Source organism: Halocatena halophila (assembly GCA_027563145.1).
Lineage (GTDB): Archaea > Halobacteriota > Halobacteria > Halobacteriales > Haloarculaceae > Halocatena > Halocatena halophila.
On record CP071306.1, the window covers coordinates 1,190,279 to 1,245,210 of the forward strand.

Annotated in this window: 62 protein-coding genes and 2 tRNA genes (2 of these 64 running past the window's edge); 31 read left to right on the forward strand and 33 right to left on the reverse strand. The window is 59.2% G+C overall.

Annotation, left to right across the window (positions count from 1 at the left end; all coding sequences use genetic code 11):
• From JXQ78_RS06310 to JXQ78_RS06350, 9 genes are all read left to right on the forward strand, one after another.
• A protein-coding gene (locus tag JXQ78_RS06310; RefSeq protein WP_330632630.1) for a hypothetical protein crosses the window boundary here: on the forward strand, positions 1–56 show its 3' end. It extends 76 nt beyond the left edge of the window; only the last 56 of its 132 coding nucleotides appear in the window; the start codon falls outside the window, past its left edge; the stop codon is at positions 54–56.
• A gap of 152 nt (positions 57–208) precedes the next feature.
• Positions 209–2,647: a hydrogen gas-evolving membrane-bound hydrogenase subunit E gene (mbhE, locus tag JXQ78_RS06315; RefSeq protein WP_330632631.1), complete on the forward strand. Its 2,439-nt coding sequence runs from the start codon at positions 209–211 to the stop codon at positions 2,645–2,647.
• Positions 2,644–3,156, forward strand: coding sequence for an MnhB domain-containing protein (locus JXQ78_RS06320; RefSeq protein ID WP_330632632.1), 513 nt, complete (start codon positions 2,644–2,646; stop codon positions 3,154–3,156). Before mbhE ends, JXQ78_RS06320 begins: the two co-directional genes overlap by 4 nt.
• Complete coding sequence (locus JXQ78_RS06325; protein ID WP_330632633.1) at positions 3,153–3,503, forward strand: sodium:proton antiporter; 351 nt, start codon at positions 3,153–3,155, stop codon at positions 3,501–3,503. The genes JXQ78_RS06320 and JXQ78_RS06325 overlap by 4 nt, the downstream gene beginning before the upstream one ends.
• Positions 3,500–5,113, forward strand: a complete 1,614-nt coding sequence (locus tag JXQ78_RS06330) for a complex I subunit 5 family protein (RefSeq protein WP_330632634.1) — start codon at positions 3,500–3,502, stop codon at positions 5,111–5,113. The genes JXQ78_RS06325 and JXQ78_RS06330 overlap by 4 nt, the downstream gene beginning before the upstream one ends.
• Positions 5,110–5,688 carry a Na+/H+ antiporter subunit E gene (locus JXQ78_RS06335; protein ID WP_330632635.1) on the forward strand — a complete coding sequence of 193 codons (579 nt, stop codon included), beginning with the start codon at positions 5,110–5,112 and terminating at the stop codon, positions 5,686–5,688. The genes JXQ78_RS06330 and JXQ78_RS06335 overlap by 4 nt, the downstream gene beginning before the upstream one ends.
• The gene (locus JXQ78_RS06340) at positions 5,672–5,968 is read left to right on the forward strand and encodes a monovalent cation/H+ antiporter complex subunit F (protein ID WP_330632636.1); all 297 of its coding nucleotides are present in this window, start codon (positions 5,672–5,674) and stop codon (positions 5,966–5,968) included. The genes JXQ78_RS06335 and JXQ78_RS06340 overlap by 17 nt, the downstream gene beginning before the upstream one ends.
• A gap of 5 nt (positions 5,969–5,973) precedes the next feature.
• Positions 5,974–6,339, forward strand: coding sequence for a monovalent cation/H(+) antiporter subunit G (gene mnhG / locus JXQ78_RS06345; protein WP_330632637.1), 366 nt, complete (start codon positions 5,974–5,976; stop codon positions 6,337–6,339).
• Positions 6,340–6,345: 6 nt separating this feature from the next.
• Positions 6,346–6,843: an HPP family protein gene (locus JXQ78_RS06350; protein ID WP_330632638.1), complete on the forward strand. Its 498-nt coding sequence runs from the start codon at positions 6,346–6,348 to the stop codon at positions 6,841–6,843.
• Here the strand turns inward: JXQ78_RS06350 and coaBC are convergent.
• On the reverse strand, positions 6,806–8,014 hold the full coding sequence (gene coaBC, locus JXQ78_RS06355; RefSeq protein WP_330632639.1) for a bifunctional phosphopantothenoylcysteine decarboxylase/phosphopantothenate--cysteine ligase CoaBC: 1,209 nt from the start codon (positions 8,012–8,014) through the stop codon (positions 6,806–6,808). The genes JXQ78_RS06350 and coaBC overlap by 38 nt on opposite strands.
• 94 nt (positions 8,015–8,108) lie before the next feature.
• Here coaBC and JXQ78_RS06360 point away from each other — a divergent pair, with 94 nt between their 5' ends.
• Entirely contained in the window at positions 8,109–8,630 is a 522-nt protein-coding gene (locus tag JXQ78_RS06360; RefSeq protein WP_330632640.1) for a type II toxin-antitoxin system RatA family toxin, read from the forward strand.
• A gap of 5 nt (positions 8,631–8,635) precedes the next feature.
• Here the strand turns inward: JXQ78_RS06360 and JXQ78_RS06365 are convergent, their stop codons facing one another.
• The 4 genes from JXQ78_RS06365 to JXQ78_RS06380 form a co-directional block, all read right to left on the reverse strand.
• Positions 8,636–9,382: a halocyanin domain-containing protein gene (locus JXQ78_RS06365; RefSeq protein WP_330632641.1), complete on the reverse strand. Its 747-nt coding sequence runs from the start codon at positions 9,380–9,382 to the stop codon at positions 8,636–8,638.
• 52 nt (positions 9,383–9,434) lie between these two features.
• Positions 9,435–10,496, reverse strand: coding sequence for a M42 family metallopeptidase (locus JXQ78_RS06370; RefSeq protein ID WP_330632642.1), 1,062 nt, complete (start codon positions 10,494–10,496; stop codon positions 9,435–9,437).
• A 65-nt stretch (positions 10,497–10,561) separates the two neighbouring features.
• On the reverse strand, positions 10,562–11,626 hold the full coding sequence (locus JXQ78_RS06375; RefSeq protein WP_330632643.1) for a polyprenyl synthetase family protein: 1,065 nt from the start codon (positions 11,624–11,626) through the stop codon (positions 10,562–10,564).
• Positions 11,627–11,716: 90 nt separating this feature from the next.
• Positions 11,717–11,791: transfer RNA gene (locus JXQ78_RS06380), tRNA-Met, on the reverse strand.
• Between the two features lie 172 nt (positions 11,792–11,963).
• Here JXQ78_RS06380 and JXQ78_RS06385 point away from each other — a divergent pair.
• The gene (locus tag JXQ78_RS06385; protein WP_330632644.1) at positions 11,964–14,237 is read left to right on the forward strand and encodes a DUF2298 domain-containing protein; all 2,274 of its coding nucleotides are present in this window, start codon (positions 11,964–11,966) and stop codon (positions 14,235–14,237) included.
• Here the strand turns inward: JXQ78_RS06385 and JXQ78_RS06390 are convergent.
• The 4 genes from JXQ78_RS06390 to JXQ78_RS06405 all read right to left on the reverse strand — a co-directional run bounded on the left by JXQ78_RS06390 (position 14,219) and on the right by JXQ78_RS06405 (position 18,109).
• Positions 14,219–15,856 (reverse strand): ArnT family glycosyltransferase, encoded by a 1,638-nt coding sequence (locus JXQ78_RS06390; protein ID WP_330632645.1) that lies wholly within the window; start codon positions 15,854–15,856, stop codon positions 14,219–14,221. The two genes, JXQ78_RS06385 and JXQ78_RS06390, sit on opposite strands and share 19 nt — an antisense overlap.
• A 58-nt stretch (positions 15,857–15,914) precedes the next feature.
• Positions 15,915–17,276 carry a glycosyltransferase gene (locus tag JXQ78_RS06395; RefSeq protein WP_330632646.1) on the reverse strand — a complete coding sequence of 454 codons (1,362 nt, stop codon included), beginning with the start codon at positions 17,274–17,276 and terminating at the stop codon, positions 15,915–15,917.
• 275 nt (positions 17,277–17,551) lie between these two features.
• Entirely contained in the window at positions 17,552–17,797 is a 246-nt protein-coding gene (locus tag JXQ78_RS06400; RefSeq protein ID WP_330632647.1) for an HAH_0734 family protein, read from the reverse strand.
• A 45-nt stretch (positions 17,798–17,842) separates the two neighbouring features.
• Positions 17,843–18,109 (reverse strand): winged helix-turn-helix domain-containing protein, encoded by a 267-nt coding sequence (locus JXQ78_RS06405; protein WP_330632648.1) that lies wholly within the window; start codon positions 18,107–18,109, stop codon positions 17,843–17,845.
• A gap of 177 nt (positions 18,110–18,286) precedes the next feature.
• Between JXQ78_RS06405 and pan1 the strand changes: the two genes are divergently transcribed.
• The 4 genes from pan1 (at position 18,287) to JXQ78_RS06425 (ending at position 22,137) form a co-directional block, all read left to right on the forward strand.
• Positions 18,287–19,498 carry a proteasome-activating nucleotidase Pan1 gene (pan1, locus tag JXQ78_RS06410; RefSeq protein WP_330632649.1) on the forward strand — a complete coding sequence of 404 codons (1,212 nt, stop codon included), beginning with the start codon at positions 18,287–18,289 and terminating at the stop codon, positions 19,496–19,498.
• Positions 19,499–19,564: 66 nt separating this feature from the next.
• Entirely contained in the window at positions 19,565–19,984 is a 420-nt protein-coding gene (locus tag JXQ78_RS06415) for a DUF7541 family protein (RefSeq protein WP_330632650.1), read from the forward strand.
• 57 nt (positions 19,985–20,041) lie between these two features.
• On the forward strand, positions 20,042–20,281 hold the full coding sequence (locus tag JXQ78_RS06420; RefSeq protein WP_330632651.1) for a DUF6684 family protein: 240 nt from the start codon (positions 20,042–20,044) through the stop codon (positions 20,279–20,281).
• An 86-nt stretch (positions 20,282–20,367) separates the two neighbouring features.
• Complete coding sequence (locus JXQ78_RS06425) at positions 20,368–22,137, forward strand: cbb3-type cytochrome c oxidase subunit I (protein WP_330632652.1); 1,770 nt, start codon at positions 20,368–20,370, stop codon at positions 22,135–22,137.
• A gap of 15 nt (positions 22,138–22,152) precedes the next feature.
• Here JXQ78_RS06425 and JXQ78_RS06430 read toward each other — a convergent pair whose 3' ends face one another.
• Positions 22,153–22,593 (reverse strand): GNAT family N-acetyltransferase, encoded by a 441-nt coding sequence (locus JXQ78_RS06430; protein WP_330632653.1) that lies wholly within the window; start codon positions 22,591–22,593, stop codon positions 22,153–22,155.
• A 203-nt stretch (positions 22,594–22,796) separates the two neighbouring features.
• On the opposite strand from JXQ78_RS06430, the gene JXQ78_RS06435 reads away from it, so the two are divergent.
• Together JXQ78_RS06435 and JXQ78_RS06440 are read left to right on the forward strand one after the other, a co-directional pair.
• Positions 22,797–23,051: a DUF7520 family protein gene (locus JXQ78_RS06435; protein ID WP_330632654.1), complete on the forward strand. Its 255-nt coding sequence runs from the start codon at positions 22,797–22,799 to the stop codon at positions 23,049–23,051.
• 42 nt (positions 23,052–23,093) lie between these two features.
• Positions 23,094–23,489 carry a universal stress protein gene (locus JXQ78_RS06440; protein WP_330632655.1) on the forward strand — a complete coding sequence of 132 codons (396 nt, stop codon included), beginning with the start codon at positions 23,094–23,096 and terminating at the stop codon, positions 23,487–23,489.
• Here the strand turns inward: JXQ78_RS06440 and JXQ78_RS06445 are convergent.
• Positions 23,481–24,707 carry a hypothetical protein gene (locus JXQ78_RS06445; RefSeq protein WP_330632656.1) on the reverse strand — a complete coding sequence of 409 codons (1,227 nt, stop codon included), beginning with the start codon at positions 24,705–24,707 and terminating at the stop codon, positions 23,481–23,483. The genes JXQ78_RS06440 and JXQ78_RS06445 overlap by 9 nt on opposite strands.
• Before the next feature lie 193 nt (positions 24,708–24,900).
• Between JXQ78_RS06445 and gcvPA the strand changes: the two genes are divergently transcribed.
• The gene (gene gcvPA / locus JXQ78_RS06450; RefSeq protein WP_330632657.1) at positions 24,901–26,232 is read left to right on the forward strand and encodes an aminomethyl-transferring glycine dehydrogenase subunit GcvPA; all 1,332 of its coding nucleotides are present in this window, start codon (positions 24,901–24,903) and stop codon (positions 26,230–26,232) included.
• The gene (gcvPB, locus tag JXQ78_RS06455) at positions 26,229–27,656 is read left to right on the forward strand and encodes an aminomethyl-transferring glycine dehydrogenase subunit GcvPB (protein ID WP_330632658.1); all 1,428 of its coding nucleotides are present in this window, start codon (positions 26,229–26,231) and stop codon (positions 27,654–27,656) included. Before gcvPA ends, gcvPB begins: the two co-directional genes overlap by 4 nt.
• Here gcvPB and JXQ78_RS06460 read toward each other — a convergent pair whose 3' ends face one another.
• Complete coding sequence (locus tag JXQ78_RS06460) at positions 27,657–27,959, reverse strand: DUF7577 domain-containing protein (RefSeq protein WP_330632659.1); 303 nt, start codon at positions 27,957–27,959, stop codon at positions 27,657–27,659.
• Between the two features lie 107 nt (positions 27,960–28,066).
• Between JXQ78_RS06460 and JXQ78_RS06465 the strand changes: the two genes are divergently transcribed.
• Positions 28,067–28,258, forward strand: a complete 192-nt coding sequence (locus tag JXQ78_RS06465) for a hypothetical protein (protein WP_330632660.1) — start codon at positions 28,067–28,069, stop codon at positions 28,256–28,258.
• Between the two features lie 41 nt (positions 28,259–28,299).
• Positions 28,300–28,401, forward strand: a tRNA-Gln gene (locus JXQ78_RS06470).
• On the opposite strand, the gene JXQ78_RS06475 is transcribed toward JXQ78_RS06470, so the two are convergent.
• A complete protein-coding gene (locus tag JXQ78_RS06475; protein WP_330632661.1) occupies positions 28,399–29,127 on the reverse strand; it encodes a GNAT family N-acetyltransferase in 729 nt (242 codons plus the stop codon). The genes JXQ78_RS06470 and JXQ78_RS06475 overlap by 3 nt on opposite strands.
• Before the next feature lie 217 nt (positions 29,128–29,344).
• Here JXQ78_RS06475 and JXQ78_RS06480 point away from each other — a divergent pair, with 217 nt between their 5' ends.
• Positions 29,345–30,052 carry an HD domain-containing protein gene (locus tag JXQ78_RS06480; protein WP_330632662.1) on the forward strand — a complete coding sequence of 236 codons (708 nt, stop codon included), beginning with the start codon at positions 29,345–29,347 and terminating at the stop codon, positions 30,050–30,052.
• Here the strand turns inward: JXQ78_RS06480 and JXQ78_RS06485 are convergent.
• The 8 genes from JXQ78_RS06485 to JXQ78_RS06520 form a co-directional block, all read right to left on the reverse strand.
• Positions 30,049–30,717 (reverse strand): LysE family translocator, encoded by a 669-nt coding sequence (locus tag JXQ78_RS06485; RefSeq protein ID WP_330632663.1) that lies wholly within the window; start codon positions 30,715–30,717, stop codon positions 30,049–30,051. The genes JXQ78_RS06480 and JXQ78_RS06485 overlap by 4 nt on opposite strands.
• 45 nt (positions 30,718–30,762) lie before the next feature.
• Positions 30,763–31,158, reverse strand: coding sequence for a hypothetical protein (locus JXQ78_RS06490; protein WP_330632664.1), 396 nt, complete (start codon positions 31,156–31,158; stop codon positions 30,763–30,765).
• Between the two features lie 44 nt (positions 31,159–31,202).
• Positions 31,203–32,357, reverse strand: coding sequence for a pyridoxal-phosphate dependent enzyme (locus tag JXQ78_RS06495; protein WP_330632665.1), 1,155 nt, complete (start codon positions 32,355–32,357; stop codon positions 31,203–31,205).
• A gap of 45 nt (positions 32,358–32,402) precedes the next feature.
• Positions 32,403–33,236, reverse strand: a complete 834-nt coding sequence (locus JXQ78_RS06500) for a PAC2 family protein (protein ID WP_330632666.1) — start codon at positions 33,234–33,236, stop codon at positions 32,403–32,405.
• Between the two features lie 5 nt (positions 33,237–33,241).
• Positions 33,242–33,424 (reverse strand): RNA-protein complex protein Nop10, encoded by a 183-nt coding sequence (locus JXQ78_RS06505; protein WP_330632667.1) that lies wholly within the window; start codon positions 33,422–33,424, stop codon positions 33,242–33,244.
• Positions 33,425–33,428: 4 nt separating this feature from the next.
• Positions 33,429–34,235 (reverse strand): translation initiation factor IF-2 subunit alpha, encoded by an 807-nt coding sequence (locus JXQ78_RS06510; RefSeq protein ID WP_330632668.1) that lies wholly within the window; start codon positions 34,233–34,235, stop codon positions 33,429–33,431.
• A gap of 89 nt (positions 34,236–34,324) precedes the next feature.
• Positions 34,325–34,507 carry a 30S ribosomal protein S27e gene (locus tag JXQ78_RS06515; protein WP_330632669.1) on the reverse strand — a complete coding sequence of 61 codons (183 nt, stop codon included), beginning with the start codon at positions 34,505–34,507 and terminating at the stop codon, positions 34,325–34,327.
• Positions 34,508–34,510: 3 nt separating this feature from the next.
• Positions 34,511–34,795 (reverse strand): 50S ribosomal protein L44e, encoded by a 285-nt coding sequence (locus JXQ78_RS06520; protein WP_330632670.1) that lies wholly within the window; start codon positions 34,793–34,795, stop codon positions 34,511–34,513.
• A 182-nt stretch (positions 34,796–34,977) separates the two neighbouring features.
• Here JXQ78_RS06520 and JXQ78_RS06525 point away from each other — a divergent pair, with 182 nt between their 5' ends.
• Genes JXQ78_RS06525 through rad50 form a run of 4 tightly spaced genes read left to right on the forward strand, consistent with a single transcriptional unit; the run spans position 34,978 to position 41,359 of the window.
• Complete coding sequence (locus tag JXQ78_RS06525; protein WP_330632671.1) at positions 34,978–35,724, forward strand: ABC transporter ATP-binding protein; 747 nt, start codon at positions 34,978–34,980, stop codon at positions 35,722–35,724.
• On the forward strand, positions 35,717–37,450 hold the full coding sequence (locus tag JXQ78_RS06530; RefSeq protein WP_330632672.1) for a hypothetical protein: 1,734 nt from the start codon (positions 35,717–35,719) through the stop codon (positions 37,448–37,450). The genes JXQ78_RS06525 and JXQ78_RS06530 overlap by 8 nt, the downstream gene beginning before the upstream one ends.
• A 46-nt stretch (positions 37,451–37,496) precedes the next feature.
• A complete protein-coding gene (gene mre11 / locus JXQ78_RS06535; protein ID WP_330632673.1) occupies positions 37,497–38,660 on the forward strand; it encodes a DNA double-strand break repair protein Mre11 in 1,164 nt (387 codons plus the stop codon).
• The gene (gene rad50 / locus JXQ78_RS06540) at positions 38,657–41,359 is read left to right on the forward strand and encodes a DNA double-strand break repair ATPase Rad50 (protein ID WP_330632674.1); all 2,703 of its coding nucleotides are present in this window, start codon (positions 38,657–38,659) and stop codon (positions 41,357–41,359) included. The genes mre11 and rad50 overlap by 4 nt, the downstream gene beginning before the upstream one ends.
• On the opposite strand, the gene JXQ78_RS06545 is transcribed toward rad50, so the two are convergent.
• From JXQ78_RS06545 to JXQ78_RS06555, 3 genes are read right to left on the reverse strand one after another with little or no spacing between them, the layout of a single operon-like run.
• Positions 41,349–41,753: a DUF7346 family protein gene (locus JXQ78_RS06545; RefSeq protein WP_330632675.1), complete on the reverse strand. Its 405-nt coding sequence runs from the start codon at positions 41,751–41,753 to the stop codon at positions 41,349–41,351. The genes rad50 and JXQ78_RS06545 overlap by 11 nt on opposite strands.
• A 2-nt stretch (positions 41,754–41,755) precedes the next feature.
• Positions 41,756–42,109: a DUF7322 domain-containing protein gene (locus JXQ78_RS06550; protein WP_330632676.1), complete on the reverse strand. Its 354-nt coding sequence runs from the start codon at positions 42,107–42,109 to the stop codon at positions 41,756–41,758.
• Positions 42,110–42,147: 38 nt separating this feature from the next.
• Complete coding sequence (locus tag JXQ78_RS06555) at positions 42,148–42,336, reverse strand: DUF7331 family protein (protein WP_330632677.1); 189 nt, start codon at positions 42,334–42,336, stop codon at positions 42,148–42,150.
• A gap of 112 nt (positions 42,337–42,448) precedes the next feature.
• On the opposite strand from JXQ78_RS06555, the gene JXQ78_RS06560 reads away from it, so the two are divergent.
• The gene (locus tag JXQ78_RS06560; protein WP_330632678.1) at positions 42,449–45,130 is read left to right on the forward strand and encodes a DNA-directed DNA polymerase; all 2,682 of its coding nucleotides are present in this window, start codon (positions 42,449–42,451) and stop codon (positions 45,128–45,130) included.
• 3 nt (positions 45,131–45,133) lie between these two features.
• Here the strand turns inward: JXQ78_RS06560 and JXQ78_RS06565 are convergent, their stop codons facing one another.
• From JXQ78_RS06565 to JXQ78_RS06605, 9 genes are all read right to left on the reverse strand, one after another.
• Positions 45,134–45,709 carry a pyridoxamine 5'-phosphate oxidase family protein gene (locus JXQ78_RS06565; RefSeq protein WP_330632679.1) on the reverse strand — a complete coding sequence of 192 codons (576 nt, stop codon included), beginning with the start codon at positions 45,707–45,709 and terminating at the stop codon, positions 45,134–45,136.
• A gap of 49 nt (positions 45,710–45,758) precedes the next feature.
• Positions 45,759–46,793, reverse strand: a complete 1,035-nt coding sequence (gene asd / locus JXQ78_RS06570; protein ID WP_330632680.1) for an aspartate-semialdehyde dehydrogenase — start codon at positions 46,791–46,793, stop codon at positions 45,759–45,761.
• Positions 46,794–46,852: 59 nt separating this feature from the next.
• On the reverse strand, positions 46,853–47,794 hold the full coding sequence (locus JXQ78_RS06575; RefSeq protein ID WP_330632681.1) for an ABC transporter ATP-binding protein: 942 nt from the start codon (positions 47,792–47,794) through the stop codon (positions 46,853–46,855).
• Between the two features lie 109 nt (positions 47,795–47,903).
• Positions 47,904–48,092 (reverse strand): 30S ribosomal protein S17e, encoded by a 189-nt coding sequence (locus JXQ78_RS06580; RefSeq protein WP_330632682.1) that lies wholly within the window; start codon positions 48,090–48,092, stop codon positions 47,904–47,906.
• 94 nt (positions 48,093–48,186) lie between these two features.
• Positions 48,187–48,756 (reverse strand): DUF447 domain-containing protein, encoded by a 570-nt coding sequence (locus tag JXQ78_RS06585; RefSeq protein WP_330632683.1) that lies wholly within the window; start codon positions 48,754–48,756, stop codon positions 48,187–48,189.
• A complete protein-coding gene (locus JXQ78_RS06590) occupies positions 48,753–49,595 on the reverse strand; it encodes a triphosphoribosyl-dephospho-CoA synthase (RefSeq protein ID WP_330632684.1) in 843 nt (280 codons plus the stop codon). Before JXQ78_RS06590 ends, JXQ78_RS06585 begins: the two co-directional genes overlap by 4 nt.
• On the reverse strand, positions 49,592–50,350 hold the full coding sequence (locus tag JXQ78_RS06595) for a tRNA-dihydrouridine synthase (protein WP_330632685.1): 759 nt from the start codon (positions 50,348–50,350) through the stop codon (positions 49,592–49,594). Before JXQ78_RS06595 ends, JXQ78_RS06590 begins: the two co-directional genes overlap by 4 nt.
• Complete coding sequence (gene cofD, locus JXQ78_RS06600) at positions 50,350–51,372, reverse strand: 2-phospho-L-lactate transferase (protein ID WP_330632686.1); 1,023 nt, start codon at positions 51,370–51,372, stop codon at positions 50,350–50,352. The genes JXQ78_RS06595 and cofD overlap by 1 nt, the downstream gene beginning before the upstream one ends.
• Positions 51,373–51,473: 101 nt before the next feature.
• Complete coding sequence (locus JXQ78_RS06605; RefSeq protein WP_330632687.1) at positions 51,474–52,010, reverse strand: hypothetical protein; 537 nt, start codon at positions 52,008–52,010, stop codon at positions 51,474–51,476.
• 115 nt (positions 52,011–52,125) lie between these two features.
• On the opposite strand from JXQ78_RS06605, the gene JXQ78_RS06610 reads away from it, so the two are divergent.
• The 4 genes from JXQ78_RS06610 to JXQ78_RS06625 form a co-directional block, all read left to right on the forward strand.
• On the forward strand, positions 52,126–53,361 hold the full coding sequence (locus JXQ78_RS06610; protein ID WP_330632688.1) for an HD domain-containing protein: 1,236 nt from the start codon (positions 52,126–52,128) through the stop codon (positions 53,359–53,361).
• Entirely contained in the window at positions 53,358–54,401 is a 1,044-nt protein-coding gene (locus tag JXQ78_RS06615; protein WP_330632689.1) for an amidohydrolase family protein, read from the forward strand. The genes JXQ78_RS06610 and JXQ78_RS06615 overlap by 4 nt, the downstream gene beginning before the upstream one ends.
• A 52-nt stretch (positions 54,402–54,453) precedes the next feature.
• On the forward strand, positions 54,454–54,738 hold the full coding sequence (locus JXQ78_RS06620; protein WP_330632690.1) for a hypothetical protein: 285 nt from the start codon (positions 54,454–54,456) through the stop codon (positions 54,736–54,738).
• 74 nt (positions 54,739–54,812) lie between these two features.
• A protein-coding gene (locus JXQ78_RS06625) for an NUDIX domain-containing protein (protein WP_330632691.1) crosses the window boundary here: on the forward strand, positions 54,813–54,932 show its start. Its footprint extends 474 nt past the window's final position; 120 of the gene's 594 nt are visible here — the first part of the coding sequence; it begins with the start codon at positions 54,813–54,815; the stop codon falls past the right edge of the window.

Below are 54,932 nucleotides of genomic sequence, written 5' to 3' on the forward strand. Positions count from 1 at the left end.
ACGCGACCGCCAGGGGTGGCGCTCAACATCGCTATCACCGGATTGATACCCAGTGACACCGTCGGGGACAGGACGATACCTGTGCATGTGCACGCTCAGGTGGTCCCATCATCTGTTATAACTGTTTGCTTTGATCCTCACGTTTTTTCATGTCTCAATCGCTACTAGACTTCAATACTGTTAAGGCTGGACTGTCGTGAGTATAATTGTGCAACCAGATTCGGCGGTCCTTCTCGCCGTATTGGCGATTCCGTTCGTTGGAGCCGCGCTGGTCCCATTGGTCCACCGCGTGCTTGGTGAGCGGACAGCCTACTACGCAGCGACAATTGCTGCGCTGTGTAGTGGTCTGCTCATCAGCCAATACGAGCGCTGGGGGACAGTGACGGTCGAGTGGATCCCTGCTCTCGACGTTTCGCTCGTGCTGTATCTCGACGGGCTAGCATTTCTCATCGGATTGCTAGCCAGTGGCATTGGAGTGCTGGTTTTCATCTACTCTGGTGGATACATGCACGGTGAGCCGGGACAGGCGAAGTATTACACGACGCTGTTGGTCTTCATGGGTTCGATGCTCGGTGTCGCGCTCGTGGTTGATCTGCTCTCGCTGTTCGTGTTCTGGGAGCTCACCAGCGTCGCGTCGTTTTTGCTCATCGGACATTATCAACGCGCAGATCGCTCGCTGTACGCCTCCAGGAAAGCAATGTTCATCACCGTCTCCGGCGGGCTGTTCATGCTGATTGGCTTTCTGCTGCTCGGTCACATCTCCTCGTTTGTCCTCGATGGGAGCACGTTCACGCTCATCGGGACCGAACAGTCACTGATCGGCATCCCAGGTGAGGTGACCCATGCCGAAGCGATTCGCCACGAACTGGTCGAGCGTGGGCTGTTCGTTCCTGTCATCGGATTGATTGCAATTGGAGCGGCGACGAAATCCGCCCAGATACCGTTCCACATCTGGCTTCCCGACGCAATGGAGGCACCAACGCCCGTTTCTGCGTTTTTGCATTCGGCGACGATGGTGAAGGCTGGCGTCTATCTCATTGGTCGATTCCGGCCGCTGTTCGTTCCCGAACACGTTTTCGCTGCGGAGGTGTGGACGTGGCTTTTCGTTGGGCTCGGACTGGCCACAATGACGATCGCCGCCATGCTCGCGGTGAGTGCGACCGACATCAAGGAGCTGTTGGCCTACTCAACCGCCTCTCATCTCGGATTGATCGTTGCCGGCTTTGGATTCGCCGAGACCGTCGGCGCAGAAACCGGCGCGTTCCACATCCTGAACCACGCTGCGTTCAAGGCGACGCTCTTTCTCGTCGCGGGGATTATTGCCCACGAGGCCGGCACTCGATCGATCGACGCGCTTGGTGGGCTCCGCCACGACATGCCGATCGTCGCAGCGATTACGGCCGTCGCCTCGCTGAGCATGGCCGGAATTCCACCGTTCAACGGGTTTTACTCCAAAGAACTGCTGTTCGATGCGGCCTGGGAAACGGCACACCACTTCGGTGGACTGACCTGGCTGTTGCCAGTCGTAGCGGTCTTTGGCAGCATTTTCACATTCCTCTACTCGATTCGATTCCTGTGGCTGTTCTTCGGTGATCGACCGACAGAACTCGGCGAAATTCACCGGCCACCACTGGCGATGTTGCTACCGGCTGGCGTGCTCGCAATCATCGTGCTGGTGCTCAGTCTGGGTGCCGCGCCGATCGCACACGACTTCGTCAATCCAATCGTGAAAAGTTCGCTCATCGCCACACCGGAGGGCTATCATTTCAGCGTTCACCTTCCGCACGCGCTCAAACCCCCGGTGCTGATGAGCGTGGTGACAATCGCAGGCGGGATCGCAATGTATCCGTTCTATGACCGGCTTCATCACGGAATTCGACGGCTGCGGTCGATCGCCCTGCTCTCTCCGAATCAGTACTACGATCGGGGGATCACGGGGATTGCCCACGTCAGTGACGTGGTGCCACGCTACGTCCAGACGGATCTCATGCGCACGTACGCGGCGGTCGTGATGAGCGCGGTGAGCGTATTCGCTCTCGGCGGTTATCTGCTCGGTGGCACAGGAACGGATCTCACCGAGGCAGTCTCCGGTGTGAATCTTGCGCTCCCGATAACGATCATCCTCGCCGTGGCGGTGGTTGGCGCACTGGCAGTCGATCGCGCACCATCGCACATCGCCGGCGTGTTGACGCTCTCGATTCTGGGCTTTACCGTTGCAGTGTTCTACGTGCTCGCCAGTGCTCCCGATCTGGCGCTCACACAGCTCGTAATCGAAACCCTGGTGCTGGTGCTCTTTTTGCTCGTGCTCGATCGACTGCCGGCGTTCTACGGCGAACTGCGCCGCGGTCGAGCAATTCTCGACGGGCTAATCGCCTCTGGGGTTGGCTTGACCGTGACAATCACGGTTCTGGTGACGACGGCCGCCGATCCTTCCGACGGAATTGCTCACTTTTTCGTCGAGAAAGCGCCAGTGCCAGCCGAACACGGGACGCTCATCACCGACGCTGGTGGTGGGAACAACATCGTGAACGTCATCCTCGTGGATTTCCGAGCGTTGGATACGATGGGTGAGATTTCGGTGGTCGCAATGGCCGCGCTGGCGATTTTGACGCTCATCGGGATGCGAAACAGGGGTGAGCGTGCGTGAGTTCGAACAATCAGACGACGGTGATCGTCCGCACGGTCGTTCGGTCGGTCGTTCCGATCATCGTGCTGGTCGCCATTGGACTCCTCTTGCAGGGACACAACTTCCCTGGCGGCGGGTTCATCGGTGGCGTCCTCACAGTCACGGCGTTTGCGCTGGTGTATATCACCTACGGCGCAGAGTATCTCTCGCAGAACTTGCTCGGGATCTCCGATGGCAGTGTGGCTCGCCGCGAGACACAGGACGTACTCGATCCAGACGAAGCGTTCTTTTCGGGGACCGTTGGTCGATACTCCGCGGTGTTTGGGCTCGGACTGGCGCTTGCAGCCGGTGGTGGACTCGGTGCCATCGCGTTTGGCGAGCCGTTTCTGTCACAGGCCGTCCTCTATTTCGATCACATTCCGGTGTTCGGCGTCATCGAACTGGCAAGTGCACTGATCTTCGATCTCGGCGTCTACTTCGTTGTCGTCGGATCGCTGCTGACAATTCTCGCGGTGGTGGGTAACGAATGACTGAAGTCGTTCTCGCCATCGTGCTCGGTGCGTTGTACGCCCTTGGGACGTTTCTCGTCCTCAGACGCGATGTCGTTCGTGTCGTCTGGGGGGTGACGATCATCAGTCAGGCAACGAACGTCTATCTGGTGACGATGGGTGGCATCCACGGGTCGATCCCGATCGTGAGTCATGGCGGCGGTGGCCACCACGCGGTGACCGACCCACTGGTGCAGGCACTCGTCCTCACCGCGATCGTGATCGGCTTTGGTACCACCGCGCTCGCGCTGGTGTTAACGTATCGACTGTATCAGGAACACGGCACTCTGGATCTCCAGGAACTTGCCACCACGGAGGAATCACAATGAGCGCTATTGTTGCTGCACCGTTGCTCGTGGCGCTCGGTGGGGCCATCGGCTGTTTACTCATGCGCTCTCGGCCGCGGCTGCTTCGTGGCGTAAGTCTTCTCGGCGGCGTCGGCTATCTCCTTGCGACGGTCGCGCTCGCACGGGCAGTGTTCGCCGACAGTGACGCCATTCTCGTCTACTATCTGTCGGGCTGGCAGGCACCGTATGGAATCACGCTCGTTGCCGACCGGCTGTCGGTCATCTTCATCGGTTTGACGGCAATCGTTTCGCTGGCTGCCCTCTGGGTGTCTGTCCGGACGATCGACGCCAGCGGACAGCGCATCTCCTACCACGCACTCTATCAGTTCATGGTCGTCGGCATCACCGGATCGTTCCTCACAGCTGATATCTTCAACCTCTTCGTCTGGTTCGAGGTGATGTTGATGGCGAGCTACGTGCTGGTCGTCTTCCACAGCGGTCCGGAACAGACGCGTGCAGGAATGCAGTATGTGGTGCTCAACCTGCTCGGAAGCGCCGTGATGTTGCTCGCCATCGGTGGCCTGTACGCCACGACGGGAACGCTCAACATGGCGGATCTCGCTCGACGGCTCGCAGAGCCAGCCGCCTACGGGATTGCACCGGGGCCGGTCCTTGGACTCACCGGGCTGTTGCTCTGTGTGTTCGCGCTGAAAGCTGGACTGGTTCCGTTCCAGTTCTGGGTACCCGGAGCATATCAGGCTGCGCCCCCACCAGTGACAGCGATGCTCGCCGGTGTCGTCAAGAAAGTCGGCGTTTACGCGATCATTCGGCTGTACTTTTCGGTTTTTGCAGTTGCAACGATTCCCGACTCCGGCGGGCTTTCTGTCGTCGCCGGAGAGCCGTTTCTGGTCGTGTTCGGCGGCGTCATTCTCGTGATGGCGCTGTTGTCCATTCTGTTGGGTGGAATCGGCGCTACTGGCCGGAACAATCTCGACGAGCTGTTGGCCTACTCCTCGATCAGCCAGGTTGGATTCATCGTGTTGCCACTCGCCGTGGCCGCGACGACACTGCCGGGCGATTCATTGTTCCGCGCGGGTGTGCTCGCCACGATCGTCTACGCAATCATCCACGGATTTGCGAAAGGCGTGCTCTTTCTCGTCAGCGGCGCGATCGAAGATCACGTTGGTACACTCGAGTTTTCCCAGCTCGGGGGGATTTCCGAGCAGGCACCGGTGCTCTCGGGAGCCTTCTTTGTTGGCGGGCTCACGCTGATCGGCATCCCACCGCTGTTTGGCTTCTTCGGAAAGCTGCTCGTCTTCAAGGTGGGAGTAGAGGCACAGAACACGATCGGCTGGATTGCGGTTGGCGCAACGCTCATTGGTGCAATCCTGACGATAACGTACGTAACGCGCGCCTGGGAGCGAGCGTTCTGGGGGCCCCCGAACGAGTTCGTCGAGGAACTCACTGTCAGTCCATCCGTAGTGGCAGTGATCGCCGGGTTGGCCATCATCATCATCGCGCTCGGCATTGGCTTCCAGCCGGTGTATGAGCTGGCCAACGGCGCAACGTCTGCAGTAATCGACACTGACGCGTACGTTCGGGCCGTTCTTGGTCCAGAAAGCGCACACGCCATCGGGGGTGGACTTCGATGACGACCGTCCGAAAGTGGCCGGTGATCGGCTTCGTGCTCGCGATCATCTGGCTGTTTGTCAGGGGGATCACCTACGAGCCGATGCGGTTTGTCGCAACCATGCTGGTTGGGCTTCCCGTAGGACTCGCGATTGCGTATCTCACACGCGATCTCTACGGGGAGTCGATCGATCTCTGGGCGACACTTTCTGGCACGCCAGCGGCCATTCGCTATCTGGGCAGATTCCTCTGGGAGCTGCTCACGGCGAATCTTGACGTGGCCTATCGCGTGCTTGCACCCTCGTTGCCGATCGATCCTGATGTCGTCGCTGTGCCGTTGCGCGTCGAATCCGACGGGGCTATCACGACGATTGCAAACAGCATCACACTCACACCGGGGACACTAACCATGGAGTACGATGACGCCACAAACACGCTGTTCGTCCACGCAATCACCGGAAACAACGATGTGGAGGGCGTGCTCGCGCCGATCCGGGCGTGGGAGGATCTCGCGCTCGTGATCTTCGATGAGGAGGCCGATCCAGCTGATCCGGCCCCAGAGTGGCCACCCAGTGGAGGTGATGACGGTGGCGAGTGAAACGTCGGTCCTTTTCGACTGGATCGTTACGGGCGGGTTGCTCGTCTCGGCGTTCGTCACACTGCTTTCGGCCTATCGCGTCATCAGAGGCCCGACAGTTCCCGATCGAGTTGTTGCCCTCGATGTGATCTCGACGAACGTCGTCGCAATAGCCGTGTTGTTTGCCATCCAGTCGGATAAGGGCGCGTTGGTCGAGGTCGGACTAGTGCTCGCCATCATTGGCTTTATCAGTACGGTCGCGGTCGCACGCTACGTGATTGAAGGAGACATCATCGAGTGATATCCATGGAGCTACACACCATTCAAACAGCGATTGTCGCCGCGTTGATCGTCGTGGGCAGTGCCTTTCTGCTCGTCGGGACGATCGGACTGCTTCGGCTGCCCGACGTGTACAACCGAATGCACGCAACGTCGAAGGCCACCACACTGGGGGCAGCCTCGATCTTTCTGGCTGGCTTCGTGCATTTCGACGCACAGGCGGAGGGACTCAGCTCGCTCGTGGGGATCGTGTTTCTCTTCGTGACCGCACCGACCGGTGCGCATATGATCTCAAGGTCGGCACGAAAGATGGGCGTTGAGTTCGGCCTCGGAGAGCAGTGGCCATCTCGGTCGGCCGACGATGGCACGTCTGAGGACGCCGACACAGAGTGAGACGGCATGACCCTGGCGAGTCGACTTTCATACGGTGTGTATGCGGGACTTCTCATCTGTGGAGTCGGAGCCATCGCCTGGGTGAGTGGCGAGCCGTTCGTCTTTCCGAGTCTCGGGCCAACCGCGTTCGTACTGGCCACTCAGTTCGATGACCGACCGCTGGCCCAAACGATCGTTGGAAGTCACACCATTGGCGTCGTCGCCGGTATCCTGGCGTGGCTGATTTTCGCACAGGGAATGACGATCAGCACTGTTGGGACCGCTGGATCGATCGCGAGTGGCGGATTCGTCGTCGGTGCGGTCGTCTCTGTAATTGTGACCACAATTGGAATGGAAACGATTTCGATGGTGCATCCCCCAGCCTGTGCGACGACGCTCATCGTCTCGCTCGGGCTGTTGACTGCACCCAGCGAGCTTGCCATTGTCGTGGTGAGCGTCGTGGTGCTCGTCGGGACAGACCGGCTACTCAGGCAAGCAGTTCGGAAAGCCGGTCTGCGATGGTGAGTCCAAGTCCGGTTTTCGACCCTGCGTACTCCGTGCTGTCGGTTTCGGTGACGAGCAGTGCCCGCGACCGGTCGTCACCAAGAACGGACGCGTCGTTCGCCACGACGAACGAAAGCCCCGCCCGTTCGAGCGTCGCGCGCGCTGCCGATATCAACTGAGCATCGTCGCCACCCGGTTCGAGTTTGTGGCCAACGATCGGCAGGGATGGGTGTTTCTCTCGTATCGTGTCGATCAGTTTTGGAGTAGGCTCAAGTTCGAGCGTTCGAGATTCACCAGAGCGTAGCTTTTGTGCAGCAGTATCGGTCGTGTAATCAGAGATTGCAGCGGCCGAGACGAGCGCATCCGCCGCTGGCGCAGTGTCTTCGACGGCAGCGAGCATTTCTGTGGCACTCTCGATTGCCCTGACGTCGGCATACGGGACATCTGGTCCGTCGTGAACCAGCGTGACCGATGCGCCGCGCACGTAACACGCCCGGGCGATCGCACGACCCGTCCGCCCGGAAGCACGATTCGTGATCGTTCGCACCGGATCAATTCGCTCGGCCGTTGCCCCGCTCGTCACGACGACATGCTTGCCCGAAAGCGGTGTTTGGCCGGCCGTTCGGGCGACCGTCAGCGCGATTGCATCGTTCGTGGCGATTTTCGCTTTGCCCTCTTCGATGCGCGGCGAAACGAACGGCACTCCCCAGGATTCTACCCGCTCGATCGCATCCAGCACGCCCGGATGATTGTACATTGGCTCGTGCATCGCTGGCGCGACGACGACTGGCGTCTGTGCACCGAGCGCGGTCGTCGCACACGTCGTCACGGGGGTGTCGTCGATCGCCGCAGCGATCTTTCCGACCGTGTTGGCAGTTGTGGGCGCAATCAGCAACACGTCCGCCCAGCCGTCAGTGCCACACAGTTCGACGTGTTCGACGCGCCCGGTGAGTTCGGTGACGACTGGATTGTCCGTTGCAAACTCGACGGCAGCGGGGGTAATAATCCCGCGTGCGCTCTCAGACAGTACCGCACGAACGCTCGCACCACGGCGTCTGAGTTCGTGTGCCAGTTCGACGGTTTTGACGGCCGCGATCGAGCCAGTCACGCCCAGCGCGATCTGAACGCCATCGAGCGTGCAGCTGTCGCCACCGGTGGTGAACGCGTCTGCAGGCGGAGATGAGACACCCATTGGCTACGAACGGCTACGGTGGTTGGGCTCAAAAACGCCGCGTTATTCGCTGTTCGATACCACACTCTTATGCGCTGGCATCCAAAGAGTTCGTGTGAACGCCGTCGAAGCGAGCACTGTCGTCTACGTGCCCCCCACCGAGGTGTATGAGTTCCTCGAAGACTTCACTGGGTACGCCGGCTATTCGGAGTACATTCAGGAGATTCACGCCGACGGTGATGGTGGCCCGGGGACGACCTACGACATCACGTTTGCGTGGTGGAAGCTCAGCTACACCGCGCGATCGACCGTAACCGACATCGAACCACCAGAACGCATCGACTGGAAAATTTCGAAAGATATCGATGCACGGGGCCACTGGCAGATCACTCCCGCACCTGAACAGGCCCCAGAGAACCACGAGCACGCCTCACGCGTCGTGTTGCAGATCGAGTTCGATCCGTCATCAGCGAACAAAAACGCAATCGATCTCCCACCGCTGGTCGGTCTCGACTGGGTGATTGGGAAGGTGAAACCAAAGATCGAACGGGAGGCGACGCGGGTCGTCGAACGCATTGTTGCCGATCTGGAGGGAGAACAACGGCCAGTGACTGTTGATATCGAAACGCGCTCGTAGTTGCGTTACTGTTCGTAATCGCCGCCGTAGCGCAAGAAGAAATACGCAAGCCCGAGCGTCGAGACCATCGTGGCGAAGGTGGCGACGCCGAGATTTTTCGTCCCCTGATCGACTGCCGGGGGCTGTGGCGTCATGGGTTCTTTTCTGGGAACCTCACCGACCGCAACGGAGCCGATCATCCCCTGGCCTTCGTGTGGTTCACAGTGGTAGTTATAGATTCCTGCCTCCTCGAACGTGTGCTCGAATGTCGTGCCGGCCTCCCCAACCGCACTGCCACTGGAGAACGCATCATCTCCAGAAACGACGTTGTGAGCGCCACCCTCGCCGGTCCACTCCCAGACCACTGTGGTACCTGGCGAAACGTGGACGCCGGCTGGACTGAACGCCATGCCTTCGCCTGCACCAACTTCAATAGTGACGTCATCCGCTCCCGTTTTATCAGCAGCCGACCCCGACCAGCCGTTTGCGCTGTCGAGAAAGCCGCCGAAATCGATCGGCCCGGTCGCGCCACCACCCGATGATGACCCTTCGGTGCCAGTTTCAGCGGACTCAGTACCCGATTCCGTGCCAGAAGACTCCGTACCGCCCGATTCCGTACTGCTGGAGTCAGTTCCCTCGGATTCGGTGCCGGTATCCGTACTGTCAGTCTCCTGTGCGGCTGCCGAGCCGGTTGTCGCACTCACACCGATAGCCCCAAAGAATCCAGTTTTGCGAAGGAAATCCCGGCGATCCATCCGCTCGTCCGTACTCATATGGCGGGCTACGGAATCCGCTGTAGTGAATACTTTGATTTCCTGTCCAGAACTACAGTGTGTAGTCGAACTCGCCGGTCTCGGTCTCGAGAAACGCCCGTAACAGTGCAATCGTCCGCTCGATATCGTCGAAATGTGCGCTTTCGGTGACGGTGTGGAGATAGCGCGTCGGAACGCTGATCGCCCCGGCGGGCGTCGCACCGTTCGTGCGCTGGAGACGGGCGGTGTCGGTGCGACCTGCTGGGAGAATCTCGTGCTGGAACTCGATATTTTCGGCTTCGGCAACCGACCTGAGTCGGCGGTTGACCTTCTGGTTGGTGATCACCCCGGAGTCTTTCAGTTTGATCGCCGTTCCCGCGCCCAGTTCGGTGACGTGATCGGCAGCCTCGTGACCGGGAATGTCATTTGCAACCGTCGTGTCGAGCGCGATCGCCAGATCCGGATCGAGATCGACGCCAATCGTACTCGCACCACGAAGCCCGACCTCTTCCTGAGTCGTCGCCACGAAATGGATCGTCACGGACGGCTCCGAGAGTTGGCGTGCGGCTTCGAGCATTGCAGCCACGCTGACGCGATTGTCGATCGACTTGCCGGTGACGAGCTCGCCGACCGCACGTGTTGTCTGCTCCATCGTCACCAGATCACCAACGGCCACGCGCGATTCAACCGTCTCGCCGTCGAGTCCGAGATCGATCCGGACGTCGGAAAGATCCTGTGTCGCCTCCGGATCATCTTCGGTGTGGGGCGGCACGGAGCCGATGATTCCAGCCAACGCACCGTCGTCGGTGTGGACGCGCACGCGTTGTGCGCGGAGGACGCGCGGATCCCAGCCACCCAGCGGATCGACCGCAAGAAAACCCTCATCGTCGATGTGACGAACCATAAAGCCGATCTCATCCATATGTGTCGCCACGAGAACGCTGTACTCGCTTTCACCTTCGATCGTTCCGATCAGGTTTCCCATGGCATCCGATTCGACCGCGTCTGTCGAGCGCTCGAGCTCTCTGCGAACGATCTCGCGAACCGGATCTTCGTAGCCGGGGACGCCACTCGCTTCGGTCAGTTCAGTCAGCAGTTCCGTGTCAAACGACACTGACGATGGAAAATCCGACATGCAATATGCTCGGTGGGCAGTTCACATGAGCAATGTGTTCTGGAGATGGCTACGCAATTCGACAGTTACATGTTTCGATCGATTACATAGCGAGTGAATTCGGCGAGCTGAGATTCAATCTCGGGATCGAGATCCAGTGCTGCAAGCCGCTCTCGAGACTGTTCTGCAAGCGACTGTGCGTATTCTCTGGCGTATTCGATGCTGTCAGTTTCCTGGAGGAGCTCAACGACGAATTCGATTGCCTCAGGATCGTTCGTTTCATCCCAGAGAATCCGTTCCATGCGCGCAACATCTTCCGGATCGCCGGTTCTGGCCGCGTGAATCACCATCAGCGTCTTTTTTCCCTCAAGAATGTCGTTGCCCGCCGCCTTGCCGAACGCACCGCCGTTTTCCAGACTGGTCTCGATGTCCAGAATGTCGTCTGCGATCTGGAACGCGATGCTCATCAGCTCAGCGAATTCGGCCGCCGTCTCACACGTTGACTCATCTGCACCGGAGACGATCGCCGCCAATTTCGCAAGTATCCGCCCGAGACAGCCGGTTTTACACGCACACATCTCAAGATACTGCGCTTCTGTGATATCGATCGACTCGGTGTTGTGCCACTGGATATCCATCCCCTGGCCGAGATGCGTGCGATTTAGCTCAGCCATCAGCATCTCGTAGGCACGAAGTCGACGCTCAGGGGACAGCCCGGCTGGATTGTTGGTGATGATTTTCAACGGCAGAAAGTACAGTGCGTTGCCGGCGTTTAGCGCCGCGTCGATGCCAACGACGCGATGGAGAGCCGGTTCGCCTCGTCGCATTGTGGCTCCGTCTTCTACGTCGTCAACGATGATCGTCCCATTATGGAGGATCTCAGGAATGCAGGCGTAGGGAAGATACGTCTCTGGGTCCTCACCAAACCCCTCGATCATGAGCAAACAGACGATTGCCCGCCAGCGCTTTCCGCCACGGTCAAGGAGATTCCACACAGGAACGGAAAGCGCCTGCTGGACGCCAGTCGTGTCGTATTCGAACCGTGGCGTGCCGAAAAACTCGGTTAAATACGCGTCGTCGAGCGTTCGTGGTAGTATTCGCTCAATCTCTCTGTCAACAACCGGCCGCCACTCCGCAAGCACCTCCCGCATGTCCTGGACCATCCGCTCGGGAATCAAAAGCCTCGTTATTTCAACTGACGCTAACAGACAATGTGCCAAGAGAGCAATTGTCCAAAAACATAGCGGGAGGTAGATTTGAACTACCGATCTCCGGGTTATGAGCCCGGCGGAATCTCCTGGCTATCCCATCCCGCTACTATCTCGTAGTTCACTCCCCGTAGTAAGGGTTATGATTCTGTCGCCGTCCGTTACTCACTCACAAGTGGCTGGGTGACAATCGAGAGATCGTTACCACCAGACGGCAACCGACTGATGAAATCCGCTCGTATCACACAAGAATTATAGTTCCAGTTCAATATCGCCCCGCATGGAGTATCAGTTGGTTATGCAGTGGCTTTTTGTCTTTTTCGGCCTTTATCTCGCCGGAATCCCGCTTGCCGTGGTGTTGCACCCCAGGCAAGCAACCGTTGGGGCGCCTGCTGGGCTTGCGCTTTCGTTGCTCCTTTTCGGAGTAAGCACCTACTGGATTGGACAGTTCGTGTTCGGGCCTGCAGCGATCGCAGGCGGGGTACTCGTTCTCGCAATCTGTTCGGTAGCTGCCTATCGACGCGTCGATCGACTTCCCTCAGTGCAGTCGCTTGCTGGTCCGCTCGTGGTGTTCACGGTCGCATTTGTGGTGATGGTGTTGATACGGGCTGTCGATCCAGCAATCCATTCAAGCGGTGGGGAGAAATTTCTGGATTACAGCCTGTTGCGCTCTTTGACCCGAGCGAGTCAGTTACCACCACAAGACGTCTGGTTTGCCGGTGAAACGGTTCGCTATTACTACGGTGGGCATCTGTTGAGTGCGACCATCACACTACTGACCGGTACCGATCCCCGGTTTGGATACAACCTTTCGCTTGCAGCCTGGTATGGCTCGCTCGTGATGGGTGTGTACGGACTGGCGCGTCTACTGGCGAGGAGTGCAGACTGGAGCGGTAGACGGGCAGGCGTAGCTGGAGCACTGCTCGTTGGCGTCGCGAGTAATCTCCAGCCAGCCGTGCGGACGGTGCTCTGGCTGGTTCCTGATTCGATCGCAAACGCACTCGCAGAGACACTCAATGTTCCGATTGAGGGACTTGCCCAATCGCCCGAAGCGTTCTCGTACTGGAACGCCAGTCGAGTCATTCAGACGATTCCAACCGATCCAAAATCACCCCGCATTCCCACGGAGTTTCCGTTCTTTTCGTTTCTCAACGGCGACCTGCACGCGCATATGATCTCACCGCTCTTTCTCGTGCTCGTGGCCACGCTCTGCTATGGCTACTACCGGACTGACCAGGAGGACCGAACCCGACGTGTGGCGTTGTTGGTGACGATCGGTCTCGCCAGCGGCTGGATCGCGCTGACGAACACCTGGTCGTTTCCCACGAGTCTGGGGCTGGTATTTCTCACTGTTGCCTTCAGTACCCCGCTTTTGGGTGTTGGCGTCCAGCGTCGGCTCCGAGACCGACTCGTCCGTGCTGGTGGCAACCGCCAACCGGTCAAATGGGTTGCAACCGAACTGTTCGGCGCGGTCGGTGCGCTCGGGACACTCACCATCCCGGTGGTTGTTGGTCTCATCAGCGTGGCACCGTTCTGGTCAACCGCTGTTAGCGGCCGACAGCTGGCTATCGTTTCGGTGCCGACACCGTATGGTCCGCTGTTTGTCGTCCTGGGGGCCTTTTTGCTGTTGTTTGCTGGAGTAACACTCCGAATCGAAACGCTCAGACCGCTTTTCGAGCGCTATCCTATCGCCATCGGCCTCTTCGCGGGCGCGCTCGTTGGTATTGCGATCACGGGCTGGCTCCCAGCGCTCGTGCTTACGGCACCGATCGCACTGATCGTCTGGCACCAGCTTCGAGCAGCCAACCGGGACGACAGCACTACACCGGTCACGGGCGGGTTCGCCGGGATTCTCATCCTCGCAGGGACGGCAATCGTTCTACTCGTTGAGCTGTTCTACGTGAAAGAGCAGGCCGGCATCCACCGGTTCAACACGGTGTTCAAGGCGTACATGCAGATCTGGGTGCTCTGGTCTATCGCGGGTGGGGTCACGATCGCATGGCTCTGGGAGTCAAACCGGTCCGGCTGGCGGCCAGCTGGGCGCGTTCTCGTGGCGGTCCTCGTCGTCTCAACGGCCATCTATCCCGTGCTCGCGACGACAAATCATGTCACGTCGCCGAAAATCGGTGGAACGCTCGAAGAGCCAACACTGGACGCCCACATCATTCTCGACCAGCACCCTGAAGAAGCAGCCGCGATCCGATGGCTCGACAACCGATCCGGACAGCCAACGATCGCCAGTGCCCCTGGAACCCACATCTACCGGTGGGTCAACGCCGAGGCAACGCTGTCGGGCCTGCCGACAATCGCCGGATGGGCACACGAAATCGGCTACCGAAACCGCTCAGTGTACGAACGACGCGTTAGCGACGTTGACAGCCTCTACACCGGCAATCAATCGACAGCACGGCAGATCATCCACCGGTACGATATCAGCTACATCTACGTTGGGCCAAACGAACGCGCGCGCTACGACACAATCAGCGTTGGCGAGCTTGACGGGCTCACCGTCCACGAGTTCGGAAACGTGACGATCTACGAAGTCGATTCCTGATCGGTTCGTTTGAAGATCGCCACGCCCGGATTGGTGTACACCTGATCGTAGTTGTCGGCCATGCGCAACTCTCTTACCAGTTGCGTTCGGCCGCTGTGTTCGTTGCCGTGGACAGTGTACGCTTCGCGAGAGACGTAGAGATAATCTGGATGACGATCTGCGGTGTTGAGTAGTACGGACACACAGTCGAGATCGCGACAGCTTGCGAGATCGCGGAACAGTTCGTACTCGGTGTAGTAGCCACCCGTTGTCGTCCACTCTGCTCCCCACGGACTGAGCACGACCGTCCGCTCTGCGTAGTAGGGGATCCACTCGGCAGCATCACTCATCACCACGAATGTTTCGTTGCGCTCGGTGTTGTTTGCGATCCACTTGGATGCCACAAGATCTTGTCCGTCTACAGTCTGGGGCTGTGTGGCACTGTCGTGATAGTTGGTGTTCAACTCGCTGCCAGCAAAGGCAACGCCAGTGCTGATCGCACCGGCAACGACACAGAACGCAAACACGGCCGAGAACAGCCGCTGTGGCGATGTCAACACCGGGATCGGCAGCTCAAGATCAATGTCTGCGATCGATGGCGCGATCACCTCAACGATGATGATTGCCGCCAGCATCGAGCCGGCGACGAAGGTGAACCGCTGTTTTCCGATGACGTATGCCGAAAGCACCATCCACACCGGCAGGAAGTATCGTCGTTTTACGATCGCGTAGATACCCCCGGCGAACGCGGTCACGAAAAACGGAACGATGACGGTTGATCCCCAGAGTGGATAGATGAGCTTCGATTTGATTCGGTCGAAGCCACCAAACAGACCAGTGTGCGTCCCGCTTGCAGTCATAAAGATCTCAAGGCCGTGGGTCTGTGCGATCTGTAGCAGCCACGGAGACGCACCAACGAGCGCCGTCAGCGGAACGAGTGCGCCCACGAGCAATCCACGAACTGTCCGATCGTAATAGGCGTACAACAGGAGATAGCTCCCCGCGAAAAAGACCGAGTACACCGGATGCGACAGCAACGTCAACGTAAACAACAGGGCCGCCGGGAGGACCCACCGTCGATTCCGGTCGCGAAAGAGTTTGATGCCGGCGAACAGCCCCAACATTGTGAACAACACCGCAACCGACCGCACGATGCCACCCGCTGAGATGTGCCACCGCAACACCTGTGGCGTGACCGCGAAAAATATCGTCGCAATACCGGCAAGTTTCGGTTGTCCGAGCAGTTCCTTGGCGACGTAGTAGTACGGAATGAGATAACAGACGCTCACAACACCCGGCACGTACAGCTCCAGCATCACCGGGTCAACGCCCGTCAGATCCGTTACCGCGGCAATGCAGTAAAACACCAGCGGCGGATAGGCAAACGGAATTCCCCCTTCAAGATAGTACGGAATTCGCTCTGGGAGCCCATACCCACTCGTTCGGATCTCCTCTGCGATCTGGAGATACAGTCCACCCTCATACGCTGGATGACTGTGCGTCGATAGATAAGAAAGATACACCGCACTGCCAACACAGAGTGCCACAATCAGCCAGAGCTGATCGCTGGTCGGTCGTGGAAGACTCCATCGTGGCCGCGTCGCGTTCTCATCGTCGTCAATCAGGTCTCTCGTTGCCATTGTGATTCCCCCTCACTCGTCGAATTGGACCGTCATACCAGGATATACGCTGACGGAATTACCGCGGTTGGCTCTGTCCCGAACGCGATGTCGTGACATAGATACTCTCTCTGTCGAGAATGAACTCATCAATGAACGCGGCGATGAACACGACCGTCTGGAAGATGAGATAGAACCAGAGCGTGAACGCCGCGAGATACTCGCGCCAGTGGTGTGTCTCTCCGTCGAGCCAGTCCTGCATGAAGACGAGATAGGAGACGACAACCGGTGCAACGGAGATTGCACTCCAGATTGCCCAGCCGCCCGGAATGAACGACGCAGTTGTGACACCCTGCAGGCCCTGGAACAACGGCATCGGAAACACCAGGACGAACAACACCGGTACGATCGCGTAGACGAACGTGTAGACCGCATCGACTTTCTTTCTCGTCGAAACGGCGGCTTCCTGGGGCAACAGCGGGAGATACCTGACTGCAACCTGCATCCAGCCGCGTGCCCAGCGCTTGCGCTGATTCCACCAGGCGTCGAGGGTCGCCGGATTCTCCTCGTAGGTGATAACGTGCGGATCCATTTTGAGCTCCTTGCCGATCTGGTGGATCTTCGAGGACATGTCGATGTCTTCGACGAGAATTTCTTCGTCGAACTCGCCGAGCTCATCGAATACCTCCGCACGGAAGAACGCCTGCCCGCCACCGAAGATCGTGAATCCATCGACGACCTCGCGTGCGAACAGATCAGCCTTCTCTGCGATGTGCCGTTCGACGGTCGCATGCAGTGCAAGTACTGAGTCGGTCGGATTGTCACCGTAGCAGCGACCTTTCACACACCAGGTGTCTTCATCTTCGAGGAACCAGGCAACCGCACGCCGAATCGCGTTCGGTTTGAATTTGTGATCTGCGTCGATACTAGCGATGATATCGCCCGTCGCATACTGCAGGGCGTAGTTCGTTGCTTTTGCCTTTCCACCGCCGGGTTCGTCGCGAACGACCGCTTTGAACCGCGAATCCTCTTTTGCGGCCGCGTTGGCAATGGCTGCCGTTCGGTCGGTCGAGCTGGCCTCATAACAGAGGACGACCTCGAGTTTCTCCTCGGGATAATCCACTCGTTTACACGCTTCGATCGTCTCTCCGAGAACCGGCTCCTCGTTGTACGCCGGAATCACGACAGAGACCGACGGAAGCTCTGTGTCTTCGGGAATCGATGGCGGATCGGAGCGCGAGAACGCGATCACCGCAGAGACGACTGTTCGGCCAACGAGACCGACTAACCCCAGCAGCAAGATCGTGTTGAGGAGACTTCCGTACCCCTCCACGTACGGGATTGGTAACAGAACACCCGTCACCAGAACCCCCGTAATGAGCGCATACGTCGATATCCGACGGAGAGATAGCGACGTCTCTTCGACTGTCTTGACTTCCATACTACCAGTACCTGGGGATACCTAATAAAAGCGTGAAATCGTTCCGTTCAGTTGCGCCGTTGCAGACCGTTGCGAGCCCAGCTAAGGTGATTTATACGGAAAGTAACTGACCGGAAATCCAGTGACTGTGCGCCCAAAGCTTACGATCCAGGTAGTCAGTAAACAGTAGCGGACAGTCTCCTCACAGTAGTGTGTCGTCGAACAGGAATATCTGACAATAATCGGATCGGTACCGGTGGTTGTTCCCAGCGAGTCAACAGCTGATCGGTCGCTGATTACTGAACGACCGATATCGTTTCCGCAGTCGTGTGGTCCGTATCGAGGTACATCGGCATGTACTGCCGACGTTCGAACGATTCTCGCTCGGATTCGTCTCCGACGGTACACCACAGTTGCACGCGCTCTGGGCCGTGCCAGTCGCCCTGGCGCTTGATCGAAAAGCAGACCAGTTCTTCGCCATCGTGCTCGATCACGGCATCTTTTCGAATGCCTGGATCGCCATCGATGATGAGATTCTTCATGCGTACTGCTCGCACCAGCACCGGATTAAAGCCTTCGACAGCGGCTCAGACTCGTTCGTACGAATCCGTGAGCCGATACACGCGCTTTCTCGCGTCCGTGAACGAAAACCGAGACTGGACGACGCCAATATCATCCAGCTGGGAGACTGCGTATCTGACCGTCCGGGTCGGCAACAGCGTCTCTTCGGAGAGCTCTTGCTGGGTCAGTGGTCCATCATACTCCAGCACCTTCGCCACCAGCTTCGCGCTTGGGGGACAGTCCTCAAGCTGCTGGCGGCCAATCGATTCGTCGCTGTGATCTGCTGTGCTCATACCACCGTTCATTGATGCAGTAATGTAATATTTTCTATTTCAATATTACTGTTGATTATTGCATCAGTGCAATCGGTAGTGAAACGGTCGTGAGCTGGCCGAATACCAGAGGGAGACTGCTTCTACCCTCAGTTGACCCGAAGCCTCTTAAGAGAACGACTGCTACTGTTCGAGTAGATGACCGACATCGTTGACGACGTCGAATGGCCGTACGAACCCGACGCGTCACAACAGGAAAAAATCGAGTCGCTCCAGGAACGGCTTGAAACCCTGGAGGGACAAAACGAGGAGATGCGGGACAAGCTTCTCGATGCGAACGCGGAGAACAACAAATACCAGCAAAAGCTAGAGCGGCTGACCCACGAGAACAAAAAGCTCAAACAGTCACCGTTGTTCATCGCAACGGTCCAGGAGATCACCGAGGACGGCGTGGTGATCAAACAGCACGGAAACAACCAGGAAGCACTGACTGAGGTCACCCAGGAGCTACGTGAGGCGCTGGGGCCAGACGACCGGGTTGCCGTGAACAATTCGCTCTCTATTGTGCGTATTCTCGATGCCGAGACCGATGTGCGTGCGCGGGTGATGCAGGTTGACCACCAGCCTAACGTTGGCTACGAAGATATCGGTGGGATCGACGACCAGATCGAGGAGGTCAGAGAGACCGTCGAGCTACCAATTACCAGCCCAGGTCGGTTCGATGAGGTCGGCATTGAGCCACCATCGGGCGTGTTGCTCCACGGGCCACCTGGCACTGGCAAGACGATGCTCGCCAAGGCCGTTGCCAACCAGACTGATGCAACGTTCATCAAGATGGCTGGCTCCGAGCTGGTTCATAAATTCATCGGCGAGGGTGCAAAGCTCGTTCGTGATCTCTTTGAGCTTGCACGCCAGCACGAGCCGGCCGTACTGTTCATCGACGAGATCGACGCCATCGCCGCCAAGCGGACCGAATCCAAAACGTCCGGCGACGCTGAGGTCCAGCGGACGATGATGCAGTTGCTCGCAGAGATGGACGGCTTCGACGAGCGTGGGCAGATTTCGATTATTGCCGCCACCAACCGGTTTGACATGCTCGATCGGGCGATCCTCCGGCCAGGCCGATTCGATCGGCTCATCGAGGTGCCAAAACCGGACGAGACGGGCCGTGAGATGATCTTCAAGATCCACACCCGCTCGATGAACGTGGCCGACGATGTGGAATTCGAAGCGCTGGCCGAGCTCACCGGGTCAGCAAGCGGAGCCGACATCAACGCCATCTGTACAGAGGCGGGGATGTTTGCGATTCGTGACGACCGCGAAACCGTCACACGCGAGGATTTCGAGGCCGCCTGGGAGAAGATCAGCGACACTGAAGACGACGATTCGGTCAGCCAGACGTTCGCCTGATCCATCCAATTGGTCGGTCACACCCATTTCGACGTTCCTTTCAACGTGTGTATTCTAGCTCCAGCCATGGATGCACAGCCGGGATTGGACGACCAGTATCGTCGCTCTAGCTCGTGGCCCCTCTTCGTGGCGCTCGGGCTCGTCATCTCCGAGCTGGGCGTGTTGTTCGGAGTCATCCCGATTTCCGTCGGTGGGCTGGTGCTGTTCATCGGTGCGATTGCGGCGGCCGTCAGCGAGGCAGGCTATACGGACCGTCCGTGGCGGTTGCTCGCCGGACTTGGCGGGCTGCTCGTTGGTGTTGGCGTTCTCATTGCTGTCACACAGGCGAGCGCCCTCGCACCTGAGGAGGTCGTTGGTGTCTTCGCGAAGGGATTCGCGCAACCACCCAACGGCGTCGTCGTGCGCGGAATCTCGATCATCGTCGCCGGCATCGCCGGCATCGTGCTCGCGCTTGTGGGACCCCAGCTCGCCACCACACACCGGTAACCACACCCAACGGGGCGAATCGAAGCGCTATTTAGCCGTCCGAACGATTTCGTGGGTATGGAATCCAGCGTCTTCGATCGAGAGACACTGCTCGATCTGACGGTGAACATCATCCCGCTCGGTATCATCGTGTTTTTCATCGCCGTATTCCTGCTGTTGCCAGGGTTCGGCTACGATCCGCTCGCAACGTCAGTACAGATGGCACTCCTGGTGATCCCATTTGTTTCGCTGGCAGCGTTAACGTATATTTCTGGCAAGGCGATCGCCCGGGACGAGCAGTTGCTCGAATCGGAGTAACGGCCGGGTTCTCCCCGAATTTTTGGTGCAAAATTCGTCGCCGCAGAACATAACCTTTCTAATCCACCGGTGCTGATGGGTCGTATATGGACCTATCAGCACAGCTCGCGCTGACCGTTTTGATGGGAGTCTTTCTCGCTGCGGTGGCGATGGCCCTGTCCCGCTTGGAAGACTGGCGAACGTACACGCCACTGACCAGCGGTGGGGGCGTCGCCGGCGGTGAGTCGGGCTACATCACGCGGGAAAAGCCGCTTGGGCTCACACGCTGGTTAACGACGGTCGATCACAAGGACATCGGGATCTTATACGGCGTGTTTGCCGTCATTTCGTTTGCCTGGGGTGGGCTCGCCGTCCTGTTGATTCGGACGGAGCTGATGACGCCCGCAATGGACGTGCTCGAAGGGCTTGGCGGCGAGGCGTTCTACAACGGGCTGATGACCAGTCACGGCATCACAATGCTGTTCCTGTTCGGAACACCAGTGATTGCCTCCCTCTCGAACTACTTCATTCCGTTGCTCATCGGTGCTGACGACATGGCGTTTCCACGGATCAACGCCATTGCATTCTGGTTGCTCCCACCGGCAGCGCTGTTGATCTGGGCTGGATTCTTCCTCGATCCGATGACGGGCGGGGCAATCGAATCCGCTCAGACTTCCTGGACGATGTACACGCCGCTTTCGATCATGCAGACGAATCCCGGCGTGGATCTGTTCTTGCTCGGATTGCATCTCTCGGGCGTTTCGGCAACGCTCGGTGCGATCAACTTCCTGGTGACGATTTTCTCAGAGCGCAATGAGGAGGTTAACTGGGCAAACCTCGACATCTTTTCGTGGACGATCCTCACCCAGTCTGCGTTGATCCTCTTTGCGTTCCCACTGCTCGGCTCTGCGATCGTCATGCTGTTGCTCGATCGTAACTTCGCCACGACGTTTTTCACCGTTCAAGGCGGCTCACCGATTCTCTGGCAGCATCTGTTCTGGTTCTTCGGTCACCCCGAGGTGTACATCCTGGTGTTGCCACCAATGGGTGTAATCAGCCTCATCATTCCGAAGTTCTCCGGACGGAAGCTGTTCGGCTTCAAGTTCGTCGTCTACTCCACGCTCGCAATTGGTGTGCTCTCGTTTGGCGTCTGGGCGCATCACATGTTCACCACAGGCATCGACCCACGGATTCGGCTCTCCTTTATGGCGGTCTCGCTTGCGATCGCCATTCCGAGTGCGGTCAAGACGTTCAACTGGATCACAACGATGTGGAACGGCGACATTCGGCTGACAGCGCCAATGTTGTTCAGTGTTGGCTTCGTTTCGAACTTCATCATTGGCGGCGTCACCGGCGTGTTCCTTTCCTCAATTCCGGTCGATCAGCTGCTCCACGACACGTACTACGTGGTCGGACACTTCCACTACATCGTGATGGGTGCAATCGCATTCGCGGGCTTTGCAGCCATGTACTACTGGTATCCGATCGTCTCCGGTCGGATGTATCAGAAGACGCTCGCACGCTGGCACTTCTGGACGTGGATGATCGGCTCGAACATCACGTTCTTCGCGATGTTGTTGCTCGGCTACGACGGCATGCCGCGCCGGTATGCAACGTACGGCGATCAGGGTGCGCCGTTCTCGGTGCTCATCCAGAATCTCCACATCATCGCCTCAGTGGGCGCGTTCATCATGGCGATCGGGACGATCATCTGGCTGTACAACTTCGTCGTCTCGTGGTATGAGGGCCCAGCAGCCGGCCCCGATCCATGGGACCTTCGCGAGTACGGCATGGAGTCCCGCGAGTTCGAGTGGCACGCAGACCGGCTCGAAACCGCCATCACTGACGGCGGCAGCGACGACCAGTCAGACGACTAGCTCGCGTCGAGCCCATCAGTTCTCGTATTCGTAATACATCGTCAGTAGTCTCTCCTGGCCACCCTCTGGGATGGCAATCGTTTTTTCAGCTCGCTCAAAGCCAACTGCTTCGTAGAACGGTTCGAGTCCGTCACGGCAGTACAAGGTAATGCGCTCAAGCGGCGTCGGCTCAAGACGGTCGAGAATTTCTGCAACGAGTTGTTCTCCCAGCCCCGCTCCGCGTCGGTCGGCGTGGACGATGATATCGAAAACGGTGGCATAAAAGGTAAAATCAGAGATGACACGAGCAGCCGCGATGCATTCGCCGTCGTCTACGAGGCCGATCGCCAGATCCGTCTGTTCGAGTGCTCGTTCTACTTGCGCTGGCGTTCGATCCTCCCACCAGCCGTACGTCGCGTACAACGCACACAGTTCGGGAGCGTCTCCACCATGCAGCACTCGTGATTCGACGACCATGTCGTGGCTGGGGATGGCCGTCGCAAAAACGGTGGCTGACGGTGAAATTCTCTCACACCATGTTCGCGACGAGAGCGAACGCGGAGAGCCCCATCAGCAGGGCAATTCCGGAGAACACGACCAGCAGGAGATCTTTCTCTTCCATACCTGCCATAGCAGTCCGAGGACAAAAAGCTCAATGTCCTGCTGGGCCAATCACTCGCGTGAACTCCCAGCAGAGCTACAATGGCCAGCGATTCGTTACGGGCCTCTATCTTGCGATCGTGGCGGTTGCGGGCGTTGCGGGCGCGATCATCGGGAGCCTCGGCATTGAGGGGACCGACCCCGAGCTATTCTTTGTGATTCAGTTGCCACCCACAATGCTCGGAATGGCGCTTTTCGGGGCGATCACGGTCGGCACGATGCTTGGCGTCGTTCTCGTCGTGTTGATTGCCGTCTCGAATCGCTACGTCGAGTAATCGCGTCGATCAATTATTGGCCCTGGATGACGAACGGTTGGCATGTACCAGATCGTAACCGGAATTGCTCCGGAGGATCCACAGACGGAGGCGAAAGTCAGTGCGATCACCGAGTTGCCAGCCGCCGCCGAGACGGTTGCCGTGACGATCGTGCACGTTAGCGACTCCGAGCGCGAGCTGCGCTCGGTACCGGCCGTGGACGTGGCCTACGAGACGCTTACTGAGCACGGCATCGACGTGACGCTGCGCCGATCGACGGCAACGCCGCTGAATGCTGTGCTGGCCGTTGCAGACGACCTCGACGCGGATTGCATCTGCATTGGTGGCCGGCGACGGTCTCCCGCCGGAAAGAACCAGCTGCGCAGCGGCTCCGAAGCAGTGATCCTGAACACCGAGCGCCCAGTGTTGATCGCCGGGCACACCACACAATCAGAGTGAGACAAGACAGACGTGATAGCTGATCGCCTCAATGGTGGCTGCCTCAAGCAGTCCCTCGGGATGGACGACCACCGGAACGCCGTTGTGGCTATCGCGCGCTGCAATAGCCGTGGTGACGGCCCTGTCGAACGACGCTCTGTCCGTCGCAACCGCGACGACAAGCCGAACCATCGGGGTCGAAACGACGTACGACGCAGCACCGTCAGTCGGTGAGACGTTTGCAGTGCCATACGCCGCGCGAAGACGGTGGCCAACACGATCGCTGAATTTCTGTGTCGTGTCTGCCGGACGAGTTACCTCAAGTGGTCCGTGTGCTGCTTCCACCGCAGCGATCGGAACTGCAAGCGTGACGCGATCGCTGCCCGCAAACAACAGATCCGTTCCGTAAAAGCCATCCGACCGATGAATGCCGATCAGACTCCCGCTGTCTCCGCCCGTACTCATCGGATCGAAGATTGTCACGCCCTCGAACGTGACCGGCGAATCGTAGTAGCCTCCTACGCGCACACGCGCGTCGTGTCCGCGTCGGCGACCACTCGTCACGCCCGTCGTGCGACCGCTTTTGTGAAACGTTGCGTCGGCGGAGGGCTCCTTCTCGAAGCCGACGAGCTGGCCAATCCCCAGAATTCGGTGGTCGATTCGACCGGGACGAACCGACACCAGTGCGCTATCGGTCGTGTTCGGCTCCTCGGAGTCAATCGTGGCAGACGTTTTGAGCGTCCCAATCCGATCGTCTGTGGTGCCACCATCCATCGGTCCGGGCTGATAAATCGGAGCTCCCTCGTTCGATCCGCCGATCGGTGCAGCGACGTGTGCGTTGGTCAACACGACCGGGTCGTCGGTTTCGGTGTGTAACACGGGCGTCCCCAGCGTCCCCGCTGTCACGTCCTCGTGACCGATCGAAACGCCCGCCGGCGCGGGTCGCCACCTGGCGGTTCGATCGGTTTCGCTGAGCGGGGGCTGACGCACAACACCGGCGTGAATTCTGGGTTCGCCGATCTCCTGAACGTCCGTTGGAATCGTTTCGCCGTCGATATCGACGGTTTCTGGAATCCTATCGCTGGCGGCGAGCTGGGCCACAGGACGCTTTTTGGAAACGAGAACGATGACCGCCGGTTCGTCCGTCGGCTGGCCACCAACCCTGCGGGTGCCAAGACAGGTGCCGATTACGTTGGGGTGTGATTCAAGCGCATCGCGGAGGTCGTCGGGGAGCTCCATGGTGACAAAGCACACGCACGAACGTGCTGTAAGCGTTTGGTGTGAAAATATGTCCGAAAAAATGCGTTCACAATTGTCGTGATAAATCCTACCAGAGGTCTATAAACCCACAACGAGGGGGCAAACCGCGGTCCTGATATGGCCCGCCCCAAAATGCTTCCATACTGGATTGTAGACGCGACCTGCGCACACCATGACCACGAACGACACAGGCAGTCCCTTCGCACCACACACGCCGTCCGAAACGACGGCGATGCTCGACGCCATTGGCGCCGACTCCGAAGCGGAGCTGTTCGACATCCCAGACGACGTACTGTTCGACGGTGAGTTCGACATCCCAAAACGATCCGAACGGGCGGTGCTGTCCGAAACAACCGCACTGCTCGAGATGAACGACTCGGTGACCGAATTCCTTGGCCGAGGACATTACGACCACTACGTTCCGTCGTGGGTGGACCACGTTGCCGATCGGTCGGAGTTTCTGACGAGTTACACGCAGTATCAGCCCGAAATCGCCCAGGGCTTTCTGCAGGCGCTGTTCGAGTATCAGTCGATGCTCGTTGAGCTCACTGGCCTGCCGGTGGCAAACTGTTCGATGTACGACGCCGCCACCGCACTCGGTGAGGCCGCAACGCTCTCGAGTCGTCTCCGATCGGTGACGGGGACGACAGTGCTCGTCCCAGAGCTACTCGAATCTGGCCGACGCGCCGTGCTCGAGAACTACGTTGCCGGCACTGAGCTGTCGGTCGAAACGTATCCGATGGACGATGGCGTCGCCGCAACCGATGCGGTGGCTGAGAGCTGCTCGTCGGATGTGGCGATGGTGTACGCCGAATCGCCAACCGTTCGTGGGACGATCGATCCGGGGCTGTCGGAGCTTTCGTCGATCGCCGACGAACATACTAGCGTGTTCTGTCTCGGAACGGATATCGTTGCGCTCGGACTGCTAGAATCGCCAGCTGCTGTGGGTGCCGACATCGTTGTCGGTGAGGCCGGATCGCTTGGATTAGGAGCGAGCTACGGGATGGGACTGGGACTGTTTGCCTGTCGTGAGGAATATCTCCGACAGATTCCGGGTCGGCTCGTCGGCTCCTCAACAGACGAGACCGGTCGGCGTGCGTTCACGCTCACCTTACAGACCCGCGAACAACACATCCGCCGAGAGCGTGCGACAAGTAACATCTGCACGAATCAGGCCTGGGTCGCGCTGAGGACCGCCATGACGGTTGCCGATCTCGGACCGGACGGACTTATCGAACTCGCAAGCGATTGCGTTCGGTCGGCCACGTCACTGGCAGAACGAATCGACGCGATTGAAGGCTACACCGCACCGGTCCATGACAGACACCACTTCCGGGAGTTCGTCGTCCGCACCGAGTCGTCGGCTGGCACCGTCCAGGAGGAACTGCTCGCCGAAGACATCGCTGTCCACGCGATCGACGAGCACCTGTTGGAAGTGTGTACGACCGAGACGACTGCCGACGAGCGCGACCGACTCGTTACCACCCTGGAGGGACTCGCATGAAATTCGATCAAGCACGCTGGATCACGGACGAAGACCGGTACGAACCGCTGCTGGCAGAAAAGCGATCGAAGACCGTCTCGGTCGATGCTGATGATGCGGGACTTCCAGACGAACTGACGCGAGATGAGCTAACACTCCCATCGCTTTCGGAGCCGGAGCTAGCACGACACTACACGCGGCTTTCGGAGATGACCTACGGGATCGAAAACGGACCGTTCCCGCTGGGATCGTGTACGATGAAATACAACCCATCGTTCACAGAGGACGTGGCCGCACTCGACGCGGGGCAGGTCCATCCCGACCGGCCCGCCGAATCGATTCAGGGCACACTTGAGGTGCTCTTCCGGCTCCAGGAGTATCTCGGTCGCATTGGTGGGATGGACGCCGTGACGCTCCAGCCACCGGCCGGTGCTGCCGGAGAGTTTGCTGGCATCCTCGTGGCGAAGGCCTACCACGAGGCCAACGGCGAGGACCGAACGGAAGTGATTGTGCCGGACAGCGCGCACGGAACGAACTTCGCCAGCGGTGCGCTCGCCGGTTTCGATGTCGTAACACTTCCGGGAGGCTCGGACGGACGCGTCGACTGTGAAGCTCTCGAGAACGCGGTTGGTGAAGACACCGCGGCGCTGATGCTCACCAATCCGAACACGCTCGGACTCTTCGAGCGCAACATCACCGAGATCGCCGACATCGTCCACGACGCCGGTGGTCTGCTCTACTACGATGGCGCGAATCTCAACGCCCTGCTCGGTCGGGTGCGACCTGGCGATATGGGATTCGACGTGATGCACTACAACGTCCACAAGACGTTCGCCACACCCCACGGCGGCGGCGGACCCGGTGCAGGGCCGGTTGGCGTTGGGAATGAACTCGCCGAATTCCTCCCGGAGCCCCGCGTTCGGAAAACGGATGACGGCTACGAACTGTTCACGCCAGAGTCCTCGATCGGCAAAGTGCACGGCTATCATGGCAACTGGCTCGTGCTCGTGAAGGCCTTTGCCTACATCGCCAGACTGGGCGATGCAGGACTCACCGATGCGAGTGCCAAAGCCGTCTTGAACGCGAACTATCTCGCCAGTCAGATCGAGTACGACGTTCCGTTCGAACCGTTCCACCACGAGTTCGTCGCGAGTGCAGACGCGGACGCAGCCGACGTTGCAAAGCGGATGCTCGATTTTGGTGTCCATCCACCAACCACGAAGTGGCCAGAAGCCGTCGAAGAGGCACTCATGGCAGAACCGACGGAGATCGAAACGAAGCGATCGCTCGATCAACTCGCCGAGGCGTTCAACGCCGTCGCGAACGAATCACAGGAAACGGTCGAGGATGCGCCGAACCGAACGGCCGTTAAACGGATCGATCAGGCAACTGCAGCGCGAAATCCACGGCTCTCCTGGCAAGCACTCGAGTTCGAAACTGAGTGATCACCATCCCATCGGCGGGAGTCGTGTCACACAGTTGCGACAGAACGTGTACAACGGATCGTTATCAGTGCCACAGTCCGGACACCGAACCACGGACGAATCCGACGGCGATTGCTCGCGGTCTGCATCAACGAACGGCTGGGGATCGCCAGGGTTTATCCAGTAGCTGGTGGCCGGAGTCGGCGGCTGGTCGGACTCCTCGCGCTCTTCAGGCTCCATATTCCGGGCCAGATACAGCAACACCGGAATCTGCAAGAGCGGGAACAGCACGAGGATAACCAGTCCCCACACCAGTGTATTCATACCTAAACTACGGTAGACAATGACTTACTCATTACGGTGTTTTTATTCTTTTTCAGTGATCCAATCGCCTGAGAGGATTTTAGTGCCTGGAATGCGAGCGGTTCGGTATGGATGCACACACCATCTCTCCGGTGGTATCGATCGTTGGGGTCACAGTCGGTCTCGTAATTCTGTTGTACGGCGTCGCGTTCGGGAACCAAACGGGACTCCAGCTAGTTGGCGGCGGGGTGACGGTGGTCGCAGTGGGGGTGCTTGCTGCGTATCTCCACCGGGCACAACCACTGACACAGACGCACTGAAGGGAAACCCTATTGTATCGCCGGCCGAAACGTCCCCCTGCAGTCCCGTGGTGTAGTGGCCAATCATAGCGGCCTTTGGACGTGGTTGGGATACCGATCGCGGAGGAAAGCCGTTGACCCCAGTTCGAATCTGGGCGGGACTATAGGTAGGCGGCGTCCCAGCGCGTCGGATTTCGCTGGTTACCACAGTCGGTGCATTCTGCGCGACCCATTGCATCCATAGAGACCTCGACACCGTCGCAGTTCGAACAGAAATAGCCGTACCGATCGGTTCGGTCGGTGTCGTTGTAGGCGACGAAAAACGGCGCGACAGTCCCCCGTTCTGCGTCATCGTGGTCAATGTACACCGTGGTGTTGTCCACGGAAACCGACTCAACGGCCGTCGGTTCGTCCTCTACGTAGACGTTTTCGACGTACTGCGTGCCGTCGATCTCGACGCGCTCGTCGACCGCCTTTTTCATGTCGTGGCGTTCGTAGAACTGATTGCCGCCGTGGTTGTCTCTGAGGACTCGACCGCGAAGCCGACTGGCACCCATCCGTTTCAGCTGATTGTCGATCGCATCGAACAGCGCCGTGCCAATCGACCGACCGCGATGGTCTGGGTCCACGTGCAGCCAGAGAAGATCACCATCGCCGTCGTCGTCGACGAGAACGCCCTCGGCAAATCCCACGAGAGCCTCCTCGTCGTCGGCAACCAGCACCGTCCGATTTTCATCGTCAAGTAGGTCAGAGAACGCATCGTCTGCGTACCACTGCGTGACGGCCCCCTCGATCGTCTGTGGACTCAAGGTGTACGAAGCCGACAAAGAACGGCGAGCAATATCACGAACTGCCGGTGCATCTTCGGTGGTCGCTGTACGAATGTTCATATTATGCTAAACCCATCCATCCACAATAAAGCCCACTGCCGAGGCGAAGCTTCTCCGAACAGCAACAGCCCCCTACAAGCCGGGGATCCCACCGCCTCCACCTGTTCTGGGCGATCGTTCCACCCAGGTGATCAGAGTGTATCCAACGTAACCCTCAAGACTGTAACACCACTATTGCTGTGTAACATGAGTATCTGCTGTCTACGGGGGCGGTATCGTGGGGGTTGAGATTCGAGAGGATCCCGTCACCGACGACGAATTCGAGGAAATGAAACAATTCGTTCATGATTACCTCGCCGCAAGCGTCGAGAGCGAGGACGATGGGGGACGAATGCGGTGGTATCCCTGGCACTCGGCGCAGTATCGCTTTAACCACATTCTGAACGTGGTCGCTGTTGCAACGCGGATTGCCGAGCGTGAAGGAGCCAACGTGGATGTGGTTCGAGTTGCGTCGCTGTTTCACGACATTGCAAAGCTAGAAGTGGACCAGGACGTGCACGCAGAGGCCGGTGCGCGGATCACTCGGGAGTATCTGGGCAGTCACTGCGACTATCCGTCGTCGTTCGTCGACGAGGTCTGTAGCGCGATCGAGGCTCACTCCTATCAGGGGCCGCTGTCCGATCTCGGGCTCGAGGCGCGCTGTTTGATCGAGAGCGATCTTCTCGATAAGGTGGGTGCCAACGGGATGACGCTCATTCTGCTGCGGATGGGCTATGAAGCGCGAGGACACACGGATGCGCCCGAAATGATCGATCGGATCGTTGAACGGGGACAGAACGTCCTCGATCGAATCGAAAGCGACACTGCCGAGTCGATCGCCCACCAGCGGCTCAAGCGGGTGCGCTGGTTCCGGGAGTGGCTCCTCGAAGAGGTTGCAGTGCTCGAAGACGAGTCCGATTCGGCAGTCGACGAACTGACGAATTAGCCGAACAGAATTCCGATGGCGTCGGTGAGAAAGTAGACGCCAAAACCAGCGAGCACGAGCGCGCTCACGGCTGCTGTTAGCGGTGCCATGGCGTCGATGCGATTTTTCGCGGCTATCAGCGTTGCCGGAAAGCCAACGACCCAGAGCGCAACCCCTGCAAACAACCCGACGAGCAACAGCGGGGTGCCGGTGTGAACGACGAACAACCCGGAGAGCGACGCCGACAGTGGTTCGAGCACATCAACGGTGCCGGGATTGAGCAGGGCAACACCGGCGGTGAGCCAGAAGAGAATCTGGTAGGGGTTGGTGATGGCGAGTGCAAACGCCCGGCGAAAGCCACGCCCAGTTTCAGATTCGGTGTCGTCCGTGAACCCATCGCGGAACTCATTGGCAGTGTCGTAGGCGAAATACAACATCAACAGCCCACCGACGCCGACCATCACCCCTCGAAGGAGCGCAATCCGTTCGACGATTGCCACCACGCCGAGCAGCGCCCCCACGAAAAAGCAGATGTCGGCCACCATCGCCCCCAGGCCAGCACGAACTCCGGAGAGCCAGCCGTGTGTGACGCTCTCATCGGCGATCACCGCGTTCATCGGGCCGGGCGGTGCCGCGAGTGCGATCCCGAACACCACCCCCGCGACGAACGTCACTGGATCCGTCATTGGTTCGTATAGGGGCGAAAATGCGAAAAATGGATTGAAACGGAGTTATAGTCCGATTCGCTGATAGCGTTGATAGAAATACCCCAGCGAAACGATCCACAACACGGGTATCGGAAGAACGAACGCACCCACCACACTCAGCATCCCCGCACTCGTCCATCGCCACGGGCTGGGGTTCCACGGCGCGTCGGTTCGCCTGAGGGCGCGCACGTCGAGACACAGCGAGACGATAAAAACGAGACCCAGCACCAACAGAACGAGTGGGGCGAAGACGGCTCCAGATATCACGGCTGCCGCAACTGGGCCGTCGGTTGCAATAGGTCCAGACGCAAACAGAGCGGACTGGAGATCGAACAGTCCGACGACGAGCAGTCGTGGGAGTTCTACGAACGGAACCAACACGCCGATCCACCACCATCCGTGGGAGTTGTCCACAGCCATTGTTGAGTTCCTCGATCAGTGATCGCCACCGCTCAGTCTTTCGATCAGATTCCCTGTCCCATCAGATGGCTCCGAAGGAGATCCGCATCCGGTGCTCCGGAGGCCGGATTGACGAGCACGAGGGTGTCATCGGCACTAAACTCTTCGCGCAGCTCCCAGGCCATTGCGGCCGCCGCGCCGCCAGCGACACTGATGTCGATCCCCTCGTGGCTGGCGATCGTCACCGCGGATTCGAGGATGTCGTCGTCGTTGACGGCCACCGCACCACCGTTGTGCTCTCGGAGTGTCTCCAGGACGAGTTCGCTTCCCGCCGGCGCAGGCCGTTCGAGCGCGCCGGCCACCGTATCGGGAACGTCCCATGGCTCAACCGCCGTTGCTCCGCTCTCGAACGCCTCGACGAGCGGCGCACAGTCCTTCGACTGGCCGGCATAAAATGACGGAACGGTATCGACGAGACCGAGCTCTGCGAACTCTCGCGCTCCTTTTGCCATCCCATACAGCGGCGCGCTCCCAACAAATGGATAGCAGACAACGTCGGGGACCGTCCAGTTGAGCTGCTGGAAGCATTCGAACGCAACCTGTTTGGCACCCTCGTGTCGAAACGGCGTCTCGAACGCACCCAGTGGGTACAACTCGGCCGACTCGGTTTCGAACGTCGCCTTCGCATCGTCGAATCGGCCGCCAACGACGTTCATATCACCCCCGTGAACGTTGATCATCGCCTTGTGCTGAAACGGCGTCCTGGAGGGAACGTAGGCGTGCGTGGTGAGCCCCGCACGCGCACCGAAGGCAGCCGCCGACTGGCCACCCGCTCCGGTGCTCGCCAGACCAACGTCCGTCGCCCCGTGCTGGCGGGCAGCAGAAATGGCCAGGGCGATCCCGCGATCCGTGATCGAACCGGTGGGATTCGCCCCTTCGTCTTTGATGTAGACCGATTCAACGCCGAGTTCGTCGGCCAACCGCGGGCAATCAACCAGCGGTGTCGGCCCCCCAGCGAGCTGGACGCGCTCGCTCGCAGGGATGGGCATCAGCACATCGAACGCGTCGCTCGCGGACGCCTGGTCTCGTGAGAGCCCGATGGAATCGAGCGCATACGCCGGATCGAGGATACCACCGTCTGGATGGCGTTCGACCGTCGGCGCGAACTCCTCACCCGAGAAAGGATCGCGAAAGCCCGTAAACGCGGCTGTCGTCTGCATATTCGGGCTACTGGGCCCCCGGACTAAGCCCTGTTGAACTGCTCGTTATCCGATGTAGCGGAGATCGTCCTCAGTCGGTGCCTGCGACTGTTCCATCTCCCTGATTTTCGAGACGACTTCTTCCATCTCCTCGGCGCGTTCTTCGAGTGCGTCGTAGCCCACCTCGAACGCACAGAGCGATTCGAGGACCTCAAGAACGGCGCGGGCACTCTTGGGATCGACGAGATAGCCGCTGGTCTCACCCATCAGACAGGCCGCGTTAAAGCCACGGCGCTCGCCGAGCCCGAGCAACAGCCCACTGACGCCGACGATGCCGCCGGCGGGTTCGTTGTCACGGAACTCCACTGCATCGTCGAGCTCCTCAATTAGTGCGTCTGAGCTCGCCGCACCGATGACGCTGTACTCTTCAATGAGCTCGCCCGTCGGCACGCCACCCAGCGTGTACGCCCGCTCAACGCCGAACGATTCGGCCACATCGAGGATGGCGCTGGTGAGCTGATAGTGGCCACGGGGATCCTGCGCCTGGTGGTCGCCGGTCAGCACGATCAGATCGTTCGGAACGGACTGCTCGGCCGGCGTCGTCGAGCCGTTGGTTGCAACGTCATCATCACTCGATTCGTCGTCTTCGGACGACGTGGCAGCCGTCGTCAGATCGACGTAATGAAACTCCAGACAGGCGAGCTGTGTCGTGCCGTCCTCGATCGTCACCTGTGGTGGAAAATGCTCGGAGTAGAGGCGTCGCAACAGCGTGGTTTCGAACTCTTCAAGAAGATGCTCGGCCGCTAGCTTCCCGACGTGGCCCACGCCCGGGAGCCCCTCGATCAGAATTGGATCGCGAAGCGACGGGTCTGCAACCGTCTCAATATCGAACTCGTCCATGCAGCCTACTGCCGTTCTCGTCGCTTAAGTGCACGTCGGTACTTTCCGTAGCGGTCGGTCGGATCGTACGGTGCTGGAGCGCTGTTGTGGGCCGGCTCGCCACACTCCGGGCAGTTCTCTGACAGCGTGTACACTGGCCGATCGTGTGCCGTCTGCCAGTTCGAACAGACCCGAATATCCGATCGCATGCGATCAGTTGCTGTCGGCCTCAGTCTGGCGTTCGCGGTGGAACTCTGCGGTGCCACCACGCGATTCGATCGCCTCGCGCGCTCGATCGACCGTCTCGGTCAGTTCGTCCTCGGCGAGCTTATACGACGGTGCCTTCACCTTGATGCGATATTCGGGAGCACCGACGTAGGTGACGTCGAGATCGATCTCGTCTGCCACCTCGCCATTGCCGGCCGCCGATTCAAGCGCCGCCTGGATGTCGTCCACACCGTTCGGATTGGGCGATTCGAGATGGATATACCCCGTAACGGTAACGAATGGCACCGAAACGTTCGCTCGGGCAGTGTCGACGATCGCGTCGATTTCGTCGTCCGTGAGCTCCGTGTTCTCAAGCGACTCTGTTCCGTGAATCGCTGCCGCCTCAAACCCGTCGTACAGCGTTCCGAACGACCCGAGCAGCTCGTTGGCAACCGTCCCGTACTGCTCATCGGCAACGTCCTCGCCGAACGCCAGCGTCATCCACTTATCTGCCTTTTGTTCATTTTTCCACTCCTGGATCTTCTCTGACTGCTGGTGGTCATTGACGTCTTTCAGCGAGAGATCGATCTGCTGGGCGTCTTTGTCCACATCGAGCACCTTACAGACCGCGGTCTCGCCCGGACTGACGTGATCGCGGATGTTTTTGATCCACCCACTGGTGACTTCGCTGATGTGAACGAGTCCGCGTCGGTCGGTGTATTCCAGTAGATCGACAAACACCCCGAAATCTTCAATCTCATCGATGCGGCCCACGACGAGATCGCCGGGTTCAGGCCAGCCTGTGTATTTCATGTGTATCGGTTGTGGGCTAGCCCGAATAAACCCACCGTATGCGAGAAGTGCGTCCGACGTTCGTATCGTGAACGGCGAATAACGACCCTTCAGGCCTCAACAGTTCGTTCGAGCGTTTCGGTCACTTCGCCCTCGAAGACGGCCTTCCCACCAGTTGGGCGGGCCAGCACGTGGCCACAGACGGCACACGCGACTTCGCTTGCGGCTTTGCCGAAGATGATCTGTTCGTTCTCACAGTCCGGGCACGTCACACGGTAGAATTTTCCTGCCATCGTTTACTCCTGGAATTCGAGTCGGCCAGCACGCCATCCTTCACGGAGGTGGGCCTTCCCACACTCGCTGCAGCGGTACGTGAGATTCGTTTTCTTTGTCGGTTTGTTGCCGGCCGGCACCTTCGAGAACTTCCCCGAGTTGCCGATTCCCGACTTCTGGCGCTTGCGCTGGCGGCCCTGGACTTCGGTCATGCCCGAGGAGCGCCCGGAACGGACCTTCTCAACCTCGTGTTCGGTGTGGAGATTACAGTGTGGACAGTGAGTCCTGAATCGGCGTGGCATCTGCATGGTTACTGGTGGTCCATTATCGACGCCGCATTAAAACCCGTTTGGTTCGACCCAGCGGACTGTCGGATGTGAACGTCGATCACAGTTTTCCCTTTGTTGTGAACGATCGTGTAGAATCAAGAGACGGCAAAGTGATATACCAACAATTATCAAAAGGACGTTCGAAATTCTCAGCAGCTGGTATGACAGCCATCGAAACCGCTGCCCTGACCAAACGCTACGGTAACACCCTCGCCGTGAACGAGCTCTCCTTTTCGATTCCGTCGGGCGTTGTCTACGGTTTTCTCGGCCCGAACGGCGCGGGAAAGACAACCACCATGCGGATGCTGACGGGGCTGCTAGAGCCCACGAGCGGGACCGGTCGCGTCGGTGGCGTCCCGATCACAGATCGCGACGGGTTGCGCGAGCAGCTCGGCTATCTCCCCGAAGAACCCCCACTGTACGACGAAGCGACCGGCCGCGAGCAGCTGACCTACATCGCCGGGTTGCGTGATCTCCCAGAGCGCGAGAGTCAGGAACGGATCGAGGAGCTGCTCGGCGTGCTCGATCTCACGGCGGATGCTGACACTCGGATTGCGGAGTACTCGAAGGGGATGCGCCAGAAGGTGGCGTACATTCAGGCGGTGTTGCACGAGCCCCCCGTCGTGTTTCTGGACGAACCCACCTCGGGGTTGGATCCGCGCGCGGCTCGCACCCTGCGCGAGGAGATTCTCGGACTGGCAGCAAGGGGCACCACCGTCTTTCTCTCCACGCACATTCTCCCGGTAGTCGAGGAGGTCGCCGACACCGTCGGCATTCTCTACGAGGGCGAGCTGGTGGCCGAAGACAGCCCCGAATCGTTGACTGGTGTGGAAACCGACGGTGACGAATCGCTCGAAGACGTGTTCTTAGAACTGACCGACGCGGACGAGGTGGCAATGGATGGCTGAGTCGGGGTGGCTACGCCACAGTGCACAGATCGGCTGGTTCGAGTTCCGACGCTCGGTGCGAAGTCTGCGTGGGAACAAAGGACGACTGCTGATGCAGATAGCATATCCAGTGGTGTTGCCGCTCATTTTCGCCATCCTGGCAATCGTGTTCGCGGGGCAGCTCCGGAGTATCGAACCGTTTGCCCTTCCGGATGGCGCGGCCGGATACGTGTCGATTACCTGGCTATTTATGGTGTTTATGATCGCCAATCGGACTGTAAGCCAGCGAGATGGCATCGAGAGCGAGCCGCTCATGCTGACGACGGTGTCATCGCGCACCGTCGCCGTCGGTATGGTGATCGCAGAGCTGCTCCGGGCACTCGCCAACATGACAGGGCTCATTCTGGTGGCAACCGGCGTTAGCGCCCTCGTGTTCGGCTCCGTGGCTGGGCTCGTTGTCATTCCGATCGCAATCTTTCTTCTCATTGGATCGCTGGTCGTGACCGGCCAGGCGTTTGGGTACGCAACGCTGCTCAGTCTCCACAGGTCTCCGTTTTTGCGCCAACACAAACTGGTAATTGGGATTCCACTGGGACTGATCGCTGGCAGTGCCTATCCACTGCTAGTAATGTCAGGAAGCGCCGACTGGATGCCGGTTGGCTTCAGCGACATCGCCATTTTTCCAGTCGGCTGGCTCGTCGATCTGATGGTCGTTGGCACGCCGCTCGTCGGTTCAACGAGTCGAATGGTTGGTGGGCTCGCTTTCAGTGGGCTCATCATTGCGATTGGGCTGCCAGCAATCACGCGGCTCACGGCTGAATACTGGTTCGACGAGCCGGTAAGTGACGATTCGGACGACGCTGCCGTGCAGCCAACGACGCCAGCACCCGACGCGCGCTCATCGATCGGCCCACTTTCGGTTCCAACAGTCTTCTCACAGCCAACACGCCGGGTCGCAGAATGGGGTTTGCTCCGCACTGTCAGAGAGCCAAAACGACTGGTTCATCTGCTTCTTCCATTGATTTTCGGGTTTCAGATTGTGCAGTTTGGATTTCAGTCCGGCTCACTCGGGCAGATTCTCGCGCCAGCGTGTGCCGTGACGGTCGCCATTCTGGTCGGTGAAATCGTCGCCATGAATCCGCTCGGCGACGAGGGATCGATGCTTTCCGTGACGATACTTGCGGTCTCGGGGACGAAGTTCGTTCGCGGACTGCTCGTTCCAGGACTCCTGTACGGCGTCCCAGTTGGTATGCTTTTGACCGGGCTCACAGCCGTTATCTCGCCGTACTCGATCACGACGATTCTCGCACTCGTCGTGACTGCGGGCGTTCTCACCGTCTTCTCCGTGGCAATAGCGCCCGCGATCGGGATGGCGCTTCCTCGCTACAGCGCGATTTCCGTCGGGCGCAGCCAGGAGGTTCGTCCGCCAAGAATGAGCGCAATCGTTCTCCACGCGTCAGCGATCGGTCTCCCTGGAAGTCTGCTCGTCGCGTTCGTGATCGATCCCGAAATTGCACGAACGGGACTCGCGATCGGATTCGGGATGCTCCCCGCACTCATCACGGGACTGCTGGGCTGGGACGGCGGCGCGAGCTGGTTCGAGGGCGTCGCGAACACAATCGAGGCGCTCGATCTCGCCACAGCCGGCGCAGTCGGCCCCGTAGCGTTGGTCCTTGGTGGATTGATCGCTGCACTGCTCAGTTATCATTTCGCTATCGAACTGTTCGAATCGTACGAATTCAACTGACGTGGGGCGCAGAGGCTATAGGGGCCGAGGCGGTAGTCCGCTCCAGATGACGCGGGTGCTCCACACCGGCGATACACACGTCGGCTACCAGCAGTATCACCACCCCGAACGCCGTGCTGATTTTCTCCGGGCGTTCGAGCAGGTGATCACCGACGCGATCGACGACGGCGTGGATGCGGTTGTCCACGCCGGCGACCTGTTCGACGACAGACAGCCACGGCTCGACGACGTGCTGGCCGTGCTTGAGCAGCTCAGACGGCTGGATCAGAAATCAGTGCCGTTTCTTGCCGTCGTCGGGAACCACGACCACAAACGCGGCGTCCAGTGGCTGGATCTGTTCGAATCGCTCGGCGTCGCCACCAGACTCGACGAGACGCCACACCGGATCGGCGATACGGCGTTTTACGGGCTGGATTTTGTCCCCCGATCACAGCGCGAGACGCTCGACTACGAATTCGAGCCACACGACGCAGCACGCGCCGTACTGGTTTCACACGGGCTGTTCGAGCCGTTCGACTTTGGCGACTGGGACACCGAGCGACTCCTCGCTGAATCGACGGTGGCGTTCGACGCGATGCTCGTCGGAGACAACCACACACCGGGACAGAAACGAATCGAGGACACACTGATAACCTACTGTGGCTCAACCGAACGCGCAAGCGCCAGCGAGGTGACAGATCGTGGCTACAATCTCGTGACACTAACCGAAGAGACGGATGTCTCGCTCTCACGGCGCAGTCTCGACACCCGCCACTTCGAGTTTATCGACATTGAACTCGCCGAACACGAGGGAAAAGAACGGGTGTTCGATCGACTACGGGAGTACGACCTCACCGAGAGCGTCGTCATCGTCACGATCGACGGTGCTGGCGAACCGCTTGCGCCCGCAGCCATCGAATCGTTTGCCAGCGACCGAGGGGCGCTCATCGCGCGTGTCAACGACCGACGCGAGCGTGAGACCGACGCAGAAGCCCCACAAGCGACAGAGTTCGTCGATATTGACCACGCCGTGCGCGAACGGATTACCGAACTCGAGCTAAGCGACGCCGCCCAGGAAATCGACGCGACGATCCGCGAACGTGAAATCGCCGACGCCAATGTTGCCGATGAGATCGAACGCTGGCTCGAACGACGAGTCGGCAAAGAAGACGACCCCGACGAGGAGACTGCGGATGGGAAAGCACAGTCAACGATGGGTGAATTCCAGTGACGATCGCGTTCTCTCGGATTGCCTTAGAAAATTTCAAATGCTACGAGTCGATCGACGTTCGTCTCGACGACGGCGTGACCGTGATCCATGGGCTCAACGGAAGTGGAAAATCCTCTCTGTTAGAGGCGTGTTTTTTCGCCCTGTACGGCTCGCGTGCGCTCGATGGCACGCTCGATGAGATCGTCACGATCGGTACAGAAACGACGACCGTCGAGCTCTGGTTTACCCACGAAAACAGTTCATATCACATTGAGCGGAAGATCACGATGAGCGACGATGCTGCACGAACCGCTCGCTGTGTCCTCACTCCACAAGCGCCGAGCGAGGCTGTGATTGAGCGCCCAATTGAGGGCGCAACCGACGTGCGATCCGAGATCAGTGGGCTGTTGCGAATGGACGCCGAGGCGTTCGTCAACTGTGCCTACGTTCGACAGGGCGAGGTGAACAAACTGATCAACGCGAGTCCGAGCCAGCGCCAGGACATGATCGATGAGCTGCTTCAGCTCGGCCGACTGGAAGACTACCGCGAGCGAGCAAGCGATGCTCGCGTCGGGGTTGGTCGGATTCGTGATGAAAAACGAGGGGCACTCTCGAGTCTCGACGAGCGCATCGAAGCGATCGAGGAGAAAAATCTCCACGAGGTGCGCAATACACTCATAAGCAAACGAAACAAACGAGATGAACAGATCGAGACGGTCGAATCGGCGATCGAGGAGGCAAAAACGAACCGCGAAAACGCACTCGAAACACTTCGCGCTGCAAAAGAGCGTCGTGAAGAGCTCGCGTCACTCTCAGAATCAATCGAGTCGCTGGAATCGACGATTGCAGAAACCGAACGCAAACGCAAAACGCTCGCAGAAACGCTTGAAACGGAGCGAAACACCCGCACGAACGGCCAGGAAACGCTCACAGAGCTGTTCGCTGAGAGTGAGATTGACGGTGATCGTGATGAGCTTTCGCTCGATCGGATCGATAACAGGCTCGAAACCATCGCCGAACGGGACGAAACGCTCCTTGAGGAGATTCAACAGCACCAGCTTGAGGCCCAAGAACGGACGAATTTGGCCGAACAGCTCGAGGACGACGCCGACGAGCGCGAAACACTGGCCAGTGAGGCCCGCGAAAACGCCAGCGAACGCAAAGCAGCGATCGAAGAGCGTCGCGAGCAGATCGAATCGCGAACGGAGAAGCTCGAATCACTCACCGAACGCCGCGAGGAACTCGTCGAGACGTTTTCGTCGGCTCCTTGCGAGTACGGTGACGCCACCGAATTCCATGCGAGCGTTCGGGAGTCACTGACAACGCTGCGCGAACGGATCGCGGAGGCAAAGAGCGACAAAAACAGTGCCAAAGAGGCGCTTGCCGAAGCAAAATCGCTCAGAGATGCCGGAAATTGCCCGGAGTGTGGCCAGCCAGTCTCCGGGTCGCCACACGTCGAGGCGATCGATGCTCGGGCCGAACGACTTGAGGAGTGTGTCGAGACGCTCGAAACGCTGCGAGAGAAACGCTCGTCCGTCGAACAGCAGCTCGAAACCGCCGAAACGCTCGTCGAACGAGAACAAACGATCGACGAACTCGACAGCGAGATCGAAACCACACGACAACTGCTCGAATCCGATCAGTCGACGCTCGAAGAAGGGCGTGAACGGATCAAGGAACTCGATCAGACTGCAGTAGAGCACGAGGCGACGGCCGAGGAAAAACGCGAAGGCGCAGCACAGGCCCGCGAGCAGGCAACGGAGATCCGGGCATCGATCGGCGAGGTAAACGCTGAACGAACCGAGCTTGCCGACCGACGCGAGCGACTCGAGCGACTGCGCACTGTGCTGGAGTCGATCGAATCAGCAACCGAAGAGATCGACCGGCTCGAAACGCGACGCGAGGAGCTCGCCGAACTCAACGACGAGCGCCGCGAACGACTGACAGAACAGCGACGCGAGCGCGCCGAATTACAGGCGCAGTTCGACCGTGATACGCTCGAAACGGCGGCCAAACAACGAGATGATGCTGCAGAGAAAATCGAGACCTTGCGACCACAGCTCGAAGAGCTACAGGACTCTCGCGATGGGATTCAAGAGCGTCTCGGGGGGATCCAGAACGAGCTCGAAACGCTCGAAACGCTGCAGAGTCGTCGCGACGACGTAGAAGCAACCGTCGATGAACTCTCGACGCTGTACGATGAAACCGAGCGCCTCCAGTCGATGTACGCCGAATTGCGGACCGAACTTCGCCAGCAGAACATCACCCGTCTTGAGCGGCTTATCAACGAAACGTTCGATGTGATCTACCAGAACGACTCCTATGCGCATATTGAGCTCGATGGCCGGTATGGTCTCTCGATCTACCAGAAAGACGGCGACGAGCTCGATCCACAGCAGCTCTCCGGCGGTGAGCGCGCACTGTTCAATCTCAGCCTCCGCTGTGGAATCTATCGGCTGCTGGCCGAAGGGATCGACGGCACTGCACCCATGCCACCGCTCATTCTCGATGAACCAACCGTCTTTCTCGACTCGGGGCACGTCACCCGCCTCGTTGATCTGATCGATTCGATGCGCGGTCTCGGCGTCGAACAGATCGTGGTTGTGAGCCACGACGACGAACTCGTGGGCGCTGCTGATGATCTCATCAACGTACAGAAAGATTCGACCACGAACCGCTCGTCCATTCGACGCCAGTCGATCGGTTCGATCACGACCTGAACTGCGCTCGAACGGCGTCGGTAACGGCGAAATCTGCGCCAGGCATTGTGGCCGACTCGAGACAGCCGGCGACACGGAGTTCTGCCAGCACCCCATTGCATTCGCGCTCGCACCACTCACCAACGGCGAGGAGTTCTTTAACGGTGACTGGCCCCCAACAGAACACGTAGAGAACCACCCCACGAGATCGCTGTGCAGAGAGTGTGAAATCCTCCACGAGTGATGTAGGTAGCTGTGTGCCGAGCGTGGCGAACGGATCGGAAAGATCGTGCAGCTGATCGACCGGGACGGTGGTACGTCCACCATTCGGTGGCATCTCGACGGTGGCCGTCTGGCCACTCCGTTCGATCACACCCACCACGCGGCCATCGGACAGCTGATATATCGAGGGCATTCTCAGGACCTGCGAAACGCCCGATACCGTCGGTAGGCGACGAACAGCGCGGTCACACCGAACACGGCTATTGCGCCACCGAACTGTACTCGCCCCCGAACGAATGCGTACAACAATCCAACCGTGAGCCCGAACAACCCGATGTTCACCATCACCACGACCAGCCAGAACGTCCTGGCGACGGAGACGTCGCTTCTCTCAGCCGGTGACGATGCCGATGGCTGGGGCGCGTCAGGAATGTCAACCTGCGGGCCGGCCGCATCATCCAGCGGTGGCTCAACGGAGTTCGGATCGAACTCGTGAGACTCCCCACCGAACCAGCTCCCATCCCGTTGCTCCTCGTCGCCTGGAGACACACTGAGAGCTATCAGGGGATTCCACAAAAGGGTCTCGACTACACCATATCATCGAGGGACACGGCCCCGCTTGCCTGGAGCCACGCCATCGGATTGTCCGTATCGTAGAACACGACACCCTCGTCGGTTTCGTAGGACTCTGTCGAAACGACAGACTGCACTGGGGTGAACTCGGCACGCGATGCATCGGAATCGTCCGTCGATGACGGGGTGTCGTTGCGTGACATGCCGTATCTCACCTTGGTGAAGCCCACAGCATATGTCTTTTGGGCAATTTCATCGATGACGAGGAACGCTCCAAAAAGCGGAGTTTTTATTCTCGGGGGGCGATCGATACCCATGACCGAGAACGCGCGTCTCACGGATTTTATTGGAGACGGCGACGCAAACCAGCGGCCGCCAGGCGAAGCAAAAGCGGTTGCTGGATCCGCTCACGGAGGGATCTCTTCGGTCGTTGATACAGCTGAATACAAATATCCCGACGCCGATGGCCAGCTCGAAATCGCCGTTACGCAGGTCGATTACACGATCGAGGGAAGTGGCGAGGATGAACGGCCGATCGTGCACGTCTTTGGCCGAACACCCACCGACCGGCTCGAACACGTTCGGGTTTGTGAATTTCGTCCATATTTTTACGTTCCAACGGAGACGCTGGAGACGCCACCGGAGTTCGAGTTCGATCGGCTCACCGGAAGCGAGGCGGGCTACGAATCGATCCGTGGAACGCCGTTGACGAAGGTGTACGGACAGACCCCACGTGATGTCGGACAGCTCCGCGATCAGTTCGACCATTATGAGGCCGACATCCTCTTTCCGAACCGGCTGCTGATCGATAAGGACATCACCAGCGGGATTCGGATTCCAGAGCGCAGAGAAGACGACGGGACGATCACGATTCACCACGAGGAGATCGAATCCTGCGAAGTTGAAGCGAATCTCAGGATCAACACGTTCGATATCGAGGTGGACGACCGCAACGGCTTTCCAGAAGACGGCGAAGAGCCGATCGTCTGTCTCTCGAGTCACGATTCCTACGACGATGAATACATCCTCTGGCTCAACGAAGACCGAGATGGCATTGCTGGACCCGACGATCTCACGGCGTACGAGCCGATCGAAGGCTCGATCGACACAACGGTTCGTCGGTTCGACACCGAGGCGGCGATGCTCACGGCGTTTATCGAGTATATCGACGACACCGATCCCGACGTTACCACCGGCTGGAACTTCACTGATTTCGATATGCCGTATCTGCTGGATCGACTCGAGGTTCTCGATGGGGTTCCAGCTCCCGACCAGCTCTCTCGCGTGAACGAGGTGTGGCGCGACGACTGGCAGGGGCCGAGTGTGAAAGGGCGAGTCGTCTTTGATCTGTTGTACGGCTATAAACGCACGCAGTTTACGGAGCTCGAATCGTACCGGTTGGATGCTGTCGGCGAGGCCGAACTCGACGTGGGCAAAGAGCGCTACCCTGGGGACATCGGCGATCTCTGGGAGGATGATCCCGAACGACTCCTTGAGTACAACCTTCGGGACGTGGAACTCTGTGTCGAACTCGACCAAAAGCAAGGAATCATCCCGTTCTGGGAGGAGGTTGCAACCTTCGTTGGCTGTAAGCTCGAAGACGCCACAACGCCCGGCGATGCGGTCGACCTGTACATCCTGCACAAAGTGTACGGCGAGTTCGTGTTACCCTCGAAAGGCGCGGTCGATAGCGAAGAGTACGAGGGGGGTGCGGTGTTCGATCCGATCACCGGCGTCAAAGAGATGGTGAGCGTTCTCGATCTCAAATCACTCTATCCGATGGCGATGGTGACGATCAACGCCAGCCCCGAGACGAAAGTAGGCGATGAATTCGACGGCGACACGTTCGTCGCACCGAACGGAACACAGTTTCGCACGGAGCCCGATGGCATCATTCGAGAGATGGTCGATGAGCTGCTCGACGAACGCGAGCAGAAAAAAGCGTACAGAAACGACCACGAACCCGGTACCGACGCGTACGAAATTTACGACCGCCAGCAGATGGCCGTCAAAGTGTTGATGAACTCCCTCTACGGTGTGTTGACGTGGGAGCGGTTCCGGCTGTACGATGCCGACATGGGCGCTGCCGTCACCGCGACCGGGCGTGAAGTGATCGAACACACCCAGGATGTCGCCTCGGAGATGGGACTCGACGTCGTCTACGGTGATACAGACAGCGTGATGACAGAATTGGGAGCGGACGTCTCGCGTGCCGAGGCGATCGAGCAGTCGTTCGAGCTGGCCGAAACGATCAACGCGTCCTACGACGAGTTCGTCAGGACCGAACTGCACGCATCGAACCACCGGTTCCAGATCGAGTTCGAGAAGCTGTATCGTCGCTTTTTCCAGGCCGGACGGAAAAAGCGCTACGCCGGACACATCGTCTGGAAAGAGGGCAAAGACGTTGACAACATCGACATCACTGGATTTGAGTACAAACGCTCGGATATCGCACAGATCACCAAAGAGGTACAACACCGCGTGATCGAGATGATCGTCACCGGCGAGGGCGACGCCTACAAAGACGACGTGATGGAGTATCTCCACGACGTTATCGATCGGTTCCAGAACGGCGAGATCAGCGTCGACGAAGTCGGTATCCCCGGTGGGATCGGCAAGCGCCTCAACAATTACGACACTGACACCGCACACGTCCGTGGTGCGAAATACGCCAACGCCATGCTCGGGACGAACTTCGATCGCGGCTCGAAACCAAAACGGCTCTATCTCGATCGGGTCCATCCGTCGTTTTTCCGCCGGATCGACGGCGAGATCGATCCAGACACGCGGCCGATCTACAACGAGTTCCGAACCGAGCAGGACGTGATCTGTATCGAGTACGCCGATCAACTCCCCGATGCGTTTAGTGTTGACTGGGAGACGATGCTCGAAAAAACGCTCGAAGGCCCCATTGAGCGGGTTCTCGAGGCAATCGGTATCTCCTGGGACGAAGTCAAGACCGGCCAACAACAGACCGGTCTCGGCGAGTTCATGTGAGTATCAGGCGTTGCTGAAAAATCCCGCGCGTTTTGCCTCCTCGTCGTCGGTTCCCCACGGTGGATCGAACTCCTCGATCGAGAGCTGTGGCAAATGCTTCGCACAGTGGATGTACGCCTCATCGATCTCTATTACGACCCAGGATTTCGTCCGGTCGGGCGGATCAAACGCACCGGGAGCTGATTCCTGAATCGTTGCCCGCCCGTTGATATGCAACCCGACGGTCGTCTCCCACCAGTCGACGAACAGCATCGACGCGTGGGGATTCTCGAGAATATTGCCAAGCGACGCGTGGACACCGTTGCCACGGAGCTCCGGATACGCAACCGTCTGCTCGTCAACCACCCGGACGAACCCCTGTGGACCAAGCCGTGGCGAACAGTCCGTGTGCCCGTTTTCGTCCGCCGTCGAGAGGAAAAACAGGATTCGCTCCGCGATGAACGAGCGCATCACGTCGTTCAACCGGTCGTGCATCGCATTCTCGTAAAACGACAGCGCCCGCCCCGTCGTCTCGAACCGATCCTGCAAGTCGTGTTCACCATCACTCCCGGGTAATGACCCCTTCCCCGAATCTGTCATGGATTAATTACCAAATAGAAGAATAAAAGATTATGGTACAGTTATCGACCTACAGCCAGCCCTGATTCAACAACAGTTCGCCATTGAGCACGCTCGCACCGGCCGCCCCTCGAATCGTATTGTGTGAAAGACAGTTGTACTGAACACCGCCCGCAGTAGACCGAAAGCCGCCGGCGGTGACGGCCATTCCATTGCCCCGGAGTCGGTCGAGTCGTGGCTGTGGCCGATCGGGATCATCACAGACCTCGATCAGCTGCTCGGGGGAGCTCGCCAGTGAGAGCGATGGATACTCTGTCATCGTTGTGGCTGCCTCCTCGGGAGTGAGCTCGTCGTCAGTGTCAACCCAGACGTTTTCGAGATGACCATCGATCGTTGGAATGCGGTTGCACGATGCGGCAACCTCCATATCGTGCCAGTCGATTTCGGCTCCATCAAACGTTCCCAGGAGTTTTCTGGCCTCGCGCTCCATTTTCTGTTCTTCGCCCCCAATGTGTGGGATGGCGTTGTCGATGATTTCCATCGAGCTGACCCCAGAGTAGCCGGCTCCGGAGACGGCCTGTAGCGTCGAGACGGTGACAGACTGGATGTCGAACCGATCGAGGGCCGCAAGCGTCGGCACCATGGTGATCGTCGAGCAGTTGGGATTTTTCACCAGCGCGCCGTCCCAGCCGCGTTCGTCGCGCTGAACTTCGAGCACGTCGAGGTGTTCGGCGTTCACCTCCGGAATCGTCAACGGGACGTCGGGCGCCGTTCGATCGTTCGAGGAGTTCGAGGAAACGACGTATCCGGCGTTACACAGTTCGGGTTCTACTCGCTCACCAACGCTCGATGGGAGCGAAGAAAACAACAGATCGACATCGTCATCGATTGCATCGGGAGTGGTCTCACTCACGGTCATCGTTGCGATGTCGTCGGGAATCGGTGCGTCAACGCGCCATTTCGCCACGTCACGGTACGGATGTCCCGCGCTTTGTTCGCTCGCCGTTAGCGTGGTAATCTCGAACTCGGGATGAGGATCGAGGAGCTGGATCAACCGCTGCCCTACCGCCCCCGTTGCGCCCAAAATGCCTGCAGTGACAGTCATTGCCAACACTGGGGGATGGACACTCAAAAACCGTTGTGTTCCATGCAATTCGACGGTATTCACTCCGGTGGCAGATCCTCGTAGGTCGCTAGCAGCGTCTCGGCCACGGGTGCGGGCTCGATCCGATAGGTCAAACACTCGAGTGGAGCGATCGATTCGAGGAGCCGGGCAGGCGGGCCAGTGTAGAGAAACGAACAGGTCGTGGCCGCCACTGGTGGCGTCTCAGGCCCACTCCCTGCCGGTGGTGGCACTTCAGTGTCGTGACTGACGAAATTCTCGATCTGAAGGCGATCGAAGGCCGTCATGTCGGTCTCTCGTTCGACGGTGATCGACACCTGTTTTGCAGTGGTAAACGGGAGCGATGCGGGCGTTTCGGTCCGGATCCGACGACCCGACCAGAGGACGGCAATGCGATCACAGAGTCTGACCATGCTGTCTACCGATCGAGATGAGAGCAACACGGTCGTCCCGCGGCGGCGCTCTTCGTCGATGAATCCGACGATCCGCTGGCGGGTGACCGGATCGACACCAGTCGTTGGTTCGTCGAGAATCGCCACCGATGGGTCGTGCATGAATGCCACCACGAGCGCGAGGAGTCGCTGCTCGCGTGGACCCAGCGCATGGATTCGGCGGTCCTCTTCGAGGCCGAACCGCTCGATTAACACGTCCCGGCGGTCGCCACCGTGCACCGCCTCGTGTGCGTCGAGAATCTGTCCGATCGATGCGCGATCGTCGTAGCCGGGCGTGGCGGGCACGTACCCGATCTCATCGGTTACCTCCCGCCGGCCGCGTTCGCTGTGAACGTCACAGCCAAGCACTCGAGTCGTTCCCGTCCTGGGCGATTGAAACCCCAGAATCGTTCGGATCGTCGTCGTCTTGCCGGCTCCCTGCGGGCCGAGCAATCCGAACGCCTCGCCCGAATCGACCGAAAACGACAGCGAATCAATCCCGACATCGTTACCGTACTCCGTGGTTATCCCCTCGACCTCAATGACTCCCATACCGAGAACGCCGGCAACCAATCGCAAAGAATCTTTATATTATTTCGTAAGAACACGCGCGAAGGCAGCAACTGGACAGCTTCTGTGCGTCACGGTGAAAACTATCCGATTATTGGGCAGGCGTCGCCTGTTTTCGGGTGATGTAGCCCGCAATCCGGTTGCGAACTGATTTTGATTCGATGTTTGTGAGTTCTGTGACGAGATCTTTGTTGCGCTCGAAGTCGTCGTCAAACGCTTCAGCGTAGCGCTCGAGCAGAATTGTCGCCGTTTTCTTGACGTAGGCGGGTTTGATGGCCATAGGATCGATTCTCGTTCACGCGGCTAAAAAGGTTCGTTTCGTGGCGGTTCGAAACGGGCAGTGCCAACGGTTGTCAGTCGAATATCAAGGGTCGTCAGTCGAGTGCCAATCCGTCGACGAGCGATGTGAACCGCTTCCAGGCGGCTCGTTCTCGCGGGCCACCACATCGTTCGACGACATCCTTTGCGTGTTCGATACGCGCAACGATCGCGTCGTTGTCATACTCCGGAACGCCGAGTCTCGAGGCTCCAACGGTTGCCTCGATGATTGCGTAGTAGCCGCGATTGGTCGTTGGAACGCGCTCGGTTTCGATCCGTGCTTCGAGCGGCTCAAGATGCCAGCGCTCGAACTCGTCGGTCGTTTCGATCGAGGTGGCCGAAACACGTACCCACGCGTCAGCACTGTCGAGAATTGGATTGTGATCCGTCCGGCGCGAGCAGGCGGCTTCGACGAAATCCACCGGATCCTGTGTGAACTGGACGATGCCTTCGCCGGTTGCGTGAAAGCCTCTCCGGGTCCGTGTGTGTCCCCACGTTTTTGCCGTCACGGATTCGCCGTCAAACAGCCCCAGCGCGGCCACGTTCCATCGACCATCCGGCCGTTGGGTCGTGACGATCGTCTCAGTGACGCCCGAAAGCGCCACCGGCCAGCCATCTGCCGTCACACCGAAAGCCCCCGTTCAAGCGCGATATAGAGCCCTGCGGCGATGATGTCGGCGGTAGCGCCGGGATTGATTCCTGCAGTTACCAGTTCGTCGGCCAGCCGCTCTGGGTCGAGATCGCCGTTTCTGGCGGCTTGTGCCCGCTCCATCACGTCGATTGCCGTTTGTTGGTCATGTTTCGTTTCGACGAACGAGTCTGGTCGCTCTGCGAGCAGCTCCAGATACGTTGTGGCCGCCCGGTCGGCGACCGGCCCCGATTGTTCGGCGAGCGAATCGGCCACGCGAAAGGAGTCTTCGAAGCCGGTCGTCCACTCTCTGGCCACAAGATCGCCGGGGACGCTTAGTTCCATCACATCGTAGAGTGTGCGTTCACGCGCTCTAATAGCCGACTCGGCGGCTGCCCCGCGGCGAACGTCGAGTGCGTCGAGATCGTCCGGTGGATCCGCAACCGCAACCTCGACGTGTTCGAACGCGCGGTAGAAATCGACGGCATCCTCAACGGTCGTGCTCGTCACCGTTTCAGTCACGCGCTTTGGCCCCAGTTCCTCGGTGGTGTCTTTGGCGGTCGTACAGACCAGAGGGATGACCAGTAACAGCGCTCCGAACTGGGTGTTGCCACCGCTCTGATTTGCCATCCCGACGACGCTTCGCTCGAACGATCGTCCGACGGCACCGCCGTTCTGGGCCAGTCGAAGGCCACCCATAGCGCTGACGGCCCCGGCCACGAACTGTTCGAACCGCAAATCATCGTACTCGTGTGTTCGATCGACGTTGCCCGGTTTCGGCGTGCCAGTTACTTCTAACAACAGGGCGAGCTGGGCGTTTTGTGCCGGCGATCTCATCGCTTTCGACTCCCTTCGGTCCCAACCCACTCGGTCGTTGCGTTCTTTACGCGAGACAGGACTGCTGGCGAATCACTCGGGCGGCCCACGCTCACGGCATCCGCCCCGAGCTCGAAATAGGTGCGGACCGACCGGCGGTCTCTAACGCCGTTGTTTGCGATCACGGCAAGCGGTGTGGCGGTTGCCACCCGTTCGATAGCGTCGGGCGAGTCCATCGCATCGAGATGGAACAACTCGCCGCCGGCCGCGTAGACGGCTTTTGCAGTGGCTTTGAGATCGACAGCGGGGAGTTCAGCGCGGGCTTTCACACTCACTGTTGCGCCGGTCTGCGCTGCACACTCGACGAACGCACGGAGGCGCTCGGTGTCAGCAAGCAGCGTTTCTCCCGCACCGACCGCACAGAGCTCGTCCTGTCTGCAGTGGGCGTTGATCTCTACGATCGCGTCGTGGTCCCGACAGATGGCCGCTACGGCTTCGATCGGCTCTGGAGTCGTGCTCCGGACGTTGACCCCGGGAGTGAGTGGTGTGTCAGCGAGCTGTGTGAGCTGTTCGTCGATGAACGCGATCGGATCGTCGGGGAGAAACTCCGATCGATCGCGCTCAAGGAGCTTTCGCGCTCCGGCTTGCGTTTTCGCATCGATCGCAATCCCACCGAGCATCGCGGCCCCAACGTACGGTGCAGCCGCCTTTGCCCAGTCGGCGTCGGACTCACCGCTCAAACTCGCTGCAACGACCCGAGGCGAGAAATCGAGCACTATTGCTCACCTGCTGGTGTGTGCATTTCCGATTCGACGCGGTCGATTGCCGTCTTGAGGGCCTGACAGACGCGTTTCGTGTCATCGGGGCTATCAAGCGTGGTGTCGGTGTGAACCGTCGGTCGGTCAAATTCGGTCGGATCCTCCTCGTCGAGAACAAAGGCGTCGGCAAACGAGTAGGCCTCCCCAACGCCGGCAGTGCTGGCCTCGTACCCGGTTGCCCGCATGAGTTTGTCCGCCGGCCCGGAAAACAGTCGCTCGCCCACGAACGGCGACACCGCTACGACCGTGGTCCGTTCCAGTGCGCGTTCGAACGATTCCATCGCAACCATCGGTCCGATCGAAGTGATCGGATTCGATGGGCCGATCACCACCGGCTCCTCGAGCGCCGAGCGGACCGCCGCCGTCGGTTCGGCCTTGCCAGCACCACGGTACTCGACCGCGGTTACCGTCGGCGTCCCACCGTTTGCAACCCAGAACTCCTGGAAATGCTGGTGTCCTTCGGGCGTGTGGAGTATCGTCGCCACGGGATCGTCGCTCATCGGCAAAATCGTCCGCTCGACGCCAAGTGCGTCGGCGAGCGTTTGTGTCACCGCCGTTAGCGTTTCTCCCTCTCTGAGGAGCCCGGCACGGAGCAGGTGGATCGCTCGGTCCTGATCGCCGATTTCCATGAATTCGCTCACACCCGAAAATCGCCGCCAGTTGGCAATTGCAGGGCCGTCCGTCTGCTGGTCGTCTGGGAGATAGCGTGGCGCATCTCCGAGACCGGCCTCGCTTCGTAGCGCTCCGAGCGCGTCGTGGGTTTCGGTACTGTCGTCGGCAATCCCCCACCACCGCTCCTGGTCGAGACAATCGCCGTCGAGAAACAGCATGGTGTCAACGTCCGGTGAGACGAACGCACCACCCAGGGCAACGTCGTCGCCAGTGTTTGCGATCACCGTCGTTTCTGCCGGGTCGAAAACCGACTCTGCACCGCGGAGTAGCTTTGGCGTCCCCGTTCCTCCGGCCAAAAACGTCGTCATACTACCATTCGTGTTGTGGGTGGGGTTAAGCGTGTGGTCGGACACAGCGAGGTGGGCATCGCACACGGTATAGCGGCCAGTGTTGGAGCGCAGATCGATGGCTACGGCTGTAACCCACTGTACCTCGCGAAGAGATTGATCCGGGCAGACTCATCAGGGATCGAATCCAGCGGTCGGTCCGCAACGAGCGAAAGATGGGGCTCGCCGAGGATCGGTTGCTCACGGACGACGGTGTCGTTCAACCCGAACGCACCGAATCGCGACCGACTGACTGAAAACCAGCTCGTGGACGATTTGATTGGTGTCGGATCTGGATCGATACCATGAACGACGAGTGAATATCGAACGTCGGCCGCTGCAACCAGCCGCTCGTGCACAGATGGACTAATCCGAACGTCCGACGACGCTTCCCACGACGGACAGATCCGTGGATCAATTTCTCCCTCGATATCCGGCGATTCGGTATCCAGCCATAGATCGACAGGCTGGGCAGTCTGTATCCCGTTATCCTCCTTCCATTCTAAGGAAACCACCTTGCCCACGATCCGACCGATGGGCTGGCGAGAGAGTCCACCACCACTCCAGGCGAGCGACAGCACTGAAATCCCAGCCACGAGAAATCGTCGCCGTCCAGTCATATCACTAGATTCACGGCTCCAAGTGAACTGTTTACTGATACTGTCAATTTCCGTCCCCTGTGACGACGAGGAGTGTGACTGCACCGTTTTTACCCCCCGCACTCGAACGTCGCTCATGATCGCGGTCAAGGACAGCGTCCACGACCACATCGAGATCGATGGCATCGGTGCGGATCTCATCGACACGCCAGCGCTCCAGCGGCTGCGCCGGATCAACCAGATGGGGACGGTTACCTACGTCTATCCCTCGGCGAACCACACCCGGTTCGAACACAGCCTTGGCGTCTATCACATCGCGAGCCAGGCCGTCGAGAAACTGGATATCAACGGCCGGACGGCCGAGACGATTCGCGCCGCCGCGCTGTTGCACGACGTTGGCCACGGCCCGTACAGCCACAACACGGAGGCGGTGATCCACCGCCACACAGGGCGCTACCACGATGAGGTGCTGGATCTGCTCGAAACTGGAGCGATCGCGAGTATATTCGAAGAACACGGGATCGAACCCACCGCCGTTGCGGAGCTCATTCGCGGCGATGGCCGATACGGCCAGCTGATCTCTGGGGAGCTCGACGTGGATCGGATGGATTATCTCGTCCGTGACGCCCATCACACTGGTGTTCCATACGGGACGATCGATCACGAGCGGTTCGTCCGCGAGCTCAGATACGTTGATGGCGAGCTCGTGCTCGCGCCGGGCAATGTTCAGACCGCAGAGAGCCTCCTGCTCGCCCGTGCGTTGATGAATCGCGCGGTGTACAACCATCCAACCGCGCGGATCAGCCGGGCGATGCTCGCACGGGCCGCCGAACGGCTCATCGAAACCGGAGCGATCGACGGCGCAGGACTGCGGCGGATGGACGATCACGATCTACTCGTGACGCTGCGCTCAACTCCGGCTACACAGCACACTGCCGACCGGCTTGATTCGCGCTCGCTGTTCAAACGGGCGGTGTGGGCAGAACTCGACGACGCTCCGGACGAGCTGCTCGAGGGTGAATTCGACGACCGCGCTGCACTCGAAACGGAGATCGCCGAGGCAGCGGGCGTCGACCCTGCGGCAGTGATTCTGGACGTGCCACCCAGCCCATCGATGGCAGAATCGACGAGCCGCGTCGTCGTCAACGGCGAGATTCGACCGCTCTCTAGCCAGTCTGCGCTCGTGCGGGCGCTGCTCACCGCCCAGCGCGATCGGTGGCGCTTTGGCGTCTACACTCCGGAAGAATCGACGATTGCAGTTGGGCGGGCCACAGAGCGCGTTCTCGGACTCGACATCGATCATCTCGTCACCGATGATCACTGGGGACGGCCCGCAACGCTGAGTGAGTTCACAGAGGAGGTTGACTCGTGAGCGAAACGATCAGCGGCACGATCCTGCGTGGCCCCGCGCTCGACCCAATCGAGGGACAACTCCTGGTTGACGATGGCGAGATCGTTGCGATCGAGGAATCCAGTGTAGACACGCAAAAAATCATCTTTCCGGCGTTCGTCAACGCCCACACCCACATCGGCGATTCGATCGCCAAAGAAGCCGGTGCTGGTCTCAGTCTCGACGACCTGGTTGCGCCACCCGATGGCCTGAAACACCAGCTGCTCAGAGCGGCCAGCGACGAGGAGCTGATCGAAGCGATGGCCCGTTCGCTCCAGTACATGCACGCGAGCGGGACAGCACTCTTTTTGGAGTTCAGGGAGGGTGGCGTTGCGGGCATCGAGGCGATCGAGGCCGCACTCGAAGAGGTGGCCATCGAAGCAGTCGTGTTCGGTCGGGAGTCGATCGATGCTCTAGAGCGTGGGGATGGCTTTGGCGCGAGCGGGGCACGCGATAACGAGTTCGACGACGCTCGGACGGCCGCCAGAGAGCTCCAAAAACCATTTGCCATCCACGCCGGCGAGCGCGATCCCGACGATATCGACCCGGCGTTCGATCTCGATCCCGATCTGTTGGTGCATATGGTCCACACCCAGCCAGAACAGTTCGACTGGCTTGCCGACACCCAGACGCCCGTTGCCGTCTGTCCGCGTTCGAATCTCGTCACCGGCGTTGGTGTGCCACCCGTCCGAAAGCTGCTCGATCACACCACGGTGGCGCTTGGGACGGACAACGTGATGTTGAACAGTCCGTCGATGTTCCGCGAGATGGCCTACACCTGCAAGCTCTGTGACGTCTCCGCGAGAGAGGTGCTCCAGATGGCAACGATCAACGGCGCTCGGGCGATCGGCATCGACAGCTGGGCGATCGAGGAGGGCACACCGGCTGCGCTCTGTGTGCTCGACGGAACGACCGACAATCTCGTTGGGGCGCGTGATCCGGTGCGGGCAATCGTCCGGCGAGCTGGAATCAACGATGTAGAACGGGTGGTTCGATCGGGAAAGCGATTATATTCCAGATAGCCGCTTCGAATCTGGCGGATTCTTATTATTGATTGATGTACAACTAACGCGAATGAAGCGTAGTCCCGGATCGCTGACGCTCACTGATCTCCTTTCGTGGCTCGAAATCTGCGTTGGCATACTGCTCATCCTCATGACGGTGTTCCTGTTTTTCGGTACACCCACCCAGACGGTAACCACAGTGGAGGCCGACGGACCAGGGGAGAGCGAATCACAGCAACTAGTCGAACAATCGCCAGCCATGTGGCTCCAACTGGCGATCATCGGGCTTGTCAATCTCGCCGGCGTGGGCTTTCTCTACGATGGGATTCGACGGCGAGGACGCAGGCCGGCCTGAGACGGGCGCATCCATCGCCCGCAGCTGGCGATGGCAATCATTTTTGCGGTGCCCGTCGTGACTCTGCATCCCCCATGCCATCCACCGATCTCCAGCTCAAGGCCATCGAACAACAGATCGAACAGTGTCGGGACGAATTCGGAGACGCACCGGTGATCGAGCGCCAGGACACGCCTGACCCGGAGACGTTTGAG

Excerpts from the sequence above, each read along its gene's own strand:
- JXQ78_RS06325 (WP_330632633.1), top strand. The coding sequence starts at position 3,153 with ATGACTGAAGTCGTTCTCGCCATCGTGCTCGGTGCGTTGTACGCCCTT.
- JXQ78_RS06330 (WP_330632634.1), top strand. The coding sequence starts at position 3,500 with ATGAGCGCTATTGTTGCTGCACCGTTGCTCGTGGCGCTCGGTGGGGCC.
- JXQ78_RS06335 (WP_330632635.1), top strand. The coding sequence starts at position 5,110 with ATGACGACCGTCCGAAAGTGGCCGGTGATCGGCTTCGTGCTCGCGATC.
- JXQ78_RS06340 (WP_330632636.1), top strand. The coding sequence starts at position 5,672 with ATGACGGTGGCGAGTGAAACGTCGGTCCTTTTCGACTGGATCGTTACG.
- mnhG (WP_330632637.1), top strand. The coding sequence starts at position 5,974 with ATGGAGCTACACACCATTCAAACAGCGATTGTCGCCGCGTTGATCGTC.
- JXQ78_RS06350 (WP_330632638.1), top strand. The coding sequence starts at position 6,346 with ATGACCCTGGCGAGTCGACTTTCATACGGTGTGTATGCGGGACTTCTC.
- coaBC (WP_330632639.1), bottom strand. The coding sequence starts at position 8,014 with ATGGGTGTCTCATCTCCGCCTGCAGACGCGTTCACCACCGGTGGCGAC.
- JXQ78_RS06365 (WP_330632641.1), bottom strand. The coding sequence starts at position 9,382 with ATGAGTACGGACGAGCGGATGGATCGCCGGGATTTCCTTCGCAAAACT.
- JXQ78_RS06370 (WP_330632642.1), bottom strand. The coding sequence starts at position 10,496 with ATGTCGGATTTTCCATCGTCAGTGTCGTTTGACACGGAACTGCTGACT.
- JXQ78_RS06375 (WP_330632643.1), bottom strand. The coding sequence starts at position 11,626 with ATGCGGGAGGTGCTTGCGGAGTGGCGGCCGGTTGTTGACAGAGAGATT.
- JXQ78_RS06385 (WP_330632644.1), top strand. The coding sequence starts at position 11,964 with ATGGAGTATCAGTTGGTTATGCAGTGGCTTTTTGTCTTTTTCGGCCTT.
- JXQ78_RS06390 (WP_330632645.1), bottom strand. The coding sequence starts at position 15,856 with ATGGCAACGAGAGACCTGATTGACGACGATGAGAACGCGACGCGGCCA.
- JXQ78_RS06395 (WP_330632646.1), bottom strand. The coding sequence starts at position 17,276 with ATGGAAGTCAAGACAGTCGAAGAGACGTCGCTATCTCTCCGTCGGATA.
- JXQ78_RS06400 (WP_330632647.1), bottom strand. The coding sequence starts at position 17,797 with ATGAAGAATCTCATCATCGATGGCGATCCAGGCATTCGAAAAGATGCC.
- JXQ78_RS06405 (WP_330632648.1), bottom strand. The coding sequence starts at position 18,109 with ATGAGCACAGCAGATCACAGCGACGAATCGATTGGCCGCCAGCAGCTT.
- pan1 (WP_330632649.1), top strand. The coding sequence starts at position 18,287 with ATGACCGACATCGTTGACGACGTCGAATGGCCGTACGAACCCGACGCG.
- JXQ78_RS06415 (WP_330632650.1), top strand. The coding sequence starts at position 19,565 with ATGGATGCACAGCCGGGATTGGACGACCAGTATCGTCGCTCTAGCTCG.
- JXQ78_RS06420 (WP_330632651.1), top strand. The coding sequence starts at position 20,042 with ATGGAATCCAGCGTCTTCGATCGAGAGACACTGCTCGATCTGACGGTG.
- JXQ78_RS06425 (WP_330632652.1), top strand. The coding sequence starts at position 20,368 with ATGGACCTATCAGCACAGCTCGCGCTGACCGTTTTGATGGGAGTCTTT.
- JXQ78_RS06430 (WP_330632653.1), bottom strand. The coding sequence starts at position 22,593 with ATGGTCGTCGAATCACGAGTGCTGCATGGTGGAGACGCTCCCGAACTG.
- JXQ78_RS06440 (WP_330632655.1), top strand. The coding sequence starts at position 23,094 with ATGTACCAGATCGTAACCGGAATTGCTCCGGAGGATCCACAGACGGAG.
- JXQ78_RS06445 (WP_330632656.1), bottom strand. The coding sequence starts at position 24,707 with ATGGAGCTCCCCGACGACCTCCGCGATGCGCTTGAATCACACCCCAAC.
- gcvPA (WP_330632657.1), top strand. The coding sequence starts at position 24,901 with ATGACCACGAACGACACAGGCAGTCCCTTCGCACCACACACGCCGTCC.
- gcvPB (WP_330632658.1), top strand. The coding sequence starts at position 26,229 with ATGAAATTCGATCAAGCACGCTGGATCACGGACGAAGACCGGTACGAA.
- JXQ78_RS06460 (WP_330632659.1), bottom strand. The coding sequence starts at position 27,959 with ATGAATACACTGGTGTGGGGACTGGTTATCCTCGTGCTGTTCCCGCTC.
- JXQ78_RS06465 (WP_330632660.1), top strand. The coding sequence starts at position 28,067 with ATGGATGCACACACCATCTCTCCGGTGGTATCGATCGTTGGGGTCACA.
- JXQ78_RS06475 (WP_330632661.1), bottom strand. The coding sequence starts at position 29,127 with ATGAACATTCGTACAGCGACCACCGAAGATGCACCGGCAGTTCGTGAT.
- JXQ78_RS06485 (WP_330632663.1), bottom strand. The coding sequence starts at position 30,717 with ATGACGGATCCAGTGACGTTCGTCGCGGGGGTGGTGTTCGGGATCGCA.
- JXQ78_RS06490 (WP_330632664.1), bottom strand. The coding sequence starts at position 31,158 with ATGGCTGTGGACAACTCCCACGGATGGTGGTGGATCGGCGTGTTGGTT.
- JXQ78_RS06495 (WP_330632665.1), bottom strand. The coding sequence starts at position 32,357 with ATGCAGACGACAGCCGCGTTTACGGGCTTTCGCGATCCTTTCTCGGGT.
- JXQ78_RS06500 (WP_330632666.1), bottom strand. The coding sequence starts at position 33,236 with ATGGACGAGTTCGATATTGAGACGGTTGCAGACCCGTCGCTTCGCGAT.
- JXQ78_RS06505 (WP_330632667.1), bottom strand. The coding sequence starts at position 33,424 with ATGCGATCGGATATTCGGGTCTGTTCGAACTGGCAGACGGCACACGAT.
- JXQ78_RS06510 (WP_330632668.1), bottom strand. The coding sequence starts at position 34,235 with ATGAAATACACAGGCTGGCCTGAACCCGGCGATCTCGTCGTGGGCCGC.
- JXQ78_RS06515 (WP_330632669.1), bottom strand. The coding sequence starts at position 34,507 with ATGGCAGGAAAATTCTACCGTGTGACGTGCCCGGACTGTGAGAACGAA.
- JXQ78_RS06520 (WP_330632670.1), bottom strand. The coding sequence starts at position 34,795 with ATGCAGATGCCACGCCGATTCAGGACTCACTGTCCACACTGTAATCTC.
- JXQ78_RS06525 (WP_330632671.1), top strand. The coding sequence starts at position 34,978 with ATGACAGCCATCGAAACCGCTGCCCTGACCAAACGCTACGGTAACACC.
- JXQ78_RS06530 (WP_330632672.1), top strand. The coding sequence starts at position 35,717 with ATGGCTGAGTCGGGGTGGCTACGCCACAGTGCACAGATCGGCTGGTTC.
- mre11 (WP_330632673.1), top strand. The coding sequence starts at position 37,497 with ATGACGCGGGTGCTCCACACCGGCGATACACACGTCGGCTACCAGCAG.
- JXQ78_RS06545 (WP_330632675.1), bottom strand. The coding sequence starts at position 41,753 with ATGCCCTCGATATATCAGCTGTCCGATGGCCGCGTGGTGGGTGTGATC.
- JXQ78_RS06555 (WP_330632677.1), bottom strand. The coding sequence starts at position 42,336 with ATGTCACGCAACGACACCCCGTCATCGACGGACGATTCCGATGCATCG.
- JXQ78_RS06560 (WP_330632678.1), top strand. The coding sequence starts at position 42,449 with ATGACCGAGAACGCGCGTCTCACGGATTTTATTGGAGACGGCGACGCA.
- JXQ78_RS06565 (WP_330632679.1), bottom strand. The coding sequence starts at position 45,709 with ATGACAGATTCGGGGAAGGGGTCATTACCCGGGAGTGATGGTGAACAC.
- asd (WP_330632680.1), bottom strand. The coding sequence starts at position 46,793 with ATGACTGTCACTGCAGGCATTTTGGGCGCAACGGGGGCGGTAGGGCAG.
- JXQ78_RS06575 (WP_330632681.1), bottom strand. The coding sequence starts at position 47,794 with ATGGGAGTCATTGAGGTCGAGGGGATAACCACGGAGTACGGTAACGAT.
- JXQ78_RS06580 (WP_330632682.1), bottom strand. The coding sequence starts at position 48,092 with ATGGCCATCAAACCCGCCTACGTCAAGAAAACGGCGACAATTCTGCTC.
- JXQ78_RS06590 (WP_330632684.1), bottom strand. The coding sequence starts at position 49,595 with ATGAGATCGCCGGCACAAAACGCCCAGCTCGCCCTGTTGTTAGAAGTA.
- cofD (WP_330632686.1), bottom strand. The coding sequence starts at position 51,372 with ATGACGACGTTTTTGGCCGGAGGAACGGGGACGCCAAAGCTACTCCGC.
- JXQ78_RS06605 (WP_330632687.1), bottom strand. The coding sequence starts at position 52,010 with ATGACTGGACGGCGACGATTTCTCGTGGCTGGGATTTCAGTGCTGTCG.
- JXQ78_RS06610 (WP_330632688.1), top strand. The coding sequence starts at position 52,126 with ATGATCGCGGTCAAGGACAGCGTCCACGACCACATCGAGATCGATGGC.
- JXQ78_RS06620 (WP_330632690.1), top strand. The coding sequence starts at position 54,454 with ATGAAGCGTAGTCCCGGATCGCTGACGCTCACTGATCTCCTTTCGTGG.